We start from the raw sequence: 57,671 nt of genomic DNA on the forward strand, positions 1-57,671 counted from the left end.
CATAATCCTTAATATTTTTAACCATCATTTCCTTGAAACTGTTTTCAGAAGTAAGAACAACCATCTTTCTTCTGTAAGGTTCCCCGTTTTCTGTTCTTGTTGTATCAATGTTTGCAATATTTTCAGATATTACATCCATGCGGAATCTCTGAGCAGTAAGCCCTGATCCGCTGATATTAAGTGACTCCAAAAATGCCATAACTTTCCCCCTTATTTTTTGCCTTCTGAAATAACAGACTTAAGTTTAGAAAAATAAGAATTCATTTCAGTGACTGTATACATGTACTCAAGCTGCGTCTTTGCAAGCTGGAGATTTTCTTTTTCAAGATCCACATTGTTTCCATCTAGTCGCAATGATTGATCATTATTTTCTTCAATTATGATGTTGCTTGATTTTATTTGATTGTTTGCTTCTGAAGTTTTTTCAGTATTATTAAGATTTGATTTAAGAAGGCTTTCAAAGTCAACAAATTTGCTTTTATAGCCTGGTGTGGAAAAGTTAGCTATGTTTTCCATAGTGATTTGCTGTCTGAGCCAAAGCCCGTCAAGACTCTTATTCAATAGATTTAAACTTACATTGTTATCAAAATTCATCTTAATCTCCCCCGTTATCTTAAAAAAAGGCATAATAAAAAACATATAAAGTTTATATGTTTGCATGCGACAATAATAATTAAATTATAATTATAAAAAATAATTACATTTCATTATTATTGGCAGCTGGCAACCATAGAATAAATATCTTTAGGCCCTGTAGCTTTGTGTCGCTGCCTTTCGGCAGGTTTACCACTTATCAATTTTTTTACTAACAAAAATAATTATAATAGAAGATTCTGCAAATTGCAAGCATTTTCGACACACCGTATTTTGCATATTAATACTTTAATGTGCATATATAGTGCATGGAAAAAGTTTGTATATTTTTGCTTCTTTTTTTAACAATGCTGAATTATTCATGACTTTATAATTTTTGGCAATAAAAAAAGGCCTGCAAATTTTATATTTTTGCAAACCTTTGTATATTTAAAACTACATTTGTAATAAAAATTCAAAAAAGATGCAGAAAAAGTTAAGAAATTTTTAATATTTCTACTTTTTGTCTGTGTTTTTTAAACTTAACTTAATATTATTTAAGCTACTTTTACTTATTTGTTCCGAAGCGTTAATATTAAATTCACATGTTTCAGCCAGTTCTTTTCTTGTTATTTTAATGTCCTTGGGTGCATTGATTGCTATTTTAACCTTATCCTGAGAAATTTCAGAAATTATTATCTCAATGTCATCCCCGATCAGTATGGATTCCGATTCTTTTCTTTTTATTACTAACATATGGAATCCCCCTCTTGTAATATGTTGTATCTGAGAGGATAGGAATTCTGCAAAATAACTTGTTTAGCTTTTCTTGTTTTTGGGTTTAATGCAATCGGACTTTTTAAATTCACAACAGAGTCCTTAATTTCTTCTTTTATAATTGCAATAACCAAAAACCTTAATTCAGATTCACTGACTGTTTCTAAATCTTTCAAGTCTTCTTCATTAACTGAAGGATCAAAACCTGTGGCAACAGCATATGGATCAATCAACACAAAAGATAAATCATTATTTTCAAGAGACTGAAGATACATAACATCATCTTCCGGTGAGTCTTTCAATATGACATATTTCTTATATTCTTCAAAACCATACATTCCACATGTAAATGTGATTTCATCTTCTTCATTTACGGCAATATATCCAAAATCTCTAGTTTTTATATTCATTTTTTACCTCATGCTCTTGTGTCTATCGCCTTATTATAAGGATTCGAACTTGGTGGAACAAAAATTGGGGTGCCAACATAATTTATTTCTACCCTTGGATATTCGTTTATTATGAACTCTATACTTCCCGGAATGAAGTTTATTTGCGGTCTTTCTACATTCCAGTCAAAATTAAGTTTATCCATTTCAAAATTAATTGAAAGTTCTCCAGGTTCCCATGAAATATCAGGTCCGGTGCTCGGAGCAAATCCAATATTAAAATCAACATCGCTGAAAAATCTTCTCATGGCAATTTCAGGAATTGGATTATCCATGAAATTTATATCAAGCATTAAGTTTCCTTCTTCAGCATATCTGGCCGTAGCCTTGTATGCTGCCTGTATACCTTCTTGTGCGAAGTCTTCTACAGAACGCATTGCACTTTTTATTCCTGCTGAATACCTTGCTTCAACAGTGTCAATATTAAGCCTTGTGGGCTTCATATGCATTTGCACTCCGCCCTTATCCCTGGTCATCTCAAAGGTAGCATTTGTATTGATTATTTCATATCGTGCCTTATTAATTTTAAATTCCATGGACATGGGAATGGTCTTAATTTCTATAAGAGGTTCAATCATAATTTCACTCCTTTATTATTTCATGAAATCAATAAAACTGTTTTGAAGAATTTTATTTCCCATTGACAAGGCAGCATTGTATGAATATTCTTGCATTGTAAAATCAACAATTGCTTCTGCGTTATCCACTTCTTCAACTTCTACAAGCTTTTCATTTAAATTATATTGATTGTCTTCATTTCTAAGTTTAAGGAAATCCAAATAATTTGTTTTTGATCCAATATCTGTTATGCTTACCAACACTTGATTTTTTTGGTCTTCAAATTCTCCTATGAATGGAGAAATCTTTTCCATGGAATAATCATCGCTTCTTAAAACATCCTTCATTTTTCCAACCAATGTGTAAAGATTGTTAGGAACAGGATTACCTTCGGAATCAAGCTTAGGACTGCCGTTTTCATCTACAGCCTCTCCGTATCCCATGAAACTTATTCCTGACATGGAAATGTTAAATACAGTGTCCTGATTAAGATTTCCACCATTAAATGTCATTCCAAGTCCAAGATCGATGTTTATTACTTCCTTGGACAATTGTTCTAATGCTGCATCGTTTGAATTCACATTTACTCCTTTGTAAAGAAGTTCGCCGTTTGCATTAAGAGTAAATGGAAGCTCATCTTTGCTGGTTCCCCCAAAAACATACCTGTCACTGAATTTTCCGTTCAAAGATGCAAGCATGGATTTCTGCAGGTTGTCAAGTTCCTTGGCAATTATTTCCCTATCGTCTGAACCCATTGTCCCGTTTATACCTTTTAAATAAGATTTATACACTGTCTCCAGATTATCGCTTATTTCAGTAAGGTTTGTTTCTGCTGATGTAAGGAATGAATCAACATCCTTTATGTTTGTGTCATACATTTCAGTGCTTCTGTATTCACGTCTAAGCTTGTATGCCTTTATTGCGCTTACAGGGTCCTCTGAACCCTTAAAAAATTTTCTGCCTGTTGTTACCTTTTCATTTAAATAATTCATCTCATTTGCAGATTTATTCAGGTTTTTTATATATTTGTTAGACATCATGTTTGTAGTTATTCTCATAATTTCACCGCCTACCTAGCCATTTGGTTAATTAATGTATCCAGCATTTCATCTATTGTTGTCATAAGCCTTGCTGCTGCATTGTATGATTTGCTGTATGTCAGAAGATTTACGCCTTCTTCGTTCAAATCAACTGAAGACAGACTGCTTCTTGAATACTCAATTTGAAACTGTGTTTCTGAATATGTTTCATAAGCTGTCTCGACATCAGACACCTGAAGATTAAGCCTTGTGGTTGTAAATGAAAGAAATTCCTGGAATGAACCTTTAAACAGAGCCTTGCCAGTATCAGTAGTAAAATCCATTTTTTCCTGAAATTTTGCTATCATTCTCAGTATATTATCTGTAGCCCCTGCATTGTCTCCAGCAGTAACGACTGTAGTGTTATTTATATATGAATTTGTTGAATCAGCCCAAGCATCTGATATCTTAATGTTTCCAGCTGTAATTTCAGTTCCGCTTCTTTTATCAAACAGTGGCTTATCTGCTTCGTTTAATAAATTCATTTCCGCTGCAAACTTGTTAGCCACAGTGTCCAGCATTTTTTGGTAGTACTGAACGCCCTTGGTTTGTGAATCCACATCAGTTTTATCTGCAAAATCACCCTTGCCGTTTAAAAATTTAATATAACCGCCAATTTGCCCCTTATCAATTAAATCGGTTAAATCTGTGTTAGTATAGCTGTTGTCTATGTTTTTTGTCAGTTCAACTTTCACGTCGCTGCTTGCGCTGTCCAAAGCTGATGAAAATTCAGCATATTTATCTCTGTCTACAATATTTACCATGTTGTTATCAGACAATTTCAGCTTAATTACAAGTTCATCGATTTTTTTACCTCCCCCAATATCTAGAGGGACCACTTCCGTTTCAATGTCCAGGTAACTTGAAAGTTCATCAATGAGGGTATTTCTTTTATCATTAAGCTCCAATGCTGGATTGCCGCTTACATTGTCTGCTTTTATCTGGCTGTTGAGTTCTGCTATGTTGTCCAGCAGCTGGTTTACTTTTTCAATTGCTCCGTCTTTAAGATATGTCTGCTGCTGATCTTTGATTGTTTGTATCTGAGCTGAATAGTTGTTGAACATTTGTGTGAGCATTTCTGCAGACGTCCTTACAACTCCCTCCAGCACCGGGTCTGAAGGAGATGACGTCAATGAATGAAGCTGTTCCAAAAGATCAGAAAATTGAGCATCAAGCCCATCAGTTGTAATTTCATCAAAGACTGCTTCTAAATCGCTTAAAGCACTCAATTGAACTTCCTGACTTCCTGCCTTTGATGATTCGGTTCTATATCTCAAGTCAAGAAAAGAATCTCTGTATTGGCTTACTCCGGATGCTTCAACTCCCTGCCCTATTACGACACCTGCAGGTCCGTATTTTAGGTTGTTTGTTCTGAATGAAACTGAATTTATGTCAACACGCTGCCTTGTATATCCTTTTGTATTTACATTAGAAATGTTCTGCCCCACTACATCCATCTGGTTTTGACTTACCGTCAAGGCACTGGTAGCTGTCTTATATCCTAAAAATGTTGATCTTAGCATATGATTCTCCTTAAATTTTTTTAGAGAGCAAAAAGCTTTTAGTATTGTTGTTCTTTACATCTTCATTTGAATATGTATTTTCTTTTTGCCCCAGCTTGCTCATTGCCCTGTCTATTCTGCGAAGTCTCACTTCAATAACAAGCTTGCACAAATCGCTTATTTTCTTAACTTCAGTTATAAGCCTGTTCAATTCGTCATATGCTTCCTTGAGAATTGCTTTATCATCATCACCCGACAGCTCTATAATTTCCGCAAGAGTTTTATCTTTCATGCCCATTTTTTCAATGTATGCTATTCTTTTTTGCTCAAGGCCTCTCATTTTCATATAAAAAGCCTGTTCTTCTGCTACTGTTTCATCCAAAGATAACGTATCGTCTTTGATTATGAATTCGTATTTTTTATATTCCAACTCCAAAAAATTACTATAAAGCTCTGCACTTTCCCTGAGTATTTCATACAATGTTTTCATACTATCCTCTTATTTCAATAGTTTTTTGACAATTTCATCCACATCAATCTTGTATGTCTTGTTGTCGATACTTTCTTTTATCTTTTGAATCTTTTCAGCCTGAGTTTCAGCTTCTATTTGTGAAACAACATTTTTCTTGACATTTTCAATTTTGCTGTCTTTGTTTACGGAAGTTTTTTTAATGTCAATAACATCGTAATTTTTTGCTTTTACGATTTCTTCGCTTTTTGTAGATTTTGTGCTTTTATTGTAGCCCATAAAATTGTTAATGTTTTGGATTTTCATATAATACCTCTTTTATTTTTTACACATATATAATCGTCATATTTTTGAGAAAATTTAGTAATTTTTTCAACTTATGCCAGGTTCATAATTTTCTCTTCGTCAAGTATTAGTAGTACATCATTATTTTTATGTCCCTTTGCTACTCCCTTTACAAAACCTTCCCTACACATTTTTCGTATTTCTTCTGTTTCTTCATAAGGAGTTATATTTTCAACAGACAAAACTTCATCCACTAGAATTCCCATGAATGAATTGTCATCTTCGAACACTATGACCATTTCCTTGTAGTGGAGCTTGAAAATTTCCTTCATTTCATCCAATAGCCCCAACATATACGGCATGTTTTTTTCTTTTGTTTCTTTAAACACGTCCTTCAGGCATTTTTCCCTGTCGCAGTTGTTGCAGTCATGTGTGCAGTTGTGTACATCAATTGCTGCCTGGTGTATTTTTTTATGTGGTTCATCGATTTTTTTAAGATGAAAGTTTACAGCCTCTATGTCAGTTGTAAAATTATCATACCACTTGCCGAATGTACATTGATGAGCGTCTGTAGTAAGCTTGAATTCCTCATCATGAGATACTGAACGTTCAAGTTCATTTACCCAGTTTGTATGGTCAGCTTTTCTGTCATCAATCATTTTTATGAAATCTTCATATTCTTCTGTAATTGATTTCATGTTGAACAAAAGTCTTAAATCAGTAAGTGGAATCACGTTTCCTCTTAAGTGAATGAGACCAAGCATGTAGTTTGGCACATTTGGAACTTTTGTTACCTTTTCAGGCAGCATGACAATTGAGGTTATTGTCCTGCTGTTCACAGTGTATAGATTTTCCTTTATTTTAAAAACAAGCCATGGAAATTCAATTTCTTCAAATTCTTCTTGAGCTTCTTCGTACATATTTTTCTCCTTCTATAGCAGATTTAATCCAGGTTGGTTATCAATTCAATTTCTTTTTCATTGAGCATTTTTTTCAGATTCATCAGCAATACAATTTTATTTTCCAATTTTGCAATTCCAGTTATGTATGTGCTGGTATAATCAGAACCCATTTTAGGAGGATTTGATATGTTAGCTTCGCTAATTTTAGCAACTTCATCCACAGAATCAACAATGAATCCAATATACGAACCGTTGATGCTTGTTACTATTATACATGTTCTTTCGTCATATTGCTTTTCTTCCTTTTTAAGCCTCAACCTTACGTCAATTATAGGAATAATAGTTCCTCTTAAATTTATTACTCCCTTGGCGTAGTCTGGAAACTCAGGAACCCTTGTAATTTCCTGTACTCCCACAATTTGAACAACATCAGCGATTGGAATTCCAAACAGCTGATGTTCTGTATAAAAAGTAAGATATTTATTCTTCAATGTGTCTTCGTCTAAATTGATTTCATCAATGGTGTTTATTTTATCCTGCATGTGATCACCTCATATAATATACTGTTATTTCTTATATGATATCGTCACAAAATGATAAAATTTAAGAAGAAATATAAAATTAATGTCTGGGATTTTTTCTAACGGTGAGAACTGCCTTTATTACTTCAGTTGTTACTTCGCTTCCTATGTCACCCAGCTCATGGATTTTCTGGTTTATGTTATCCTTGTTTGCAACAATGTACATTGGTTTTAAATTATTCAAAGCAATAGCTATAATATCTTCCTTGCAGCGGTCGCACCTGCAGCAGTTCATTTTTTTAAGAGTTGCATCCAGCTTGTTCAATACAAGTTTTTCCATGACATTGTATAAAATAACGTCGTTTTTTTCTTCCTTTTTAACATTAATTTCCTTGTTTTGAAAAATTGATGTTTCCATGGGTACAGTTTTTTCCGCAGGATATATTTTTTCAGCCGAAGGTGCATCTTCGCCTTCCTCCTGCTCTTCTTCCTTCTTTAAATTAGTAGGCATAATTTTTTTGTACATCAATTCTCTGTCAAATGTTTTCTTAATTTTCGCCATGCGTTATATCCCTCTTTCAATAAGTTCCTTTACCAGATCCATATAATCCATGGTTGCAGGATTTTTAGGAGAATAGTTAAATATATCCTGCTGGTTCGTCTGTGCTTCCATTATGGAAACACTGGATCTTATTGTTGATTTAAAAATACTGGTGTCAAGCTGTTGTGCTATAAGTTCGGCCGTTCCTTTTATTTCCCTGCTCAGAATTGTCCTTGGATTGAATTTTGTTAGAACAATTCCTTCAACCTTTAGATTTGGATTGCAGTACTTTTTAACTCTTTCAATTGTTTCTGAAAGCTGGGCGATTCCCTGGAGACTGAAAATATCCGCCAACATGGGAATGATAATGTAATCTGATGCTGTAAATGCATTTACTGTCAAAATACTCAAAGCAGGAGGAGTATCTATAAATATGTAGTCATACTTGTCCTTGACTGCACTCAATTGTTCCTTAAGCAAAAATTCCCTTCCTGTCTGTGTAAACTCCAACTCGATTCCGCTCAATAAAATATTGGAGGATATGACATCATAAGAAGGCAACTTTTGAATTGAAAATGTTATTTTTGCCTCACCCTTCAATATTTCATAAATTGTGGGACAATCTTCAGTTTCAGCCCCCGAACTGAAACTCAAGTTAGATTGCGGGTCAAGATCGACACACAGCACTCTGTAACCTTGGCTTTTGTATCCGGCTGCAATAGCTCCTGTTGTTGTGGTCTTCCCTACTCCGCCCTTTTGGTTTGAAATTGAAATTATTTTAGCCATCTGTGAAAGCTGCTCCTTTGAAATTTTCTATTTACAAAATTGTAACAAATAATTGATAATATAACAAGGACAAAGTTTATAAAGGAAAAGTATTTCACGTTATTTAAATATGGACGCAATACAATGAGGTTAGTAACATTCAACTGGAATGCTACTAACCTTTATTTCATTTCCATTCATCTCTCTAAAAAACTAGAAATTCACAGATTGTGGCAACTCCGTCCCCTTGATATCGAGAATGATGACAACAACCCCGTCCCCCAATGTCACACTTCGCCTTTTAAGGTTAAAACCACTGCCTGCTCAGAATATTATTACTGTGCAGGATAAAGCCACGTGGTCGCCTTGCACCTGCGACAAAGCACAACCGCCGGCAGTGCCGACGGTTGTAAGATGCTTATGACGTGGTCGAAATGGTCATTTGCGCGTCAGATAAGTGGTCGGCTTTCCGAATTAACCGCTAAACTACCGTTTTCTATAGGTTGTCATTCCTGTGGTCACATTAGTTTTCAACCAATTCAAGGTCGTCATCACCAACTGTCAATAGTTCAAGTGTTTCTCCGTTTTCATCAACAAATTCGACCTCATATTTATTAGGATTTTCGTGAAGTATAAGCATTACAGCACCTTTTGTCCCTCTGGGGATTAGTGGATTTAAGTCGCTTTTAGCTCTAACAACATCATATTCTTTTAACATTGGCTCCTCCAATATGCTTATTTTTTTGTTGGTATTGACGTAACCAATCTTACAACATCATCTTCTGCGCTTTTCATCCATGCAAAAGTAACGTCTATTACTTTACCGTTTGCTCCGGTGATTGAAATTGATTGATTGAATTTAGTTCCGTATTCTGTAACTCCTGTTTGTACTGCCTTGGTCGGATCAAATACAATCTGTTTAGCTAAATCATCCATGTTACTTTGCGTATATCCTAAAGCCTCTTTAAACCATTTCGCTTTACTACCTCCAACAGGGTGATCAGCATTCAACAAATATCTTGTTAATTTATCGTCTACGCTTTGTCTGGACAGTGTTTGAAGTGCATCGCTCCCACCCTTAATTTTATTTAATTGATTACTTACTCCCAAAGCATTCTTTGTTATAGCTACTGCAGCACCAAACATAGCCATTGTTCCTTCAGCTTGAGAATTCATCTCTTCACCAAATAGTTTATTTAGCTCAGCAACTGAAAGTTTGCTTACATCAATGCCTTTAGATGACATACGCATTAACTTGTTTTGAAATGCAGCAACAGTCATTGCAGTATATCGAGGGTCTCCTTCAAACTCTTCTATTGGGCGATTGTCCCACCATATTGTATATGCAATATCAACATTCTTATCTCCAGTATCTATCGCTAAAATGGTTGGTTTAGTATAATCCGTCCCCTTATCACATTTTTTAATGTAATTATTATAATCTCTGACCTGGGACAAATCTAATCCATGTACAGGTGCAGGTGCTGACGATACAATTCCCTCAATAAACATATCTTTATGTTCTTGTCGATAATACCGATAATCAAAACTCTTTTCTGTCTCTATTTTTTCTTGTCTTTTTGAATATGCTCCATATGGATCTAAGTCATCTATTACAGGACGTAGTCCATCTGGGTCTATATAAATAACCGGATTATTTTTTACATACAGATACTGTATAAGCTGAACAGGGTCTTTAGCATAGTCTGTAATGTCATAGACACTGCCATCCAAGATCTGATCAGTTGAATCAAACCTTCTGTTTTGCGCATCATAGAACCTTGCTTTTGCATAGTACATACTAAGCACGCTGTCATAATCATGAGTAGCATACCTCTTCACCATGTCAAGTTCTCGCTGTCCGCACTTTAATACTGCGTTGTGGGTAATTTCTCCCCATTCGTTGTAGTGAGTCCAGCCTTCTACTTTTCCGGTCATTGGACTTGTCAGGTAATCTGCCGTGCCTAGATAGTCCATGTGATAGTACAGCCTTATCTGGTTGACCTTCTCAATTAGGTTGCCCGCACTTGTATCCACGCCGGTGATGTTGACACTTAGTCTGTCATTGCCGTAGATGTAGCGGTATTCAAGACTGTTTACTTCGTACTCCATCAGAGGTTCGAAGGTATCGCTGGTGTAGTCCACAACAAACTGCTTTACAACAGTGGAGGTCTTGTTAAGTTCAGGGCTGGCTGCTACTACCTCCGGAGCAAGCTTATCCTTTTTGTCCTTCTTGCCTGTCTGTGGGTCTACAACGACCTCTCCCGCTACCATGTTTGTCAGAGCAGATACGTCATGGTAGCCGTAAGCATTCTTTTTAATGACCCATGTATTTTCAACAAGGGCACCCAGACCGTTGTACAGATATGCGCTGCTTTCTCCCAGCTCATTTACCCCAAGCACCATTTTGTTTGTCTCGTCGTAGGTATACTCTCCGGTGACGGAAATCTTACTGTTCTTGGTATATGTTTCCTGAATGAGGTTACCGCGCCTATCGTATGTGAAATCACTCTGTGTATTCCATCCGTCCTCAGACTTTTTGGTAATCTGGTTCAGGTTATTAAATTTGTAGTCTATGGACTTGTTACCCTCTCTGTTTCATAGTCCAGATTGCTTAAAGAATCATACTGATTGAATATGCACTATAATAGCACTATGACAGGTTCATAAGCCAATATTTACACTTATGTCAGTAACCCCGTCAATGTGCTATTATAATCAATTTTTTAATAGTTATTAACGTCAAGACGGCTGAAGCGTTCCCAAGTCTTGCTCTTGGCGTATACCCCGCACCTTTTTATACCCATATCTCATGCCTTATAGTATTTGCTGTACATCCTTAAACTTACCGAAATTACATCATCCACGTAAAACATAAAGTGTATACAAAATCCAACCATCTCCGAAATCATATCTACGTTCATATTTGTATAGTTCTCTATATGGCGGGACGGAATGTGTTAAATCTACTTGAAGGTATGTCTCGTTTGCAATAAAGATTTTGACGTTTCCACTAAATATTCTAACAGCATAATCTTTCTCAGTGTTCTTTGCCAATTCAAATAAAACTTCCTCAATATCAGTAGGAATATTGGGTGTATTGAATACTGTGGAACTAAATGAATAATAAATGTCTTCGTCCGTATCCCTTGCCATTTCAACAAGTGTTCGGAGCTGCCCTAAATTCTGGGTGAAAAATTGCTCAGCTTCAGTAATATATGGTTTTGCACTGTGCTCCAAAATGTAATATGGAGAATGCGTGTATAATAAGATACCAATATATACAATAACCGTAATTGCTAAGCCTAAGGTTATTTTTTTATTTTTGCTCATAAATCAAACTCCTTAAAAACTAATGAAAAAAAGCCTGTGATTCAGGTGCAAGTATTCCATCCACGTATCCCTGAAGACTGTTTGTATACCATGAATACAACAACATTTCGATATCTGTGTCGGTAACTTTTGGATGTTCATTGTAAACACTGCGCATGATGCCATGTTCTGGTGCTTTAGTATCTGGGGCTTCCGGCGTCCAGATATATCCGTAGGCATCAAATAATCCTAAGACATGTCCAAATTCATGTGCATTAACCATAGCTACGTTATCTACACCACCTTTTTTAGGTTCTCTGTATCCTTCCCATCCTAACGGTATCTCATAGCTTGTCGTCCACTCTGTCGACCACCAAGCAGCCCCTAATGCTAATCCTCTTCCTTCTTTGCTAATATTTAGCTTTATATCTGCTTCTGATTTTCTGAGAGTCCTAGTTGGGGAAACTTTTATTGAAACATTCCCAGAAACACCTTGAATGCTGATATTTCCTTTACCCCAATATTTCAAACCATCTACTACGCGTTTTACATAATTGTTATATGTGGTCTCATCAACCGGTTTTTCACATTTAGTATAAACAATGTGGTATCCTCCTTGACGATATATTTTTCTTTCTTTTGTTACATCCTCAGAAATATAAATTTTAGGTGCATAATTTATTACTATATCATTTCCAGATACCACAATATTAAGCGTATTTGTTCCCTTACGTCCTGTCCAAAATTCTTCTTCAAGTGTTTTATTTATGCTGAACCCCATCTTTTCCCATGTTTTTCTGTCAACATTTCCTGTTTCTTTGAGTCCGTTATTTTTCTGAAACGCTTTAACTGCTATATCTGTACTACTTGTATAATGATTAAGATCGTCAATTGTAAAATGCGTATAATAACGTTCATATCCATTATCCAACAAATACTTATTTAACATAAATATATCTGTACCATATGCACGATCCTTAAGTACAGTACCAGTTAAAAATCTACCTGTAATATCAACATATACAACAGGATTATTCTCAACATACAGATACTGAACAAACTGTACAGGATTTTTCACATAATCTGTAATGTCATATTTACTTCCGTCTAAAATTGGATCAATTGAATCAAACCTTCTGTTTTGCGCATCATAGAACCTGGCTTTGGCATAGTACATACTAAGCACGCTGTCATAGTCATGTGTCGCATAACGCTTCACCATGTCAAGCTCTCGCTGTCCGCACTTCAGTACTGCATTGTGGGTGATTTCTCCCCATTCGTTGTAGTGAGTCCAGCTTTCTACTTTGCCGGTCATTGGACTTGTCAGATAGTCTGCCGTACCCAGGTAATCCATGTGGTAGTACAGCCTTATTTGGTTGACATTTTCAATTAGGTTGCCCGCGCTGGTATCTACGCCAGTGATGTTGACACTCAATCTGTCATTTCCGTAGACGTATCGGTATTCAAGACTGTTTAATTCATACTCCATCAGTGGTTCGAAGGTGTCGCTGGTGTAGTCCACAACAAACTGCTTTACAACCGTGGATGTCTTGTTAAGCTCAGGGCTGGCTGCTACTACCTCCGGAGCAAGCTTATCCTTTTTGTCCTTCTTGCCTGTCTGTGAGTCTACAACGACCTCTCCCGCTACCATGTTTGTCAGAGCAGATACGTCATGGTAGCCGTAGGCATTCTTTTTAATGACCCATGTATTTTCAACAAGGGCTCCTAAACCATTATAAAGGTATGCGCTGCTTTCTCCCAGCTCATTTACGCCAAGAGCCATTTTGTTTGTCTCGTCGTAGGTATACTCTCCGGTGACGGAAATCTTACTGTTCTTGGTGTAGGTTTCCTGAATGAGGTTACCGCGCCTGTTGTAGGTAAAATCGCTCTGGGACATCCATCCGTCTTCGGTCTTTTTGGTAATCTGGTTCAGATTATTAAATTTGTAGTCTATGGACTTATTTCCAAGCTCGGTTTCATAAGTCAGGTTACCCAAAGAATCATACTGATATGTTCGTGTCTTGTTGCCGTAGTTCTCGTGTGCTGATGTTATGCGGTGCAATGCGTCATATGTGTAGGTGTTTTCAACTGTTGCCTCTCCTGTACCATTTCCACGCATGTATTCATATGTCATATTGCCGCAGTAATCGTAGGTATAGGCATGCTTCTGCTGCTTCATGTCATTGTTTGATGGGTCTGTATCAGTTACCTTCAAAAGCTGGCCTACGGAGTCGTACTGATAATCTTCAACCCAGCCGTGTGGGTATTCCATCTTAGAAATACGGTTCATGCCATCGTAGGTATAGCGGGTTGTACGTCCATCGGTTTCTGTTACTGACTTCAAGTTGCCCAAAAGGTCATAAGTCTTGGCAGCAGTGGTGTTGTCAGGATACTTGACTAAGGTCTGGTTGCCTGTTTCGTCGTAGTTGTATTCAACAACCTTTCCTTTTGTGTCGGTAGTCCTGGTAATGCGGTTTAATAAATCAACCTCGAAGGATGTCCTGCCTACCCAGTCGTTCATTTCCACCAGATCTCCTACCTTATTGTATCGGTAGGATACCTCTTTTCCTCCATTATAGTTGATAGAGGTAATCATATCAAGACCATTATAGGCATATGCAGTCACTTTTCCGTCGGCGTCTGTCTTTGTTTTAAGATTTCCGTTACCGTCGTATACATAGGTTGTAACTGATCCCAGTGCATTTACTTCCTTTGTCACAAGTCCTCTGCCGTCAAACTCGTACAAAGTGATTTCCCATTCGTTCACATTGTCCTGTGTATCTATGTGGTGCATTGATGTCTTTATTAAATTGTTCATTGAATCATATTCAAACAAGGCGCTGTTTCCCATAGCATCTATTGTTTCAATAATATTTCCGTTAGCGTCAAGTATATATCTAGTCTTATGACCGCCCTTGTCAGTACTGCTTATTATCTTTCCTTCTCCGTTATATTCAAATGTCTCTGTTTTTCCGTCAGGAGTAGTGATGGAAATGAGGCGGTCTAAGGCATCGTATACATAAGTGGTAGAGCCATCAACTGTTGTCTTCTTAACCATGTTGTGTCTGCCGTCGTACTCATAGGATACGGTATAACCTTCGGCATTAGTTTCAGTCGCCACATCACCACGGTCAGTGTAAGTATAAGAAGTCACGCCTCCACGTGCATCTGTAACGGTGAGGACACGGTCCATTTCATCATAGGTGTATAGGGTTGCATTGCCCAGTGCATCTGTCATTTTAACTATTTTGCCACAATCGTCATAAATATAATGTGTTTGTGCACCTTCTTCGTTGATGACCTTGATGAGACGTCCGTCTGCATCGTAGGTCTTGGAGGATACTCCGCCTTCAGCATCTGTTTTGCTCACCAATCGGTCAAGTCCGTCATAGGTATAGTAGGTTGTGTTTCCGTTACCATCGGTCTCAGAAAGTTTATTTCCATTACCGTCATAAGTGAAGCTGTAAGTATAGCCAGCAGCATCCACGTATGAAATAAGCCTGTCAGCTGCATCATATGTGTACGAGATGCTGTGTCCGTCTGCTTGGATGATTTTCACAACATTGCCATTACCATCATATTCGGTGGTTGTTACGGCACCCTTTGGGTCTGTTATTGATGCAACACGTCCCAGCACGTCGTAAGTGTATGTGGTTGTAGCTCCGTCGGTGTTTGTTTCGGAAATCAGGTTTCCGTCTCTGTCGTAAACCAAGCTGCTTTCACCGCCAAGGGCATTGGTGGTCTTGATCAGATTGCCCACTTTGTCATATTCGAACATAGTGGTGTAGCCTCTGGCGTTTTTCAATTCTGTCATGCGGTTGTTGGAATCGTAGGTGTATGTTACGACATAGCCTTCTTCATCGGTAACGGTAATGTTGTTGCCATTTGAATCGAAGGTATATGCAACACTGGTGCCGTCTTTGTTTGTCATGCCTATGAGCTGACCCTTTGCATCGTAGAAGAATGTAACTACATGACCCATTGGATCGGTAGTGCTTGAGATACGGTCCATAGAATCATAGGTATTGGCTGCGCTTAGCCCCAGCGGTGTAATCTCAGTTAGTCGATTACCGTCTTGGTCATAGGTATATCGAGTAATTCCTCCCATTGGGTCTGTGCAGGAAGTCATATTGCCGTCTGCATCATAAGTGTATTCACGCACGTTGCCGTTTCTGTCTGTGTCTTTAATTAGCTGTCCTAATGCGTCATAGGACTGTGATGAAGTATATCCCAGAGGGTCGATGGCTCCCGTTGTATTTCCTTCGGCATCATAATCATAGGTACGAAGATTTCCGTTCCAGTCTGTTGAAGAAATTAACCTGTCAAGGCTGTCATACCTATAAGTGTAGGATTTACCGTCTGCATTGATTATCTCGGTGATATTTCCGTTTTTATCATATACTGTCCTTGATGTGTTGCCTTCGGGAGTCGTGGTTTCTGATAGTCTTCCCATCAGGTCGTATGAATATTGTGTTGTATTTCCTTCTGCATCGGTTATTGAGGAAATTTCATTATTTTTAGTATATGTGTATGTTGTAACATATCCCATTGAATCTGTTCTTGTAAGAACATTGCCCATAGCATCATAGGCCTGGGATGTGATTCCTCCGTTTGGATCTGTGGTTGAAAGAATTCGGCGATTGCTGTCATATGTATATGTAGTAACACCGCCTAATTCGTCAGTAATGCTTGTGATAGCCCCGTTGGAGTCATAGCTGTAGCTTACAACTCTTCCGTCTGCATGTGTAACAGAGGTAAGCCTTCCAAGTTCATCATAGCTGTTGTTTGTAACAAAGCCTCTTGAGTTGGTTATACCTGTATTGTTATACCTGTTGTCATAGATATATGATTCAGTGTTTCCGGCTGGTGATGTGATACTTTCAAGATTTCCAACGCTGTCGTAAACGTAAGTGGTTTTACTGTTTAGTGCATTTGTAGAACTGGTCAGACTGTTGTTTGCATCATATATATACGTGGTTATGCTTCCGTTTCTGTCACGTTCTGAAATCAGGTTGCCGTTGGCATCATAATTACGAATGGTGCTCTGATTCATTGCATCTATCACCTTGGTCTGATTACCGACACCGTCATAGTAATATTTTGTCTCATTGCCGTTGGCATCAATATTGGACATTGTTCTTTGCATACTGTCGTAACCATTGTCAATCACACCACCCATAGGATCGGTAGTAGTCAAAAGATTTCCGTTGGCATCGTATGTGTAACGCCATGTGGCACCAACTGCATTGGTCATTGATGTCATACGTCCACCTGCGTCGTAGGTATACATGGTCGCTGCACCGTTGGCATTTGTTGTAATATTAAGGTTACCGTCTGTATCATATTCATAGGTTGTAACATTGCCTAAAGGATCGGTGATGGAAGTAATATTACTCATAGCGTCGTATGTATATGCTGTTATATTACCCATCCAATCGCTCTCTGTAAGATTAAAGCCGTTTCCGTCAACGGTGTATTCTTTTACGTTACCTGAAGGGTCAGTTACTTTCACTAATTTTCCTGCTGATGTATACTCGTAGTATGTTGTTGCTCCGTCAGGCAGTTTCTGTGAAAGGATTCGCCCTATTTCATCATAGGTGTAGTTTGTGGTGTTGCCTAAGGCATCTGTGGCGCTAGTACGGTTTCCTGCTTCATCATAATTATAAGTTGTGATGTTACCCAGGGCATCCGTTGATGAAATAAGGTTGTTGTTTTCATCATATTCAAAATATTTTATATTGCCGTTTCCGTCCGTTACGGAGCTTATGTTGCCGTTAGTATCGTATTTGTAGGTAGTTTGTGCTCCCTCGCCGTCAGTGTATCTTATGAGCTGGTTATTCACATTATAGCTGAATTTCTCCAGGCTTCCGTCAGGATATTTTATTTCACTTATGTTTCCTCTGTCATCGTGTTGGTATGTTGTTTTGTTCCCGTTTTTATCGGTTTCCGACACTCTCTGGTGAAGCTCGTTATATTCTATGAGTTTTGTTCCGTAACTGTCTGTTTCTTCTATGATTCTTCCCAGCTCGTCGTATATGATGTACAGCTCATAGCCATTGTCTCTCGTTACGGTATTTTTTCTTGCCAGAATGTCGTATGTGAAACATGCTGTTCCCTGTTCTTTCACATATTGAGTTATGACTCTTGCCTGGTCGTCATATGTGTTTTCAATGTACTTTGTTCCGTTGAAATCTGTTATGCTTGTCATGTATCCTTCGGGTGTGTATGCGTATATGAGGCTGTCTCCGTCAGGGTTCATGCTTTTTTCAAGGTTATCTCCGTCATAGGTGTATGTAATTGTCCTTCCCGTGCTATCTGTTACTGCTGAAATGTGATCACCGCTCCATGTAAATATGAATTCTCCTGCAGGGTTTGTTACTGTTGACAGCTTATCTCCGGTATATGTGAATGTATATGATTCGCCATTTAAGTTCTCTATTTTCTTGATGTTTCCGTCACTGTTAAAGCTGTAGGCTGTTCCGTCCTAAATAATTTCAGTTCTCTATAACAGTCATAAAAAAACCGTCCAGCTAAAGCTGGACGGTTTTATCACTTAGTCAACATATTCAATACTATAACTTAAATTGTTATTACATCATTCCCGGCATTCCGCCACCCATTGGAGGCATTGCTGGTTCATCTTTTTTTGGTTCGTCAGCTACAGCTGCTTCTGTTGTCAACAGCATTGAAGCTACGCTTGCTGCATTTTGAAGAGCTGATCTTGTAACTTTAGTTGGGTCAACTATACCAGCTTCAATCATGTTTACATATTTTTCGTTCAAAGCGTCAAAGCCGATTCCTTTAGCGCTGTTTTTGATTTTTTCAACAATTACGCTTCCTTCAAGGCCAGCATTTGCTGCAATTTGTCTAACCGGTTCTTCCAGGGCTTTTTCAATTATTTTTGCACCTGTTTTAGCGTCTCCTGTCAAGCCTGCTGCAACTTCAGAAACAACTTTAGTTGTAGCCAGAAGAGCAACGCCTCCTCCTGATACAAGGCCTTCTTCAACAGCTGCTCTTGTAGCATTCAAAGCATCTTCAATTCTCAATTTCTTGTCTTTCATTTCAGTTTCTGTTGCTGCACCTACATTGATAACTGCAACGCCGCCTGTTAATTTAGCAAGTCTTTCCTGAAGTTTTTCTCTGTCAAATTCAGAAGTTGATTCTTCATATTGAGATTTGATTTGTTTTGCTCTTTCAGCGATTTCTTCCTGTGAGCCTGCTCCGTGAACTATTATTGTGTTTTCCTTATCTATTTTAACTGTTGCTGCATTACCAAGCATGTCAATAGTTGTGTCTTTTAGTTCATATCCTAATTCTTCAGTTATTACCTGGCCGCCTGTAAGAATTGCAATGTCTCTTAACATTTCTTTTCTTCTGTCGCCAAATCCAGGTGCTTTTACTGCAACACAGTTAAATGTTCCTCTTAACTTGTTGAGTATTAGTGTTGTAAGTGCTTCACCTTCAATGTCTTCAGCTATGATTACAAGTGATCTGCCTGACTGAACTATTTGTTCCAATATAGGAAGAATTTCCTGTATGTTGGAGATTTTCTTGTCAGTTATAAGAATGTATGGATTATCCATAACTGCTTCCATTTTTTCTGTGTTTGTAACCATGTATGCTGATAAGTATCCTCTGTCGAACTGCATACCTTCAACTACTGTAAGGTCAGTTCCCATAGTCTTGGATTCTTCAACAGTGATAACGCCGTCTTTTCCAACTTTGTCCATAGCCTCAGAAATCAATTTTCCTATTTCTTCGTCTCCGGCTGAAATTGAAGCAATTTGAGCGATTTCTTCTGAAGTTTCAACTTTCTTTGTTGTGCTTTTAAGTTCAGCTACTGCTGCTTCCACTGCTGCCTGAATTCCTCTTTTAAGTATCATAGGGTTAGCGCCTGCTGCAACGTTCTTCAAACCTTCTCTTATAATAGCCTGAGCAAGAAGAGTTGCTGTAGTAGTACCATCACCTGCAACGTCATTTGTCTTTGTTGCAACTTCTTTTACCAGCTGAGCTCCCATGTTTTCAAACGGATCAGCAAGTTCGATTTCTCTTGCTATTGTAACACCGTCATTTGTAATAACAGGTGAACCGAATGATTTTTGAAGAACTACGTTTCTTCCTTTAGGTCCTAATGTTACTTTTACTGTATCTGCTAAAGCATTTACGCCTCTTTCCATTGAACGGCGTGCATCTTCGTCAAATTTTATTATTTTTGCCATTTTCCATACCTCTCCTTATATTATTCTATAACTGCTAAAACATCAGATAATTTGATTATTATCAATTCTTCTCCGTCAACTTTAACTTCAGTTCCCGCAAATTTGGAGAAAATTACTTTGTCTCCAACCTTTATTTCATCTTTTTTCTTTTCATCAGCTGTGATTCCTGCTCCTACAGCAAGAACTTCTGCTACTTGTGGTTTTTCTTTTGCAGTTCCTGGCAGCACGATGCCGCTTTTAGTTTTTTCTTCTGCTTCTACCATTTTAATTACTACTCTTTCGCCTAATGGTTTAACTGTCATAATTTGTTCCTCCTATTTTATTTAATGTAATTATTTATCCATTTGATTGTTAGCACTCAATGTCGTAGAGTGCTAACACTTACAATCTATATAATAACCAATTGTTGTTTCGTTATCAAGTGCCATTTAGCATAATTTTCGATTATTAAACTAATTTAAAGAGATTATTAACATTATTTCTTTAGATTGCTTTAATTTTCTTAATATTTCTCATTTTATGTTCATTTTGGATTTTGTTCACAATATTTAAATAAAATTTACAAAATAGTTGATGTTTTTTACCCTTGACTATAGTATAATTTGAATATATAGTATAACACATTTCAATTATTAATATTTAGGAGGAAATAAAATGTCTCTTGTAACATCAAAGGAAATGTTCAAAAAAGCTTATGAAGGCCATTATGCTGTTGGAGCCTTCAATGTAAATAATATGGAAATTATTCAGGGTATTGTGGATGCCGCTAAACAGGAAAATGCACCAGTGATTCTCCAGGTTTCCGCAGGAGCCAGGAAGTATGCAAATCCAATTTATTTAAGAAAGCTGGTTGAGGCAGCAATAGAAGACTCAGGAATAGACATTTGCCTTCACTTAGACCACGGCGAAGATTTTGAAATATGCAAGCAGTGTGTTGATGACGGATTTACATCTGTTATGATTGACGGTTCAAAATATTCTTTTGAAGAAAATATAGCATTGACTAAAAAAGTCGTTGAATATGCTCACAGCAAAGGTGTTGTTGTTGAAGCAGAACTTGGAAAGCTGGCAGGTGTTGAAGATGCTGTAAAGGTAAACGCAAAAGATGCCACATATACAGACCCTGACCAGGCAAGGGAATTTGTTGAGAGAACAGGTGTTGACTCTCTTGCTATTGCCATAGGCACAAGCCACGGAGCTTACAAGTTCAAGGGAGACCCAAGCCTTGACTTTGCAAGACTTGAAACTATTGAAAAACTTCTGCCGAACTTCCCGTTAGTTCTTCACGGTTCATCATCAGTTCCAAAAGAATTTGTTGATCTTTGCAACAAATTCGGCGGTGCGATTCCTGGAGCTGCAGGAGTGCCTGAAGAAATGCTGAGACGTGCTTCACAGATGGGAGTTTGCAAAATAAACATAGATACTGACTTAAGACTTGCCATGACAGCATGCATAAGACAAGTGCTTGTTGAAAATCCTGCAGAGTTTGACCCTAGAAAGTACTTAGGACCAGGAAGAGTTGCAATTAAAGACATGGTAGCTCACAAAATGAGAGACGTACTTGGCTGCAGCGGAAAAAGATAAGATATAGAACATAAAGAGAGTTGAGCCTGAGCTCAACTCTTGTTTTGTAAATTCAAGTATTATATTTCCTTGTCAATATCATTTCAAATATGGATTGTTCATGTATGTAGAAACGTAATTTTTATCTATGGTCACTACTGCAAAATATCTTTCATTTTCTTTCTTCACTGCCTTTTCAATAATTTTAACCAGCTCAGAAGGCTGCATATCGTAATCCACAGGAATCAGCACATCAAATATTAAATTTGTGTGAGTTTCTCCCTTAACAACCCTGAAATCGTGCATGGTGAGCTTTTCATCTATTGCTCTGATTATTTTACCCGTGCTGCACCTAAGTTTGTTAATTTCAGGATCATTTGTTATTATGGGGTCCAGATGTATTACAAGGTTGACGTCGCATTCCTTTGAAATGTCTCTTTCAATGTTGTCAATGAGGTCATGGGACTTGAGTATATCTTCCTTTGCATCAACTTCTGCATGCACTGTTGCAAAATACCTGTTGGGTCCGTAATTGTGAACCACCAGGTCATGTATGTTCAAAATTCCTTCATAAGACAATATTTTTTTCTCAAGCATGCTTATAAGCTCAACATCAGGCATTTCTCCAAGGAGAGGATCTAATATGTCCTTTAATATTCCTATCCCTGAATACAAAATGAACAAAGCAACTAAAATCCCCATGTATCCGTCTATTTCGAAGCCTGTAAACAATGATATCAGTGCAGATGCAAGAACTGCCGATGTGGCAAAGACGTCATTTCTTGAATCCATGGATGCTGCCTTTATTGTTGTTGAATTTATTTTTACTCCAACATTAAAATAAAATCTGCTGAGCCAAAGTTTCCCTGCTACTGAAATGAAAAGAACAATAATCATGGCAAGGGAATATATTGTTTTTTCAGGATTGAGAATTTTGTTGAAGGACGACTTTAAAAGTTCTATTCCAACTAATAGAATTACAATACCTAGTACAAGCCCCGTAAGATACTCTATTCTGGCGTGCCCGAAGGGGTGATCCTTGTCTGCTGGCTTGCCGGATATTTTAAATCCAATGAGGGATATTACATTTGAACCTGCATCTGACAGATTGTTCACGCCGTCTGCCATTACAGAGATGCTGTTGAAAATTGTTCCTACAGCAATTTTACTAAGGCTCAACAAAACATTGACGACAATTCCAACTATGCTGCTTACAGTTCCATACGTCTGCCTCACGCCTGAGTCCTTTACATTGTAATAATCCTTTATAAACTTTCTAATAATATAATCAGTCATTGTTTCTCCTTTACTGATATAGTTCCAGTTCCAAATACAAATTTTCTATTTTTTCTTTGAGTTTTACATATTCATCATATTTATTATTATATTCATTTAAATCCCATTCAGCAGAACTTGTGTTAAGTATTTTTTCAAGCTCTATGATTTTGTTTTCTGTGTCAAGAATATTGTTTTCAAGCTTCGCCAAATCCCTTTTTGCTTTTTCTGCAGCTCTTGTCTCTTCCTTTTTCTTCTGATAAACTTCCTTGTTTTTAGAAACTGTCTTTTCTTCCTTTACTTCAGCAGACTGCTTTAATTCTGCAATTCTTTGCTTTTCATTTTTGTAGCTTTCATAATCAAAATCATAAATTTTAAATTTTTTGTTTTCAATTTCTCCTATGCATGTTGCAATTTTATCCACAAAGTATCTGTCGTGGGACACAAAAAGTATTGTGCCTTCATAATTTATGAGGTTTTCCTCCAGCACTTCCCTTGATTCAATATCAAGGTGGTTTGTGGGTTCATCAAGGACAAGTGTGTTTACATTTTCATAAATGAGCATGCCTAACTTAAGCCTTGATTTTTCGCCACCTGATAATGTGCTTATATGCTTGTAGACATCTTCTCCTGCAAACATGATTTTAGCCAGCTCCTTGCGTGCTTCGCTTATGGAAATCCCATAATGATATGAAAAATAATCAACAATTGAAACATCTTCCCTGTCGAAAGAAACTTCCTGAGGAAGATATCCAATCTTAACATTTGAGCCTATTTTTACGCTTCCTGCATCGCTTTTTATTTCATCCAGTATTATTTTAAGCATGGTGGATTTTCCAGTTCCGTTTTCTCCCAAAATGCAGAGGCTGTCTTTGTAAAACAATGTGAAGCTCAAATCTTCAAATAATTTCTTCAAATCAAAAGATTTTTCTAGGTTTTCAACCTTTATTACTTCTCTGCCGGTTCTTGACACATTGTCTATGTGAAAATCTGCAGTTTTTTTGTCAACTATAGGTTTGTTTATTTTTTCTATTTTTTCAAGCCTTTTTTCAAGTTCCTTCGCTCTTTTGTACATTTTGTCGGAATCACGCATTTCTCCCCATATGCGGTATCTTTGAATCTGATCTTCCATTTTCTTAATCTTTTTCTGCTGGCTTTCATATTCCTTCATTGCCTGCAAAAAACGCAGTTCTTTTTCAGCCACATACTTTGAATAGTTCCCGTTGTAAATCTGTACACCGTCTGGTTCAAGCTCTATTATTTTGTTTACAACCCTGTCAAGAAAATATCTGTCATGGGAAACTATTACAATGGTTCCCTGATACAAATTCAAATATTCTTCAAGCCACTCAACGCTTTTTATATCCAGATGGTTTGATGGTTCATCAAGAAGAAGCAGTTCCGGCTCTTCAAGAAGAATTTTACCGAGAATTACCCTTGTTTTTTCTCCACCGCTCAGCAAATTAAACTTTCTGTTTTGAAGTTCTTCCGATATTTCAAGACCCTTAAGTATTTTGCTCAATTTTTCTTTCACGCTGTATCCGCCGGCTATTTCATAGCAATCATGGAGATTGCCGTATTTTTTTATGGCTGTTTCAAGCTCTTCACCTTTAAGAATATCAAATGTCTTTTCAATTTCTTCCATTTGAGTTTTTATTTCTTCTGTATTTTTAAAGGCTTCTTTCAAAACATCCAACACTGTGTTATCATCATCATAATTTGGTATTTGTTCAAGGTATCCTATGGTTAATCCTTTTCTTTTGTTGACCTGGCCTTCCTGGAAACTTTCTTTGCCTGCCATTATCTTCATCAACGTTGTTTTTCCTGTACCATTTCGGCCTATTAAGGCAATTTTGTCCTTTGTCTTTACATCAAATGTTACATTTTCAAATATTTTATCCACACCATACATTTTTGATAAATTGCTTATTCCTAATTCAATCATTATATTCCCTCTATTTTTTAATCATATGTTAACTTTTTCACTTATGTCCGAAAAATTGGGTTAGAACATACAAAAATACCCGTGGAACATACTACCGTCCCACAGGTATAACCTGCTGCCATTGGCCCAGCCCCATGAACAATGTCCATCGCCTGCTCAGTTTGTACTGTATTTGCGTAAAATTACGTTGCAGTGCAAAAAGATTTATTTAAATAATAATACTATATGTAAAAAAAATTGTCAAGAAAATGAAAAAAAGCCTCCGAAGAGGCCTTAAACGCTTTAGTTTTTCTTGCCGCCAGAATTTCCGTTATTGCTGTTTCCATTTCCGTGATTGCCATTTGCTTTGCTTTCAGTTTCAACTTCAACGGATTTTTCCGTGTCTTTATCTTTATTTTTTGCTTCTTTCTCGTAATTCTTTGTAGCATCCATTATTTCTTTTACAGGTTTGTCAAGCCATTCTTCCTTGTCAAAATCTTCAGGATTTCCTGAAGCTTCTGCAAGTTTGTCAACAAGGTTCATCTTTCCTGGTGTAACACCTTTTTCCTTTGCTTCATCAACTTTCTGCTGGCTGACTTTTACAACCTCGACTTCAACGCCTGTTTCATCTCCGTCTTCTATATCTTCATCTTCATTTTTATCCGATGCATTCTTTTCTTCCTTGACTTTGTCTTTGTTTTCAGACTTATCTTTGTTTTTATCTTGAGAATCGTCCAAAGCTACGCTGTTTTTATCCTCTGGTTTTTTAGAATCATCAGACTTTTCAATTTCTTCAAAGTCATTGTTTTCAGCCTCCAAAGCTTCCGTTGCTCCCTTTGAAACTTCTATAGAATCTTTTTCCTTATTCTTGCCCACTTCTTCATTAACAGCTGTTTTTAAAGCAACTGCCAGGTTATTGGTTTTTTCTTCGCTCTTGCTTGAAGCAGCAACTACTACTCCGCCATCTTCGCCTTCAGTAATGTATCCCTGATTTTTAAGCTCTGTTAAAACATTTCTTACAGCATCTTTTATTTCTTTATTTTTTAATCCGTCAATATTTATTTCTTTAATCATTTCCTCTGCATCACCATTTACAGCCTTAACCTCTAATACACGGTCAAAACGGTTTATAGAAAATTCAAAAGAAGGATTGACATCAAGACTTACATAGGAGTACGGAGTCATGTACGCCCATGCCGGAGTGACAAACAAAAGCATTGCAGCAGCTGCTGTTAAAGCCCACTTAGCATAACTGTTGTTTGACATTGATATTTCTTGTCCAATTTTATAATTCCTGTTTTTTACCTGCGATATGCGGCCATCTTCAGACAGAACGGCTGCATTGCTGCCTTTGATTTCTACAATTACTGCTTTCATTTTTCTAACTCCTCGCGAATATATCGCATATAACTTGCAAGATATGGAAAATCCCCCGACATAATTTCCACTGCAGCTACTATATATTTTCGATGACGTTCCAACAATTTACGGGGTACTTTTGTATTTTTTTCAATTAAATTCAACGGCAACTGCCTTTTTACTTTCATTTCGCTTATCAATATGGGATTTTTTAACATATATGCCACAACTTTGCCGCAAGCCCTCTTGGTCTTGTCGGCTTTTGGCGAACATTCAGCCAAATCCATGAAGGAAAATCCATAGGCTGAAAAAATTTCATTGACCAGATATATCTCAAGCTTTGCTGAATTTTCGTCCGTAGCTGCCACCTTTTGGGCTATTTCAGCCTGCATTGAATAATCTTCCTCTTCATCCGTCTCAGAACCGAACATAGACGGATTTACCGAAATTTCTGGAGCATATCTCGACTTGCTCCGGATGAAGTCAATAATGCGCCTTCTTATTACAAGTTCTGCGAAGTTTAAAAAACTGCCTTTCTCAGCAGAATAATTTTTTACAGCTTCTGTAAAAGCTGCCAATGCAATGGACCATTCATCATCACTTCTTGAGACATAGATACGGGCTGCCGAAGATGCACACTTCAATATGAAATTCTCGTATTGCTTAATTAATTTGTTCATGGAATCTTCGTTTGTTTTGGCGCTTACTGCCAATTCATCTAACTCGCTCACTTTTCTCACCTCAAAGTTACAATTACGCATTATTATATCATCTAATCCTTTTTATTACAACGAGATATTGTCATATTTTAAAACTAGAGGAGTAGTGGTATTGTGTTTAATATAAAAAATCCTGATTTAATCAGGATTTAGACTATTGACAAATCACGACGCTGTCATCAGGATTTATTTTTTAAACAAATACCAGATTTTGCTGTCAACTTCATATTTAAGTTCAAAAATATCTTTTCCGTTGTGGAGGCAAACAAAGACTATTCTTGTGTTTCCAACAATACTTTCTTCGTATGTCTTCATTATTTTTTCAATTTTCACGACCTTGTCTTCAAGCCTGAATTTCACAGGTTCTATTTTGCCGTCGGTGTTGAAAATGACCATTACTTTTATGGGTTCATTTAAAATTTTCATATTATCACCTTTACAAGATACTTCCCATACCAGGATATTCGTCGTCGGGGTATCCTCCCAAAATCGGACTTAAGTCACTGTTGGCAAATACTCCTCTGATCACAGCTTCATCCCCATACTTAACCCTTATTTTATCCACAGCCTTATCAAGAATTTCATTTTTTATGCTCAGTTCATCCTGAAAAATATTTGTTTGTTTTATATGAGAAAACTCAAGGTCTGAAACAGAAACACCAAGCTGCCTTATAGGCCTTCTGTCCCAAAGTTCGTCAAACAGGCTGCATATGTTCTGATAAATGTCCCTTGTGCAGTCAGTGAAATACATGAGTTTCCTTTGCTTTGCTTCGTATCCGAAATCCTTGTCTTTTATGCTCACGCTCACAACCCTGCAGTTCATGTTTGCTTCCCTTAATCTTAAGGCCGTCATTTCCGTGAGACTTAAGAGTATGGCATGTGCAGTTTCACGGTTGTCTACATTGAATTTTAAGGTGCTGGAGTTCCCTACGCTTTTAATTGGAGATTTTTCTTTGAAAACAGAATCATCCCTTCCCCAGGCATAGTTGTAAATCATTCTTCCGTGAGATTTAAGCATTGTTGATATGAAATTGTAATCAGAAGCAGCAAGATCTCCTATTGTGTAAATTCCCCATCTGTTAAGCTTAGGCTTTGTTCTTCTCCCAACCATGAACAAATCTTCAACAGGGAGAACCCAAAGCTTTTCTTTTATTTCATCAGGAAAAATTGTGTGGCATTTATCAGGTTTTTCAAGGTCTCCTGCCTGCTTGGCAAGCAGCTTGTTCTCCGATACTCCTATATTGACAGTGTATCCGAACTTTTCCTTTACTCCGTCCTTTATTTTATAAGCAAGCTCTGCTGCTTCTTCTCTTTTTAAATCTGTAAATTTCAGGAAGCATTCGTCTATGCTAAACACCTGCACATCGGGAGTAAATTTCATTAAATATTCTCTAAGTGCCTTGCTGGCCCTCACGTATACTCTGTAATTAGGCGGTACAACCAATAAATTTGGACACAGCTGCCTTGCTTCCATCAGAGACATTCCTGTCTGTATTTTGAATTTTTTGGCCGGAGTTGATTTAGCCAGAACAATTCCATGGCGGTTTTGTTCATTCCCCCCAATGACCGAAGGAACCGTGCGAATATCCCTGTCTATTCCCATTTGCTGTTCATAGGCTGCAGTCCAGCTTAAAAAAGCTGAATTGACGTCTATATGCATTATAATCTGCCCCACATTTCCACCTCCTTAATCTTTTCAAAAGCTGTAGTTTCCAAACATTTATTTTTTACCGAACGTTTGTTCTATTATTATATCACAGTTTTTTAATTTTAAAAGAGTTTTTTTATTACAAAAAAACAAACAGATTTGATAGCTCAAATCTGTTTGTTCCTTAATTCTTCATTCTTAATTCTTAATTATTTGACGTTTTTGTCGTGAATTATTTTCAGTCCTTTAAACAAAAGCTGCGGGTCATAAAGGTCTATAACATCTGTTTCATCAGACATAACACGTCCAAGCCCCCCCGTAGCAATAACCTTCATGTTTGCAGTGTTCAATTCTTCTTTTATTTTTTTTACAATGTATTCAACCTGGCCTATATATCCGTAAACAAGACCTGCCTGAATGCTTGTAATTGTGTTTCTTGCAAGAATTGACTTTGGTTTTTTTATTTCAACACTTGGAAGCTGCGCTGTTTTTTGCCAAAGGGCGTCTGCTGAAATCTGAATTCCTGGTGATGTTATTCCGTATTTGAATTCTCCGCTTTCGCTTAAAACATCATATGTTGTTGCAGTGCCGAAATCAATTACAATCAGAGGCTCTCCACCATATAAATGGTATGCGGCAACCAGTCCTACGATTCTGTCTGCACCCACTTCACGAGGATTGTCATTTGCAATTGTTATTCCTGTTTTTATTCCCGGGCCCACTATTATAGGCTCAATGTTGAAATATTTTTTCAATGCATTTTGAAAAGAATGCATTACATTTGGAACTACAGATGAAACAATTGCACTTTTAATGTCTTCTTGCTTAATATTGTTGTAATTCAGCAAATTTAATATGAAAATACCGTATTCGTCGGATGTCTTTTCACTTCTAGTGACCATCCTCCAGCTTCCTGCAATATTGTCTCCTTCGTAAACTCCGATGACAATATTTGTATTCCCGATGTCAACCACCAAAACCATGGCAATCCTCCTATTTTTTTATCCTTTTATAGACATTTACCACTGCTGTCGTGCCTATTCCTGCCGCTGTGCATTCCAAAAGGGAACTTGTTGTGACAAGGAAAATGGCAAAGGCCGCAAAAGTAGTGCCTATTCCAAATTCTGTGCTCAATCTTACAATTTCTTCGTTGTAAATAAAATAAAGCATGAGAATAACAAGGGCTGTGTTTGTCAAAGCTCCTGACGCTCCTGCAATAAACAAAGAAATTGTTTTTGATTTTATAAGTTTTTCAAATATAACATAAACAAAATACGGCACTACCCCTACAAATATCCTCGGTAATATTGAAACCAACGGATTTATAAAAAGATAGTCCAGAGGTGATGCAGGAGCCAAAAGAGCCCTTAAAAGAGTAACCCCTCCTGCAAGAAAACCCATAATGGCGCCGTCCTTAGGTCCCTGCACAATGCTTGTTACCATTGTGGGCAGGAAAATAAAAAGTGCCATTGAAGCAGATGTTGTGGGTATTGCAGTCATAGCAACAAACACAACAGTGAGTGCCAGCATAACTCCCATAAAGGTGAGTTTGCCTGTTTGTAAATTTCTATTCATAATTTCCTCCTGTTCTCGTTCTGCAATGCAGATACAAGACAAATTTCAATTGATTATAACACATTATTTTGTATATGCAAATATATTAAGATTTTGTAAAATAAAAACACCGTTACCGGTGCCAATATCTGAATGTCTTATTAGTCTTTTCTTAAATCATCGATTGATTTTGTTGTTACCTGGCTTCTGTCCAAATTTAAAAGCGCTATTGCCTTTTCTAAATCTTCATCATTTGAAACTTCTATCTCAAGATATGGTTTTGAATATGTCGCCTCATCCCATGTGTCTATTTCAAAATATATGTCTTCAAAAAAGTATGACCTGCGATGCTTGTAACCTGGTCTTTTTTGTTTATATCCCAGTATTTCAAGAATTTTAGCCGTGCTTTCCCAGTCTGAAACCTCAGTTTCTGTTTCTTCGTTTACCCTTAAGGAGTCCCTGTTGATGCTTTTCTTGAAAGTCATGACACTTTTTACCTTGCCGTTTAAATTGTTCTTGGTTATTCTGATTCTTAAATAACCATTGTGTCTTTTCTTTAATATGCTGTCATCAGTATCAAATCTATAGTTCACCTGATCTTCATCTTTAACCAGGAGTGCTCCTATTTCTATAAGTTTTTTTTCTATTTCGTCTTTATCAATATTAAGGACTTTGACTTCCTTTTCTCTCATTATATTGAATCCTCCTGCATATTTTTAATATTATATCATAAATTGTATAGTTGCACATTAAAAACTTTACAAATTCATTAAAAATGATATAATCGATGTAAATTAATAGGAGTGATATTTATCTTGGAAATAATTTCAGCAAAGCTTTTAAAAATAATAAAATTATCCGCTCAAATAATACTGGAAAACGGCGGTGAAACATACAGGGCTGAAGAAACAATAAAATTCATATGCAAAGCATATGACATCAAAGAAATAGAAGCAATTGCAACACCAACAGGGTTCTATATAACTATTTCAAGCGACGGAAACGAAAATAGCACAGTTGTCAAAAGAATAAGAAAAAGAACAATAAATCTTCAAAAAATAGCCGACGTGAACAATGTGTCAAGGCAAATTGCCCTGCATGCCATCAATCTGGATGAGGCCCTTGAGGAACTTGAAAAAATAGAAAATGATAAACCTCATGAATACAAATATACTCAATTATACGGAGGAATTTCATCAGCATTTTTTGTTGTACTATTTGGGGGAGGAATTTTTGAATTTGTAGTGGCTCTTTTTACAGGAATATTGATTACGCAAATTACAAAGCATTTTGTAAATCTTCATTCATATCAGTTTTTCTCAAGCATAGTGTCGGGTACAATTATTGCAGCTATTGCAATCATAGCAACATCGGCTGCCAAAACAGGCAACTACAACCAAATTATAGTCGGCAGCATCATGCCCCTTTTGCCTGGTCTTTCAATGACAAATGCCATACGTGACACCATAAGGGGAGATTTGATTTCCGGCATGGCTAGAGGTGCAGAAGCTCTCCTGGTTGCAGCTTCATTGGCAGCAGGAGCAGGTGTGTTCATATATTTTGCTTATTCCTTAGGCATATTATAGGGTGGAGGTATTATGATAGTTAAGTATTTTTTAGAAATGATATTTTGTTTTTTAGCCGCCTATTTTTATGCCATGATTATGAATGCTCCTAAAAAAACATTGATATATTCTTCAGTTGTGGCGTCTTTAGGTTACATGGTGTACAATTATTGTGTTAATCAAGGGAGTCCAAGGCTTGGATTCTTCCTTGGAACAACAGTTATTGCTTTTTTCGGTGAAATTTTTGCCCGCAAATTTAAAATGCCTGCAACTATTTTTATATTTCCGGCACTTATTCCAATAGTACCAGGATTTGGACTTTATCAGACTATATTCGCATTGGTTGAGGACAATATATTTCAAGCCTTGAAAACCGGCGTCAACACATTTTTGAACATTGGAGCCATGGCCGTTGCAATGGCAATGGTAAGCTTGATTGCCCTTAAGATGGGAACAAGAAAAACAGAATGATTTTAAAATTTATGTTTTAAATTTTGATATTTTGGGTATACATTAAATGTTGAATAATTCAAAAATATTAGGAGGTATTATATGTGTAACAAAGGAAGGTTTTATGTTTGCAAGACTTGCGGTAATTTAGTAGGATTGATTAATGAAGGCGGCGGAAAATTGGTATGTTGCGGAAAAGAAATGGAAGAACTGGTTCCAAACACTGTTGATGCAGCTACTGAAAAGCATGTTCCTGTAATAGAAGTTGAAGGAAACAAAGTAACAGTTAAAGTTGGTAGTGTAACTCATCCAATGCTTCCTGAACATTTCATTCAATGGATTTACTTGGTTACAAAGCAAGGCGCTCAGAGAAAATGTCTGTCTCCTGGAGAAGAACCAGTTGCAGTATTTGCACTTGCTGAAGGCGATGAAGTTGAAGCTGCTTATGAGTTCTGTAATCTGCACGGACTTTGGAAAAAAGAAGCTTAGTCAAGGCAATTAAGAATTAAGAGTGAATAATTAAGAATTAATGGAAGGATTTGTGCGTGCACAAATCCTTTTTTAGTTAAAAATGTAGGGGAGGGCTACTGCCCTCCCGCGCGGGCGGACACGAGGTCCGCCCCTACAGGTTGATAATTCAAGGTTTTTGTAAAAAAAATAGAGAACGGCTCGCCGTTCTCTTCATTTAATTCTTAACTCTTAACTCTTCATTCTTAATTATATTTATTCTTCATTCTTAATTAACTGAGTTTTGCTCCGTCCGGAATGTCTTCAAGTGTGGAAATCAAAGTGAGTTTCTTTCCTTTTTGAGCTGCAAGTATCATGCCGTTTGAATCGACTCCCCTTAACTTAACGGGTTTTAAATTGTAAACCATTACAATTTTCTTTCCTACAAGATCCTGAGGTTCATAATACTTGGCAATTCCAGAAACCACCTGTCTGACTTCATCACCCAGCTTCAATTGAAGTATCAGAAGCTTGTCGGCATCGGGGTGTTTTTCTGCTTTTACTATTTCAGCAACTCTCAAATCAATTTTTGCAAAGTCATCTATTGAAATGAGACCATCATCTTCTGCAGTTTCTTCCTTTGTTTCTTTCGATTCTTCTTTTTTTGTTTCAGAAGGTGTTTGGGACGGTGCTTCAGAGGCCTTTTTAGCTTCGTTAATTTTGTTTATTTCCTCCATTTTCTTCACAGCATCTATTCTTGCAAACAATATTTCAGGTGTTCCAACCTTTTGTCCAGAAACCATTCCGTTAAATTGTGCAAGAGAATCCCAGTCAGTCTTGTCAGTGTTTATCTGCTTGTAAATTTTTTGTGCTGTTTCAGGCAAAAATGGCTCCAGCAATACTGCTGCTATTCTTATAGATTCAAGCAGGTTGTATAAAACAGTTCCAAGTCTTGCTTTCTTGCTTTCATCCTTGCCGAGAACCCATGGCTGAGTTTCATCAACATACTTGTTGCTTCTTCTAAGAAGAGTAAAAATTTCATCTATTGCATCAGAAACCCTCAGCTCATCCATTTTCTTTTCTACTTTTAATGGTGTTTCAAGGGCTAAACTTATAAGTTCATCATCAATAGGTTCATGCTCAACAGGTGCCATTATTTCGCCGTCAAAATACTTGTTTGTCATTGTAACTGTTCTGTTTACAAGATTTCCAAGTATGTTTGCCAGGTCTGAATTTATTCTTTCTATTACAAGTTCATATGTCAGTGTTCCGTCGCTTGCAAAAGGCATTTCATGCAGCACAAAATATCTTATTGCATCAACTCCAAACAAATCAACCAAGTCATCGGCATAAATAACATTTCCTTTTGACTTGCTCATTTTTCCTTCACCAACCATGAGCCATGGGTGGCCGAAAACTTGTTTTGGAAGCTCTTCCCCAAGTGCCATCAAAAGTATAGGCCAATAAATTGTGTGGAATCTCAATATATCTTTGCCTATTAAATGAACATCTGCAGGCCAGTATTTTTTGTAAAGTTCGCTGTGGTTTCCTTCAGGGTCGTAACCTATGAATGTGATGTAGTTGCTGAGGGCATCAATCCATACATAAACAACATGTTTTTCATCAAATGTTACCGGTATTCCCCAGTTGAAAGATGTTCTTGAAACGCACAAATCCTGAAGGCCTGGTTTTATGAAATTGTTCACCATTTCATTCTTGCGTGATTCAGGCTGAATGAACTCTGGGTTTTCCTCTATATGTTTCATCAACCTATCAGCATACTTGCTCATTTTGAAGAAATATGCCTCTTCTCTTGCCATGTGCACTTCTCTTCCGCAGTCAGGACACTTGCCGTCAACAAGCTGTGATTCAGTAAAGAATGCTTCGTCCGGTGTGCAGTACCATCCTTCGTAATATCCTTTGTAAATGTCTCCCTGGTCGTACAGTCTCTTGAATATCTGCTGAATTTTCTTTTCATGCATAGGATCTGTTGTCCTTACGAAATTATCGTAGCTTGTGTTCATCAAATCCCAAATGCGCTTGATTTCTCCTGCAACTTCATCAACAAACTGCTGAGGAGTCTTTCCTGCTTCCTCTGCCTTGATTTGAATTTTTTCTCCATGTTCATCAGTTCCTGTTTGAAAATACACATCGTATCCGTTTAATTTCTTGAATCTGACTATGCTGTCAGCCAGTACGATTTCGTATGTATTTCCAATATGTGGTTTGCCTGATGTATATGCTATTGCTGTCGTTAAATAATATTTGCCTTTATCCATTTTTTTCCTCCTGCTTATTCTTGCAAATAAAAAGCCCCTTAGCACAAAGCTAAGAGGCGATGTTTCGCGTTACCACTCTTTTTCGCACATGCTTCGCAGCATGAGCCTTACCAGGTCATTGACCGTGCATTATAACGTATACCATACGTTGTACCCTAAAAAAGTTCAGGCACAAGGCTCCGAGGCCATGTTCATTTAAAAATCAATCCCCGGCTTCCACCTTTCCCGGTTCTCTTTATCATGATTTAAAAATTACTCTTCTCTTCATTGCCATTAATATATTATTTCAATTCTTATGTTAAACTATACATAAATATCATTTATTTGTCAACAAAAATAAAACTCCGAGTCCGGAGTCTTGTATTCTTATGCTAAAATATAAACTGTATACATTTAATAATCGCTGCGATTATTCCTATTATTATTGCAGGAATAAGCAAGAATCCAATTCCCAGCGGAATAAGCATGATTATGAGAACAAATCCCATAACTGCACCTATTATTGTAAACAATATTTTAAACAACACAACTCCTATGTTAAGAGCTGCAGCTATAAATATAAAGAATACAAAAATTCCTATTAAAATTTCCATATTACATCTCCCTTTACCATTATTATATTCGTTTGATAATATAATACACACAATTTATTCAAAATTAATTAGTGCAATATTAAAAAATGATTAGAAATAATAATTATAATGACAATTTTATCATTAAAATGATATAATATTATATAAAAAATTAGGAGTATCACATGATTGACTTACACATTCATTCAAAATATTCTGACGGTTCAAATTCCATAGATGAAATAATTGAAATAGCAAAGAATAAAAACATGACAGCATTGTCCCTGACAGACCACGATACAACTTTCGGAGTAGCTGAAATAATAGAAAAATCTCAGAAAGAAAATATTCAGGCTATTCCCGGCATTGAAATTTCTTCGGTTTCAAACGGCCATTTAATACATGTTCTCGGTTACAACATTGACATCAAAAACAGTCAGCTTCAGGACCTTCTGAAAATAATTGGCGCTCATTTCAATGAAAGTTTCCTGGAACACTACAACTGGCTTCAAAAAAATCACATCATAGATTTCGATTTGAATAAAATTTTAAAATATGCTGATTTCAAACAATCACTTGCATTGTCTGACATAATGAAGGCCATGATTGAAAATGGGGAACCTTACACATTGAAGGACTGGCCTGAATTTTTCAACACTAAGGTAAAAAAATACCCGGGACACCGCTTCATCGAAGATTTTCCTGTTCATTCATCTGAAGCCGTTGAGGTTATAAGGCAAGCAGGAGGAATACCCGTCTTTGCTCATCCTGCACGTATAGGAAAAGCAGATTTAGGCGAAATGGAACTTCTTCTATCCCACGGTCTTGGGGGAGTTGAAGTGTACTATCCTTACCACACTGAAGTCCTCATACAAAAATATGAAAAGTTTGCCGATGAACACGGTCTCATAAAAACCGGCGGAACCGATTGGCACGGCATTGAACTAACTACATGGGATTCTGAAATGGGAGACTATGGAGTAAAAAGCCTTGAAATTATAAATCCCTCTTACAATTAAGACGGATTCAGTTTAACGACAAAAGGCATTTGGAATGCAAATTCTAAATGCCTTTTGTTTTTCAATTCATTTTCCACTCAAAAACCACAACTTCTTGTAGTCAAACCCTACTTTTTCATCTCCGTACCACATTTCGTCATCAGAATTATCGTTTCCACGTGCCTTAAGTAGACAATATTGATGATGCAAATACCCACTGATTTCTTGGTATTATCTAACGCCTAATTTTGTCTATATTTGCCAGGCGTTAATAGAAAGCAAGACTTCGGTAAGTCCTAACACCTCCTTGAGTCTTGCTTTTTCAGCTTTTAGCTTGACTTTACTTGGATAAAATGTAATACTGACTATATCGTTTGATTTTAAAGGCGGCATGGTTAAATACTTGAAGTTATGCCTATTTATATGCCGTATACAATAGATATATAGCAACAACGATTAGCACGCCTCCAGTTAGTGTATTAAATATTTTAATACCGTTTTTGACTTTATTTATAAATTGCATCTTAGATCCAAGCAATGCCCATGCTGCGAGTGAAATATAGCAGGTTGGAAAGTAAATACTGACAAACACAAGCAGCATCATATATGAATCTTTTAGATTAAAAGCAACGATTCCTGACAGACATGCAATCCATGCCTTGGGGTTGAGCCACTGCATCAAAAATCCTTGGTAGAACTTTGGCAGCTTCTCTTCTTTCAATTTGATATCCGTGCTGGAGAACATGATTTTGTAACCCATGTAGCCAATATATACGGCTCCGATGTATTCTAAGATTTCATAGAAACCGTTTATGTGCGAAAGCGTGTTCGCTAGTCCTACGCCAGTTATAATTAGTAGTATTGTAAAACCAACTGTTGCCCCAGAGACAAAAGGAAAAGTTCTCTTAAACCCATAGTTAACACCGGAAGAAAGGGACATCATATTAACTGGACCAGGTGAAATCGACATTGACACTGAGAAAAGAAACATTGCTACACTTACTGACATATAGTTACCTCCATTCAAAATTTCTTTTTTCATTAGTATAAAGCGAAAGAACACTCTAGTCCAATTGCATTTTCTGATTAAATCAATTTGAAAAACAAATTGATTTAATCATTAGGTTTAAAAAAACAAATTAGGAAGGTGATTGCTATGGAAATACGGCAATTAAGAGCTTTTACTGAAATTGCCAAAACCAGTAATCTCACAGAAGCTTCAGCAAATCTGTTAACTAGCCAACCAGCTATTAGCGCTCAAATAAAGGCTCTAGAGAAGGAACTCGGATTTCTGCTTTTTCATAGAAACGCAAGGGGTATGTCATTAACTTCAGAAGGGTCACAATTACTTTCAAAAGCTGAGAAAATTTTGAGCTTTATTGATGATTTTACGGACACCGCACTTGCATTAAATCATAACACCGTCAAAAGCATTCAGCTCAGCCTAAATACAGATAGCGAAGTTCTTCGAATAAGACAGTTGCTCGATCAATTTTCTAAGAAGTTCCCTAATGTAGAAATTCATTTTAAAGATGTAAAAAGTGAAGAGATTGCAAATGCACTAGCTAATTCTCAAATAGATGCTGGATTTTATTATGGGAAAATCATAGCACCTCATGTAACGCAAGTGAAATTGCAATCATTTAGAATGGTTGTTGTTTATCCTCCGAGTTGGAATATAGATGAAGATAAACTCACGTTTGAGCACTTTTCAAAGGTTCAATGGATTTGGACAACTAAGGGATGTCCATTTTACAAAGAAACGATCGAATATTTTGAGAAAAATGGCTATCATACAACAAAAATTATGTACGTTGATGATGAATTGCTAATAGGAAAGCTTGTGAAAGAAGGGATAGCCTGTTCGTTATTGGCAGAGCCCATTGCAGCGCAACTTGCAATAGAAAACAAGGTGAAAATTTGGCATGGCGTTGACCTCACTGTAGATTTAAACTTCGGTTTTCTCAAAGAGAAAAAGAATGATACCATGATACTTAAGCTTACATCAATACTGAACAAAATCTGGAAAAATATCGACACAACTTAATATTTCGTTTCAATAAATCCACTTTATCGCCATAACAGAGCCATGCACAGCATAAATGTGTAAATTCGATTATTTTATTCTAATCTTACGATTTTGTCTACATTCTGAATCCCACTTACAATTAATTGGGATTTTTTAATGCAAAATAATTATTTTGACTTCAATTAAAATAATCCTATCATCTTCCAGTAGGGAACTTCTACTGCAACAGTTATTATGAACACAACCAGCGTAAGATAAATCCCAAGGCGCATTACCTCTTTTTGTGTGTACATGCCGTTTTCTTCACCCAGTCCTACAAGGACGTCAAGGTGGTGGAAAGGAAGTATATAATGAATTCCAATTGATGTGTACACAAGCAGCGTTGTGACTATGGGGCTTATGCCCATGGGCTCTGTGAATATCAAAAGAGCCGGAATTGCAATTCCTATAACAGCAATAACGCTTCCTAAAGCCATATGAATTCCCATTGAAATTAAAGATATGATGAATGCAAGCACAAAGGGATTTGAAGGTATTGACGAAGGAAGGATTGTTTCAGCAATCCATGCATTCATTCCCGTAACACCTCCTACTCTGCCTATAGTCATGGCAGCTGTAAGGAACAACAATACATACACAGGCACTTCTCCCCATTGTTTTGGTGTCAGGACTTCACCTATGACAGGAAAACTCATGAGCATTGCAATCAAAAGCGTGATCCATCCAATGTCAACTCCATGTATTGAGTCGGTCATCCACAGTACAACAGATATTGAAAGCCATACAATAGTTCTTTTTTCCTTGACTGATACAGGGCCAAGCGCACTGAGTTTTTCTTTCATTTCATTTTTGCTGACTGTAACTTCAGCAGTTGGTTTGAAGAGGATTAAAATCAATACACATGTAATTATGCTTGAAATAATGTTTGGAGGTCCCATGTATACAAACCATTTAAGCCAGCTTATTGACATTCCAGAAGATTGTACAGCCAGGGTATTTATTACGCTGTCTCCTGTCAGAAAAATCATTGATACAGGAACTGCAGAAGCAAATACGGCAAGTCCGATTTTAGAAGCATCTTCCTTTGGTATTTTTGCATTTTTTATGACTACAGACATAACTGACATGATGAGAAACGCCCTTGGCCAGGGATGTGGTATTAAAACACTCAATATGAATGTAAGGAAAAATATTGATATTATAATGCTTCTATATGCATTCATAAATTTTATTATGAATGCATAGGCAATTCTTTCTCCAAGCCCTGAAGACTTAACAGCAGAAGCAATAAGGTATGCTCCAATGACAAGATAAATTGTGCTTCCAAGCCAAGGGGAAAATACAACAGCAGGTTCAGCTACCTTGAAAATCACAAGAAGTGCCAGATAAAGTCCTGATGCATAACCGGACTGAACTATTTGAAATGCCCAAAAAACAACAGTCATCAATGTAAATCCAAGGCACATTTTTCCCTGAGGTGACAATCCTTCCAATGGAAGCATATTAATTAAAACTGCAACAAATATGCCTGATATTAAGCCAATCAGACTTTTATTTTTGCTCATAATTTTTACCTTTCTAAAACATTTCAGATTATTTATTGTACAAAAATTGCAGGATTTTTTCCTGCGATTTTTGCACTCTTATTTATTTCATAAAATTTTCAATGTCGTTTACAGTCTTTATGATATCCTTGGAAAGGTTTATAATCCCACCCTTTGTAACCCACACATCATCTTCAATCCTTATTCCTATTCCTTCTTCTTTGATGTAAAGACCTGGTTCAACTGTGTAGACATTGTTCTCCTGCATAATCTTGTCTCTTCTTCTAAGGTCGTGAACATCAAGTCCCAGAGGATGACCTATGCTGTGGTAATAATATTTTTCAACATCAGCATCATCCTTGATTATATTCAAGCTTTTCAGCCCTTTAGCAAAGTGAGCTTTCACTTTGTCATTAACTTCAACCTCGCTTGCTCCCACATGCATTGCATCCATAGTCACATCCTGAGCTTCAAGCACTATGTTGTAAATGTCTTTTTGTCTCTGTGTGAATTTTCCGTTTGCAGGATATGTCCTTGTAATGTCTGAAGCATAATTGTTTGACAATGCTCCAAGGTCAAGAAGTATCAAACTTCCATCTGCGATTTTTTGCTTTAGTTCTATGTAATGAAGAATTACAGCCTTAGCTCCTGAAGCTCCAATAGTTTTAAAGCTTGGTTTAGAGCCTCTTAGCATGAGCTGATATTCAAAATCTGCCTTGACCTGATATTCAAACTTGCCAGGTTTTAAATTTTTCATGACAAATTCAAGAGCTTCCTTTGTATATCCTATTGCAGTCTTTATTTCACTAACTTCTTCCTCAGACTTTGAACTTCTAAGCTCAATCATTATGTCCAGGGAGCTTTTGATGTTCACTGCAGGATACTGGTTGCGAATCCAGTGAGCAAGACTCCTGTAGCTGTCATATGATTCATCCTTGTCAACTATATAAGAAAAAATATATACATTGTCAGGTCTGTCTGAAGATGAAAGTTTTTTGGCAAACTGAGCCATGAATGAGTCTCTTTCTTCAATCGTTTTTATTCCGGACAATTCTTGAGCTTCTTCTTTGCGCATGAGAATTCCGAACCATTTTTCAAAATATTCATCAACAGGTGGTATATATAAGGCTTCTGTTACTTTACCGGCTATTTTGTTGATTATTAAAACCATGTCTTCACGGTCTATTCCTGTTAGATAGAAAAAATTCCTGTCAACAGAGAACTCATATTCCTGATCTGCGCTTTCCCTTGGAGCCTTTCCGGAAAAGAAAACTGCTGTAGAATAATCCTCCATTCTTTCTGCAAAACACGCTCTGTTATTAATATAAAAATTGCTGTTCATTTAACCCTCCAAAATTATGATTTCTATTTGTATTGAAGCTGTCATCCTGAGCCTGCGAAAGTTGCCCTAACCCTATTTTTCGGGTATTTTTCCGAAAAATAGTGGTAGGTCATTCGCAATGTGCACCAAATTTATGTGTGCGATAGCGAATAAATAAATTTGTGTGCGAAACTGCAGGATCTCATCTTTAAAAACAAGATCCTTCACTTCGTTCAGGATGACATAAACTTACATATCATCAGTAACATATTGTCAATGTGTCATACAATCAATACATAAAATATGAGAAATAATTCTTCATTCTTAACTCTTAACTCTTAATTTTTTACGGTCATACCCAGTCTTTAGACCTTCCGACTGCCTTTTTCCATCCTTCGTACAGTACATTTCTTTTTTCTTCATCCATTTCAGGCTTGAACTTTCTGTTGATGCTCCAGTACTGTGAAATTTCGCCCTTAGATTTCCAGAATCCCACTGCAAGTCCTGCGAGATATGCAGCACCTAAAGCTGTTGTTTCTGTGACTTCAGGTCGTTCTATGTTTACATCCAAAATGTCTGATTGAAACTGCATGAGAAAATTGTTGGCAGTAGCTCCCCCGTCAACCTTGAGGGCTGTGAGATTGATGCCTGAGTCTTCAATCATTGCTTCGATTACGTCCTTTGTCTGATATGCAATTGATTCAAGAGTTGCCCTTATAATGTGATTACGGTTTGTTCCTCTGGTGAGTCCCACTATTGCACCTCTGGCATACATGTCCCAGTGAGGAGCTCCCAGCCCAGTAAATGCAGGAACAACATACACTCCGTTGCTGTCATCCACTTTTCTTGCAAAATATTCTGAATCTGCGGCATCGTGGATTATTTTAAGTTCATCTCTGAGCCACTGGATTGCAGCTCCTGCCACAAATATGGAACCTTCAAGAGCATATTCCACCTTGTTGTCAACACCCCATGCAATGGTTGTTATGAGGCCTTTGTTTGACTTCACTATTTTTTCGCCTGTGTTCATGAGCATGAAGCATCCGGTTCCATAGGTGTTTTTCATCATTCCTTCCTGGAAGCAGAGCTGTCCGAAAAGAGCAGACTGCTGATCCCCGGCTATGCCTGATATGGGAATTTCAACACCAAAAATATCCTTCACAGTGTTTTCATAAATTTCTGACGACTGCCTTACTTCCGGCAGTACATTTGCCGGAATGTTAAGCTCATTTAATATTTTTTCATCCCATTTAAGTTCTCTTATGTTGTAAATCATAGTCCTGGATGCATTTGAATAATCAGTTATGTGAGCCTTGCCCCCTGTTAGTTTCCACACAAGCCACGTGTCAATGGTTCCAAAAAGTATTTCCCCTTTTTCAGCTCTTTCCCTGACACCCGGCACATTGTCCAATATCCACTTTATTTTTGTTCCTGAAAAATATGCATCCACAACAAGTCCTGTATTTTCCTTTATGTATGGCTCCATGCCTGATTTCTTAAGCTGATCGCAAATTTCCGACGTCTGCCTGCTCTGCCATACTATGGCGTTGTAAACTGGCTGTCCTGTATTTTTGTCCCACAGCACTGTTGTTTCTCTTTGGTTTGTAATTCCTATGCACGCTACTTCTTCTTTATTTATGCCATTTAAAACTTCTCTGGCAGCATTAAGCTGAGTTTCCCATATTTCCAAAGGATTGTGCTCAATCCATCCGGGGTTTGGGTAAATCTGCCTGAATTCCTTTTGAGAAATTTTAACAATGTTTCCGTTTCTGTCAAAAAGAATTGCTCTTGAGCTTGTAGTGCCCTGATCCAATGCAAGAACATATTTCCTATCCATATTCTCCCCTTAGAATTTATTTATGAAATTTCAAAATATAAATAATAATTAATATTATTATATACTCCTGGAATTAAATATTCAATGATATTCAATAGACAAAAAAAGAAACTCATAAGAGTTCCTTAGATTGATGACAATGTTATTTCAATGTGTAGGGGAGGACCTCGTGTCCTCCCGAAGATAACAAATTATTGGCTTAATAACACGGGCGGATACAAGATCCGCCCCTACGGTTTGTGTAAAATTAGATCTGTCAATAAATCTGACAAACTCAAAACAGTTCATTTTCTATCGTTACTCTGAAACCAGTCTTTTTTCTCCGGTTAAATCCTGTATTGGCTTGATATCCTGCGTTACTTCAAGAACTCCAAGGAATTCTCCGGCATTGTTTCTAACGGCAAAATATCGTATATAAACAAATCTTTCTCCCATTTTAATCCAGAAATCCTCATGGTCTTTCTTTCCTGCTTTCAAATCTTCCACAATTCCTTCAACTATATGTACACTTGCCGGTGGATGGCAGTTTGAAACATTCCTCCCTATTATGGTCTTTGTTCTTGGGAAAATTCTTTCTTTTCCCTGAGAAAAATATTTTACTGTGTCATCATTTCCTACAAATGTTATGTCAAGAGGAAGAGTGTTAAGTATGTACTGAAGTTCATCGGCTTTTAAAACTCCCGTTGGGAAAGTAATTGCTCCGGGTTCCTGGGCCTCTTCCTTAATTTCTTCCTTGTACTTTATTTCAGGCTTCCATACAGGAACAAAATCAATCATGTGTCCTATTTCGCTGCTGTCATCTGCTGCCTTTTTCCACTCGTCTTCAGTCATTGTATCCAGAAGCATTGGAATCATTATATTTTCTTCCTTGAAAATCATTTCTTTAATTCTGGTCATCAAATCATTGATTCCCTTTTTCAAATCTTCATTGAGAACTCCGTATGACAAATCAGATTGTATCATTTTAAGTTCTTCTTTTATTTCATCATCCACGCCCCACATAACCTTTGGAGGAGCAGTGATTCCATACTTCTCCATGTAAGGGAACAAAAGATTTTCCTTCTTTGAATAGTGTATGTTTATTTTTGATAATTCCTCAAACCCTCTGTTCAAATTATGAATTGCATCCGGACTCTTGCTTTCAAGATTTTTTACTACCTGGTTTTCAATAATTTTTTCTATTTCCCTGTTTTCAAGCATCAATACATTGGCAGGATGTCCGGGAATTTTAACCGGGTCTGTTTCTCTGTGAATTTCTTCTATGGAACCCTTGAATACTGCTGAATGGACATCACAAAGCCTCTGAACCTCTGAAACAGGAAGACCTTCTGTTATTAATGCCTGCTCTGCTTCAGAAATTTCAGTTGCAGACACTCCTGCAAATGCCTTCTCAAATTTTTGCTTCACATCTTCGACGCTTTTCCCCTCATGGAGCTCTTGAATAACCTGCTTGATTACCTCTTTTCTGTACTCCCTATTATTGATTTGTTCGCTCATAATCTCTCCTTTATTTATTGTTTTATTTCATATCCTCTTTTTATAAATTCCTGCTTTATTTTTTCAATTTCTATTCCTTTGGTTATAGAACCCTTTTTTATTGTCATGAACCTTCCTGCAGTTTCAAGCATACCAGGCTTCGTTATATCTGAAAATCCAAGTTCCGCCAGTATGTTTTTAACATCAGGATATTCTTTGCACAAATCATGTACTGATTTGTTAAAATCAATTTCCATACCATTTCCTCCTTATGTATACAATTATACCTGAATTTGCAGTATTTAATCATATGTTCTTATTGTTTCAATACTAAAAATAAAAAACCCTAATTTTTGTAATAGTTTACAAATTAATCAAATAATTATATTAAAGTATTGATTTTGCATTGATATTAATATATCATGTAAAAGGACGAATATTCAAATATATGGAGGGAATATAATGAAAAAAATCGTTTTTGTTTTAAGTCTAGTATTAGTTTTAATTTTTACGTCAGTAACCGCATTTGCTGACACAACAAATGAAATTATAATAAGCATTGATTCAACAAAAGTTGAATTTAATGATAGTTTGGGATTTCCGTTTGTTGACGAAAACAGCAGAACACTGGTTCCGTTTAGAGCTGCTCTTGAGAAATTCGGTGCAACTGTTGAGTGGAACAATGAAAGCCGCAGTGCTGTTGCTGTAAAAGGCGACATTAAAGTCGAGGTTCCTGTGGAACAAAACTACATAATGAAAAACGGCGAAAAAATTGCTACAGACACAGCCGCAAAAATAGTAAACGGAAGAACATATCTTCCAATAAGAGCAGTCATTGAAGCATTCGGATCCTCAGTTGAATGGGATCAGGCTCTTAACACAGTGGTTATAACAACAACACCAGTAGATGCTGCTGCTATATTTACAGAAGCAAACAACAAGTCATATGACTGGAAAAACTATGATGCAACTGCAGAAATGCACATGTCAATGAACGTTCCTGATGATGCAGGAAGTGTTCAGGCAATGCACATGAAAATGAACATGCTCATGACAATCTTCACAAACCCAATGAAAGCAAAAATCACTGCAGACATGGTTATGGACGTAATGGGACAACAAATGTCACAACCAGTTATGCAAATGTACTTGTCAGCTGATGACAAAGGCTACACAACTTACATGGGAATGCCTGACAGCCAAGGTGCCTTGACATGGATGAAGTCAACAGTTGAAGATGAAATGTTTGCAATGCTCATGAAATATGACCATGATAAAATCGAAGCAAACAAGGAACTCATGAAGAAATACATCAAAGATGTAAAATACTTCGGCAAATATACTGATGATGCAGGAAGAACACTTTTAAGAATGCAGTACTCAATGTCAACAGAAATATACAAGGATTTGCTTGGCGGATATGTTGAAGGACTTTCAGCTTCAATGAGCGAACAAGAAGAAATGACTGCAAAGATGCTTGATGAACTTGTATCCGGAAACATGGGAGACCTTACTTTCGTAGTATACGTTGATGAAGCAACAAAAGAAATTGTTAAATACGAAATGGACTTAAGCCAGATGATATCAGGTATGATGTCAGGAATGACAGACATGCTCGGCGACATGTCAGAATCTGACAAGGCAATGCTTAACAGCATGAAGGTAACAATGGTTATGGAAATTTCAAATGTAAACAAGGCAACAGACTTTGAAATCCCAGAAGAAGCTTTGAACGCTCCTGAAATGCCAACAACTGAAGAAACAGCTCAATAAAAAAATCGGAGGATCGGCATAGGTCCTCCTTTTTTTATCTCTTAAATTTAAAGCCTCAAGCCTCCGTTTACAGAAATCACTTGTCCGGTAATATATGAAGATTCGCTGCACGCAAGAAACAATACGGCATTGGCAATTTCAACAGGCTCTCCAAGCCTTTTAAGCATAGTCTTTTCTCGTATGGATTCCAAAACCTTTTCAGGAACTGTAGCCATCATTTCCGTATTGGCATATCCTGGAGCCACTGCATTTACCCTGATATCTTCTCCTTTTCTTGAAAATTCCTTTGCCCATGTCTTTGTAAGACCTATTATTCCTGCTTTTGAAGCAGCATAGTTTGACTGACCTACATTTCCGTATTCTCCTACAACAGAAGATATGTTAATAATTGATCCGCTTCTGTTTTCCTTCATTGATGGCAAGACATGTTTTGTAAGGTTGAACACTGACTTTAAGTTTACATTCATGACAGCATCCCACATATCTTCAGTCATTTTTTCAATCAATGCATCCTTGGTAATTCCGGCATTATTAACAAGCACATCTATTTTACTATACTTTTTCATAACATAATCAACAAATATTTCAATTTCGCTTGCAGAGCACAAGTCAGCCTTATATCCTTCAACTCCGTCTTTTTCATAAAAAATATCTGAAATATCAAGAGCAATCACATTAGCTCCTTCATCTGCAAATAGTTCGCAAATGCACCTTCCTATGCCTCTGGCACCACCGGTGACAACTGCAACCTTATCCTTAAGCCTGTTCATAATTTACCTCTGAATTTAATTTTTTAATAACATCTACCATATTTCCCGCAAGTCTCGTCATTATTCCGATCCCTTCCTGGTCTTCCTTGGCATTATAAGCGCCACCCTTGCCTGCAACACCCACATTCCAGTAAGTATTGCCCACAATGATGCAGTCATTTGCAGCTGCCCAAAGCAAAATTTCAGCAAATGCAAAGTTCTGCCCTGCTCTCCTGGCAACTGTAACAGGAGCCACTATCTTGCCCGATAGAGCTGAACCTTTCCAATCGTAGCTTGATTTTGTTTCCTTCATTTCATTTTTAGCCCATCGCCCGGAAAATCCTGCTCTGTCAAGAACGCATTTCATTTCAGGAGTAATGCATGAATGATATACAGGAGAAGCAAGCAGCAAGCCGTCTGCTCTAGTTATCTTTTCAAAAATTTCCTGAAAATCATCCTCCTGAGTGCATTTTTTAGCATTAACGCATTCGTAACATGCTCTGCATCCGGATATTTTTTTCCCTGAAAGCTGTATAAGCTCAGTTTCCGCTCCTAGTTTTTCAGCTTCAGACAATGCTGTCTTCAAGTAATAGAAAGTGTTTCCTTCCATCCTTGGACTTGAACAAATTCCTAATATTTTCATATGCTACCCCCATCTCACAGCCGTAGCTGCCCATGTATAACCCGTTCCTGCTCCAAGCAGAACCGCAATTTTTCCTTTTTTAAGCCTTCCTTTTTTTTCACCTTCCGTTAAAGATATAAATGCATCTGCAGACTGACAGTGCCCATATTCTTCAAGCACAAAAGAATTATCTTCAGTGAGATTATATTTCTCCAGTATTTTTTCAAGTATTGACCTCTTCATGAATATTGGAGCAACGAAACCTATGTCTTTGTCCGTATATCCGCTCTTTTTAATAGACTTTGCTATTACGCTGTTAAAATTGTCAAGTGTTATAGGATCAAGCCTTTTTTTCATGGATTGAATGTCAGGAACATTTAAAAACTTGTCATTGCATTTTATGTCTGCATTTGTTTTAAAATTCCTGCAGCCTACTCCGAATACAGCCACATCCTCTGCAAATTGACCATCACTTATCATGTGTGTCTCCAGAATTACATTTTTATCAAGACCCTTTTCCAAGAGAACTGCAGCAGCACCATCACCAAAATTGAACATGAATCTTGAATTATGATTTTTATAATTTATAATCTGAGTTTCCTTTGAAGAAGATACAAGAAGCACATGATTTATACTGTCATCACAAAGCATTATGCTCTTTAATATTTTCAGAGAATAAACACCTGCTGAGCACAACGAATGAATTTCAAATGCATTGGCATTGACTGCTCCTATTTCATGCTGAATTTTAGCTGCACAGTTAAACAGGTAGTAATCTTTATACTCACTTCCGCAGTATACAACCAAGTCAAGCTTTTTTGGATCAAAACCTTCAATTGCTCTTTTAGCTGCTTCAATTCCCATGAAGGACACTGTTTCATCCTGACTCGCTTCATGAACATGAACTATTCCGAATTTTTCTCGGATAACATCTTCAGGTATTCCGGAAAGTTCTGCTATCTTTGCACTGTCTTTTATTTTAGGCGGCACATAGATTCCTATATTCTTTATGCCTACGATGTCCATGTCAACCTCCTAATCGTCGCACTTTCCGTACAGCTCCGTTATTTTTGATACTACAATCTTGCCCACATTGTTTTTAGGAATATCATCAACAAACTTAATGTACTTTGGTATTTTATAGCCAGCAAGTTTGTTTCTTAAAACACTTTGTATTTCACCTTTAGTTATTGAAGCATTTGCCTTCAGTGATACAACAGCCTTCCCTACTTCTCCCCACTTTTCATCGGGAACACCGAATACGCATACTTCCTGTACTTGAGGTATTTCATATATTGCGCTTTCTATTTCAGGTGGAAACACATTTTCTCCGCCGCTTATGAACATGTTTTTCTTTCTGCCAACAATGTAGTAGTAACCGTCTTCATCGACCGTGGCCATATCTCCGGTATATACCCACCCTCCATCAAGAGTCTTTTTTGTTTCTTTTTCGTTGTTCCAATACCCTGAGAATATTTGAGGTCCGCTCCACAACAGTTCACCAACTTCATTTGCTCCAACTTCATTGCCACTATCATCAACAACCTTTGTTATTGTCATATACATTGGCTTGCCTACGGATGCATACTTTGACTTAATAGTCTCATCCGCCATAAACTGCGGTGTGCTTGAAAGATTATTTGGACCTGCTTCAGTCATTCCATAGCCAAGAACAAATTTAATTTTTTTGTTTCCAGAACCTTTCCATGATGTTGATAGGAGTGGGTGCAGCACCTGCCATAACCCATTTGAGACTTGATAGATCAGCATTTTCAAACTCCGGCAAATCCGACATCATTCTAAATATTGTGGCGGCTCCAAAAAGAAGCGTAGTCTTTTCTTTTTCTATGACTTCAAGAGTGAGTCTGGGATCAAACTGTTTATTGATTATAATTCTTCCGCCGCAGTGCAGCAGAGGAAGAGTAAGAAGATTCCATCCTCCAGTATGATAAAGAGGAAGTATTATGAAAGCACTGTCTTCATAGTTCAGCCCCCATGTGCATATTTCATTCATAGCGTTGAAAATCAATGAATGATGAGAAATCATGCCACCCTTTGGAAGTCCTGTTGTTCCTCCTGTATGTATAATCAGATGAATGTCATCAAGGACAAGATCACTGCAAAAAACCATACTGTTGTTTTCATAGCTCATAATTTTCATATAATCTAATTCTTCACTTTTATCAGGTGTATCCTTCAGCACAACATATTTTTCAATGCTTGTTTTTTCCTTAAATTCCTCAACGGTGTTTTTAAAAATTTCTTCGTAAAACAATATTTTTGGACTTTCACTGTTTAAAAGTTTTTCAAATTCAGCTGCTGACAATCTGGCATTGTAAGGAATCAATACTGCCCCAAGTTTACCGGTTGCATAATATGCGTCTATAAGTTCAATTCTGTTTCTGGATATGAAAGCAACTCTATCTCCCTTTACAATACCAAGTTTGTCTTTCATGTAGTTTGCCAGCCTGTTGGCTCTGTCTTCCAAATCCTTATAGGTATAATGAACATTGTTATCCAGGTCGTAAACAGCTTCGCTGCTGCCGTTGATTCTTGCCCTGAAATACGAGTAGTTTCCTATCCATCCATTATTTATCATCACATACCTCCATAATTTTTTTGCAAGGAGGTGAATAACTCACCTCCCATCCATTTTATAAATCTATAACTGCCTGCAGCTTTCTGCTCAAGCCCTGTTCCTTTGTAATAAGCGACACTGCAACTGTGACTGCAATGCTTATGGTTATTACATTAAAGTACCACGGCAAAACTCCAGGCCACTTGAAGCCTGCAAAAGAAGCTATGTTTAAAGCAAGACCTGTTATACTTCCACACATAACACCTTTTTCGTTTGCTCTTTTCCACAAAAGTCCCAGCACAAACACAGGAAATGTAGCTGACATAAGTGTTCCCCATCCAAATGTTCCGAGAATTCCAACCATCTCACCTTGTGTTACAGAAAAAACTATTGATATGATACCGAGAACAAGCATTGAAATTCTTGAAATCTGAACTTGTTTCTTTGGCTCAAATTTAAAACCCAAAGCGCTTGGTATATCACGTGATACAACAGTTGAGCAAATTGAAAGGAACAAACTTGCAGATGACATTGCTGCAGCAAGAACTCCGGCATAAACAAACAGCTGTGCTGTTATTCCCGCATAATCAGCCATTGCATATATTGCTCTGTCTCCTTTTACAAGGGGATCAATTTTTCCTGTTGCAACAAGGTACAATGCACCGCTTGAAACAACCATTGTGAGCAATCCGACCATTGTGTGAGACAGTGCTGTATAAAGTCCCATCTTAGGCATGTCTCTTGGGTCCTTTAAAGCGTACATACGAGTGATAACCTGCGGCTGTCCCACAGTTCCAAGGATAGGAATAAGCATCCATGTCATAGCAACTGTCCTCGGCATGCTTCCCCACGCATTGAGCATATCAGGACTGAACTCTTTTGTTATTTCATTTGCTGTAACTGTCCCTGCCTGGGATGTAACTTTCAAAACTTCTCCAAAGCCCCCAGTGATATTAAAAAATGAAACTACTATTACTACACCGGCTATTACCATAACAAGCCCTTGAAAAGCCTGTGTCAATAGACCGCCAACTTCTCCGCTTATAGACATATACACTGCCAATACTCCAAATATTACAAATCCTGCAACGAGAGGGTCCCATCCCAGCAAATGCCCAAACAATTCAGAGCCTGCTTTTATTTGAGCTGCCAGATATGCTACACATCCTAAGAATAAAGTCAGTGACATTGTAATTTTAATAACCCTGTTGTTGTTATATCTCAAATCAGAAAGATCTCCCAGACTTGCAACTTTTCCTATTTCAGCCATTGCCCTTACTTTCTTGCCAAGTATCAAGTATGCCATTGCAAATGCAGCCGATGACAACATCCAGAATGCCATGGCATTTCCTGTTGAGTACATAAGTCCCGGAACTCCCACAAGGGCAAATGCACTTGCTACTGCTGCAGTGCTTGAAAGGCCCACTGTAAACGGTCCGAACATTCCGGTGCTTCCAAAATATGCTTCAGATGAAGTAACTTTCTTTTTAGCCCACCATCCTATAAAAAATGATACTGCAATCATAAGGAAAGAAAATGTCATAATTAAAGTTTTAGCAGTTGCGCTCATTGTGCTCCTCCTTTTTCTGTTTCATCAATGCTTGCGATTTTCTTGACAAAATCGTCCCAGTCCTTCTGGGAAAGCCATTCATCTTTTAAATTGTAATACATGATTGTTAACGTTAACATTCCGCCTATCCAATATCCCACAACTATTGATGCAAAAGAAGGATGAAAACCTAAGATTGTGAAAGAAGGCATTGCACCGGCAAACAAAGCAGCATAGTAATCAGCAAGTGTGAAACTTGCTATCCATATAACTGCCCATGGAATTAAACAGTAGAAAAACAGTTTTTTAGATAATATTCCTTGCTTGGCAATTCCAAGCATCATGTAAAGCAACATTAAAACTACTCCCAAGTACATAGAAACCAGATAGTAATCATTCCAGCCCAAAAAATTGATTGTTAGCCATAATATTGTTATCATTACAATTATAGCTGTTTTCTTGCTTGATAAATCCATTTCCAACCTCCTATATTTTTAATATGACACATGAGTCATGTTTCATAATTATTATATTATGGCTGGTATATTTTGTCAACGTTTTCTTTTCGACTTTTTATAAGTAAAAAATCAGCACATTAAGACTACTTAATGTGCTGCCAAATTTTTATTTAGTTTACTTAACAGAATCCTATGCTTCCTTACTTTTAAATGCGCCGTTTCGTATGAACTTCATTACTTCTTCCACAACTTCATCATAGTTGCTGCTTTTTCCGTCAAATTCAATTGACTTCAATGCTGTGAAATTTGCAATTCCTATAAGACAGTAGGACAATATAACAGGGTCGATGTCCGTCATTTCCCCTTTGGTCTGAGCTTTTACAATTCCTTTGACATAACCTTTAGAAAAAGATTCGTAATATTCCTTAAATAGTTCCATATCTACGAACTGAGCCTGCCAAACTATTTTAAAAAGTCCTATATGCTCGCCAACAAAGTTAAGGAATGTTTTTATTCCCATGTATTCTTCGTCATATCTGTCTTTGCTGACCTTGGTGTTAAACCTTATGCTGTCTTTTAATTCTTTCCCCAATTTATTAATCAAATAAACAAAGACGCTTTTTTTATCATTGAAATATATGTAAAACGTACCTTGAGCAATGCCTGCCTTCATTACTATATCAGTAATTCCAGTATCATAATAACCCTTTTCACTAAATAGCTCCTCGGCAGCCTTGCTAATTTTGTCTAACGTTTCCAATCCACGTTTAGTCTTAGGTTCATTCACTAATTCCATAATATCACCTGCTTTTTAATGATTGTAATTATAGCATTATTTTTAATTCAAGTCAATTTATTAACATTACAATTACAAATTGAACAAAATTAAAAATTGCTCGTCTAATATTTTGATATTTGTTAATATTAATAAGACAACAACCAAGGAGACAGAAAGTGAAAAAAATTATTATTTGTTTATTATGGACATTCGTTCTTTCAGGATGTTCCCTCATAAGAGAAATTCCAAGAGATGATCAAAACAACACCCCGGCACTGCCGCCCATAGAAGATACAGAGCCCTCGGAATCCGTTGAAACACCTGAGGAAGAAGATACAAGCCTTTTTCATGAATATAAAAATGAAGCCCAGGAATATTTGGATAAAATGACTCTTGAAGAAAAAATCGGACAGATGTTTCTTGTAAGGTGTCCCGAGGAAGAACAGTTTGATTCTTTCATGTCACTAAAACCCGGAGGATTCATATTGTTTGGAAGAGACTTTGAAGGAAAGACAAAGACTGAAGTAATTGATAATATCAGAAGCTATCAGGAAAAAAACAACATCCCAATGATTATAGGAGTAGACGAAGAAGGTGGCACAGTTGTAAGAGTGAGTTCCAATCCACTGCTTGCAGATGAGCGTTTCAAATCGCCTCAGGAACTGTATGAAATTGGAGGTTTTGATGAAATAAAAAAAGATGCTGCTAAAAAGTCAGCCTTACTTGCTGATTTGGGAATAAACCTTAATCTTGGACCCGTTGCCGATGTTTCAACTGATGCTGCTGATTTCATAAACAAGAGAGCTTACGGAAAATCCCCTGAAGAAACAGGCCTTTACGTGAAAACTGTTGTAGGTATTATGAAAATGAATAACATTTCAGCAACATTAAAGCATTTCCCCGGATATGGCAACAATTCAGACACCCATACAGGTTCTGCCTATGACAAAAGACCTTACAGCACATTCGAAGAAAGGGACTTCATCCCCTTTGAGGAAGGCATAAAGGCAGGAGCTGAAAGCATCCTTGTTTCACACAACGTTGTTGAAGCTATTGATCCTGCATTACCTGCTTCGCTGTCAAACAAAGTCATAGATATTTTAAGGAATGAAATGGAATTCACAGGTATTATAATGACTGATGATTTGTCCATGGGAGCTGTTTCGGAGCTGGCACTTGAAAATTCAACAGAAGCAACAGCAGTTCTTGCAGGCAACGACATGCTTATAGTCACAGATTATGAAAAAAGCTACAATTCATTGCTTGAAGCAGTAACAAACGGTGAAATATCTGAAGAAAGAATAAATGAATCAGTACTTAGAATTTTGGAATGGAAGTTTTATAAGAAGATTATGTGATTAATATATTAAAACACCGGGCGGACACAATGTCCGCCCATACAATATGTGGAAAATCAATGTTTGTCAATAGTTTGATATGTTACTCGGCATATTTTTTTTGCAGATATTCACTGCACATATTTTTAAGTTTATTTACTGCTTCAATATTTTCAGAGTTTGGTTTTCCCGCCATGTCTGCTCTTACAAGTTCCAGCATGTCGTCAAGCCTATGTTCTCCAACTGCATCAATGAATCTTTTTATTCCCTTTTCTTTGATTCCTGACACAATTTCCTTGATGTAATGATATCTGATAAGAGTTTTAACATCCATTATAAATTCATGGTCATAACCAAGCCTGTTAAGTATTTTTTCGCTGTCTTCAGCCGATTTTATGTGATGTCCGTAAAAATGCCCTCTGCCCTTTTCATCCACAGTAAAGCAGTCCGGTTTACCTATGTCGTGGAGAAGTGCAGCCATCCTCAGTTTCAAATTAGGTTTTATGCTGTCAAGAACCGCCATGGTGTGATCAAGCACATCCTTGTCATGGTAAGGAGTATGCTGTTCAAAGCCCTTAAGTTTTGAAAGTTCAGGAATTATGTTGTTAATTTCCCCGTTTTCAATAAGTTCATATATCCCGGCGGAAGGAACTTCCATCATTAAAATATTATTTAAAATATTTTTATACATTTTTTCTCCTTTTTTGAAACTTTTTCTAAATATTAAACGTCTAATAAAATGCGGCGTACAATGTTCGTCAATTTATAATACAATAAATTATATTATGTTTCAACATGATGTTTATAATGCTTTAAATTTGCCGCAAAATAGTATATAATGGTTTTATGAAGAACGGGAAGGTGATTAGATGAAAAGAACCATTTTAAAAACAACTGTAAGCTCTTTATTGATTTTTATTGCTGCTTTTTCCCTTGAAGCTTATGGTGTTGTTTATGAAGCTGACACTTATGAAAAACTGGAAAATGTTCTATTTGAGCAAATGAAAAATTACAATCAAGACATAGAAATCAAATATACAGGAACAATTGATAGCATTGAAGAAATAATTCAAGATGCTGTAGACAAAGATATATATGTCAATTCAAACATTAAGTCAGCAAGCTGGACAATAACCGAATACCCGCGCTCAAAAACCGCCAACATCAATGTGGAAATCAACTACATTATAACTGGATCAAAAAGACTTGAAGCTGACAAAAAAATAGACATAATACTTTCAGAAATAATAGATCCTTCCATGAATGATCATGAAAAGGTTAAGTCTGTCCATGATTATATTGTGCAAAATGGCATGTATGACTCCACTTTTCAATATTATTCTGATTACGACCTGCTGATGGAAGGAAAATCCGTTTGCAACGGATATGCCCTGCTTGCATACAACATGATAGAAAAGCTTGGAATCCCTGTTAAGCTTGTATCAGGAACAGGGCACGGAGAACCCCACATCTGGAACATGGTAAAGCTTGGTGAACACTGGTTCCACATGGACACTACATGGGATGATCCACTGCCTGACAATGGTACAGTATCATACAGTTACTACATGCTTACAGACAACGAAATATTAAAAGACCATACAATAGATGAAAATTTAGTTTTGCCTCAAAGTACAAAAAGATACTTTGATTATCTCACAGAGCTTGGTTATGACAAACTTCTCACGGAAACTGGACTCGACATATACATGGCTGAAAACACCGCCAAGGATGAAAACGAGTTAAGAACTATACTGGAAAGAAAAATCAAGTATCATCCACTTAAAATTTCAGTAAGAGTGAGCAAGACTCTTTCCCAGGAAAGCCTCAATGCTGCAATGTCTAATTTGTTCCGTAACGATTTCATATCTGAAATTGGATATGGACAGCTTAACAGCGATTCAACCTGTGAATGCAACGTGCTTAATTTGTACCTGAAGTACAAGGAAACACCAGATAAAATTGCGTTTGATTTTTCTGACAAGGTATACAACACGGCAACAAGGGTAAACTTCAACGTTTATGCAATTTACGGAAACAGAAAAATAAACATCACAGACAATGTTCTCATATATCCTTATGATAAGGAAGGAATAAGTATATCAAACGGTACACTTTCATTTAAAGATTCAGGAAGCTACAACATAGATTTTGAATTCCAGGGAATTAAAGAAACAACTTCAATATCAGCATTAAGTTCAAGTGCCTTTGAATACATAACAGACAAGAAAACAGAAAATCCTGTTAATGTGAAAATCTACAACCAATATATTGACTTCAGCTCAATCAGCCAATGGCCATTCATTGAGAACGGAAGAACAATGGTTCCTTTAAGAGCAGTATTTGAAGTGATGAACTGCAAGGTAAGCTGGGACACTGCAACGTCAACAGCAGTTGTAGAAAAAGACGGCACTAAAATATTGATACCTGCAAACAGCAACACAGCATATATAAACGGAACAGCAAAGGCTCTGGACGTTCCGGCAAAGCTTGTTAACAACCGCATAATGGTTCCATTGAGATTCATAAGCGAAGCAATAGACAAGACAGTTATTTGGGACAATGCGGAACGAACCGTATTAATATATTAAGGAGGATATATGGACTTCATTAATTCATACAATCCTTTTGGGCTTATGTTCACTCTGTTTCCCATAATGTTCATAATAGTTTTCGGAGTGATCATATTTTCAATAGTAAAAAACATATCAGTAAATATGCACAACAACAAGCAGCCTGTAATACCTGTTGAAGCAAAAGTAGTGACAAAGAGATACAACGTATCCACCCACCACAATTCGGCAGACAACAACATGCATCATTCAAGCAGCACATTTTATTATGTGACCTTTGAGCTGAACAACGGAGAAAGGCTTGAATTCCCTGTTCCATCATACGAATTCGGTATGCTGGTTGAAGGTGACAGCGGAACATTGTCATTCCAGGGAACAAGATTTGTAAGTTTCATAAGAATGTAACGGATAACATAAAGGTACAGCTTCCGCTGTACCTTTTATAATGCTTTAGTTTATTTTATAATTAATAACAAGACTTTCATGTTATTACTTCTGACGAAATGCCAGGGCAATTATATTGATATAAATATTCATCAGAATGTTATCCTGCTCCGTGCCATTCCCCTCGAATAAAAACGAGTAATCAGCAAGTGATGATAATGGATGGATTGTACTGTTTGTAACAAGAACCACTTTTTTAATCTTATCCTTTCCGGATATTATCCCATTTTTGTACACATTGTCCCCTAACCTGCAGTACTGTGTGTAGAAAACAATCGTATTATCTTCAATGGAATTT

General features: G+C 37.0%; 56 protein-coding genes, 2 riboswitches and 1 other annotated feature (2 of these 59 cut by a window edge). Of the genes, 10 read left to right on the forward strand and 46 right to left on the reverse strand.

The window, feature by feature from the left end:
* From flgC to groES, 19 genes are all read right to left on the reverse strand, one after another.
* Window positions 1-199, reverse strand: partial view of a flagellar basal body rod protein FlgC gene (gene flgC, locus BN358_RS17030; protein ID WP_019229738.1) — the 5' end (the start) only. Its footprint begins 233 nt before the window's first position; the window shows 199 of its 432 coding nt (coding positions 1-199); the start codon lies at window positions 197-199; its stop codon lies beyond the left edge, outside the window.
* 11 nt (window positions 200-210) lie between these two features.
* On the reverse strand, window positions 211-594 hold the full coding sequence (gene flgB / locus BN358_RS17035; RefSeq protein WP_019229739.1) for a flagellar basal body rod protein FlgB: 384 nt from the start codon (window positions 592-594) through the stop codon (window positions 211-213).
* Window positions 595-712: 118 nt separating this feature from the next.
* Window positions 713-798: riboswitch (cyclic di-GMP riboswitch) on the reverse strand.
* Window positions 799-1,089: 291 nt separating this feature from the next.
* Entirely contained in the window at window positions 1,090-1,329 is a 240-nt protein-coding gene (locus BN358_RS17040; protein ID WP_019229740.1) for a carbon storage regulator, read from the reverse strand.
* The gene (fliW, locus tag BN358_RS17045; protein ID WP_019229741.1) at window positions 1,323-1,760 is read right to left on the reverse strand and encodes a flagellar assembly protein FliW; all 438 of its coding nucleotides are present in this window, start codon (window positions 1,758-1,760) and stop codon (window positions 1,323-1,325) included. Before fliW ends, BN358_RS17040 begins: the two co-directional genes overlap by 7 nt.
* Before the next feature lie 8 nt (window positions 1,761-1,768).
* Complete coding sequence (locus BN358_RS17050) at window positions 1,769-2,377, reverse strand: DUF6470 family protein (protein ID WP_019229742.1); 609 nt, start codon at window positions 2,375-2,377, stop codon at window positions 1,769-1,771.
* 15 nt (window positions 2,378-2,392) lie between these two features.
* Window positions 2,393-3,415 (reverse strand): flagellar hook-associated protein FlgL, encoded by a 1,023-nt coding sequence (gene flgL / locus BN358_RS17055; protein WP_019229743.1) that lies wholly within the window; start codon window positions 3,413-3,415, stop codon window positions 2,393-2,395.
* A gap of 11 nt (window positions 3,416-3,426) precedes the next feature.
* Window positions 3,427-4,959 (reverse strand): flagellar hook-associated protein FlgK, encoded by a 1,533-nt coding sequence (gene flgK, locus BN358_RS17060; protein ID WP_019229744.1) that lies wholly within the window; start codon window positions 4,957-4,959, stop codon window positions 3,427-3,429.
* Window positions 4,960-4,969: 10 nt separating this feature from the next.
* Window positions 4,970-5,428, reverse strand: coding sequence for a flagellar protein FlgN (locus BN358_RS17065; protein ID WP_019229745.1), 459 nt, complete (start codon window positions 5,426-5,428; stop codon window positions 4,970-4,972).
* A gap of 9 nt (window positions 5,429-5,437) precedes the next feature.
* Window positions 5,438-5,713: a flagellar biosynthesis anti-sigma factor FlgM gene (locus BN358_RS17070; RefSeq protein WP_019229746.1), complete on the reverse strand. Its 276-nt coding sequence runs from the start codon at window positions 5,711-5,713 to the stop codon at window positions 5,438-5,440.
* A 71-nt stretch (window positions 5,714-5,784) separates the two neighbouring features.
* The gene (locus BN358_RS17075) at window positions 5,785-6,612 is read right to left on the reverse strand and encodes a chemotaxis protein CheW (RefSeq protein WP_019229747.1); all 828 of its coding nucleotides are present in this window, start codon (window positions 6,610-6,612) and stop codon (window positions 5,785-5,787) included.
* 23 nt (window positions 6,613-6,635) lie between these two features.
* Entirely contained in the window at window positions 6,636-7,136 is a 501-nt protein-coding gene (locus BN358_RS17080) for a chemotaxis protein CheW (RefSeq protein WP_019229748.1), read from the reverse strand.
* Between the two features lie 79 nt (window positions 7,137-7,215).
* A complete protein-coding gene (locus BN358_RS17085) occupies window positions 7,216-7,677 on the reverse strand; it encodes a late competence development ComFB family protein (protein WP_019229749.1) in 462 nt (153 codons plus the stop codon).
* 3 nt (window positions 7,678-7,680) lie between these two features.
* Window positions 7,681-8,442 (reverse strand): ParA family protein, encoded by a 762-nt coding sequence (locus BN358_RS17090; RefSeq protein WP_019229750.1) that lies wholly within the window; start codon window positions 8,440-8,442, stop codon window positions 7,681-7,683.
* Window positions 8,443-8,944: 502 nt separating this feature from the next.
* Window positions 8,945-9,139, reverse strand: a complete 195-nt coding sequence (locus tag BN358_RS17095) for a DUF4926 domain-containing protein (protein WP_019229751.1) — start codon at window positions 9,137-9,139, stop codon at window positions 8,945-8,947.
* Between the two features lie 17 nt (window positions 9,140-9,156).
* Complete coding sequence (locus BN358_RS17100) at window positions 9,157-10,827, reverse strand: DUF6883 domain-containing protein (RefSeq protein ID WP_019229752.1); 1,671 nt, start codon at window positions 10,825-10,827, stop codon at window positions 9,157-9,159.
* 453 nt (window positions 10,828-11,280) lie between these two features.
* A complete protein-coding gene (locus BN358_RS17105; RefSeq protein WP_019229753.1) occupies window positions 11,281-11,754 on the reverse strand; it encodes a hypothetical protein in 474 nt (157 codons plus the stop codon).
* 19 nt (window positions 11,755-11,773) lie between these two features.
* Window positions 11,774-17,941: a peptidoglycan-binding protein gene (locus BN358_RS25720; protein ID WP_232233362.1), complete on the reverse strand. Its 6,168-nt coding sequence runs from the start codon at window positions 17,939-17,941 to the stop codon at window positions 11,774-11,776.
* Between the two features lie 382 nt (window positions 17,942-18,323).
* On the reverse strand, window positions 18,324-19,952 hold the full coding sequence (gene groL, locus BN358_RS17115; RefSeq protein WP_019229755.1) for a chaperonin GroEL: 1,629 nt from the start codon (window positions 19,950-19,952) through the stop codon (window positions 18,324-18,326).
* A gap of 20 nt (window positions 19,953-19,972) precedes the next feature.
* The gene (groES, locus tag BN358_RS17120) at window positions 19,973-20,254 is read right to left on the reverse strand and encodes a co-chaperone GroES (RefSeq protein WP_019229756.1); all 282 of its coding nucleotides are present in this window, start codon (window positions 20,252-20,254) and stop codon (window positions 19,973-19,975) included.
* Between the two features lie 352 nt (window positions 20,255-20,606).
* On the opposite strand from groES, the gene fba reads away from it, so the two are divergent.
* Window positions 20,607-21,536, forward strand: coding sequence for a class II fructose-1,6-bisphosphate aldolase (gene fba / locus BN358_RS17125; RefSeq protein WP_019229757.1), 930 nt, complete (start codon window positions 20,607-20,609; stop codon window positions 21,534-21,536).
* A 78-nt stretch (window positions 21,537-21,614) separates the two neighbouring features.
* Here the strand turns inward: fba and BN358_RS17130 are convergent, their stop codons facing one another.
* The 9 genes from BN358_RS17130 to BN358_RS17170 all read right to left on the reverse strand — a co-directional run bounded on the left by BN358_RS17130 (window position 21,615) and on the right by BN358_RS17170 (window position 30,686).
* Window positions 21,615-22,811 carry a cation diffusion facilitator family transporter gene (locus BN358_RS17130; protein WP_019229758.1) on the reverse strand — a complete coding sequence of 399 codons (1,197 nt, stop codon included), beginning with the start codon at window positions 22,809-22,811 and terminating at the stop codon, window positions 21,615-21,617.
* A 10-nt stretch (window positions 22,812-22,821) separates the two neighbouring features.
* Window positions 22,822-24,735, reverse strand: coding sequence for a ribosomal protection-like ABC-F family protein (gene abc-f / locus BN358_RS17135; RefSeq protein WP_019229759.1), 1,914 nt, complete (start codon window positions 24,733-24,735; stop codon window positions 22,822-22,824).
* A 92-nt stretch (window positions 24,736-24,827) separates the two neighbouring features.
* A riboswitch (NiCo riboswitch) is annotated at window positions 24,828-24,905 on the reverse strand.
* 112 nt (window positions 24,906-25,017) lie between these two features.
* A complete protein-coding gene (locus BN358_RS17140) occupies window positions 25,018-26,091 on the reverse strand; it encodes a hypothetical protein (RefSeq protein ID WP_019229760.1) in 1,074 nt (357 codons plus the stop codon).
* Window positions 26,088-26,804 (reverse strand): RNA polymerase sigma-I factor, encoded by a 717-nt coding sequence (gene sigI / locus BN358_RS17145; RefSeq protein WP_019229761.1) that lies wholly within the window; start codon window positions 26,802-26,804, stop codon window positions 26,088-26,090. Before sigI ends, BN358_RS17140 begins: the two co-directional genes overlap by 4 nt.
* Window positions 26,805-26,978: 174 nt before the next feature.
* Window positions 26,979-27,218, reverse strand: coding sequence for a hypothetical protein (locus tag BN358_RS17150; protein ID WP_019229762.1), 240 nt, complete (start codon window positions 27,216-27,218; stop codon window positions 26,979-26,981).
* 10 nt (window positions 27,219-27,228) lie between these two features.
* Window positions 27,229-28,467 carry a DNA polymerase IV gene (locus tag BN358_RS17155; RefSeq protein ID WP_019229763.1) on the reverse strand — a complete coding sequence of 413 codons (1,239 nt, stop codon included), beginning with the start codon at window positions 28,465-28,467 and terminating at the stop codon, window positions 27,229-27,231.
* Between the two features lie 182 nt (window positions 28,468-28,649).
* Window positions 28,650-29,423 carry a type III pantothenate kinase gene (locus BN358_RS17160; RefSeq protein ID WP_019229764.1) on the reverse strand — a complete coding sequence of 258 codons (774 nt, stop codon included), beginning with the start codon at window positions 29,421-29,423 and terminating at the stop codon, window positions 28,650-28,652.
* 10 nt (window positions 29,424-29,433) lie between these two features.
* Entirely contained in the window at window positions 29,434-30,015 is a 582-nt protein-coding gene (locus tag BN358_RS17165; RefSeq protein ID WP_019229765.1) for an ECF transporter S component, read from the reverse strand.
* A gap of 140 nt (window positions 30,016-30,155) precedes the next feature.
* Window positions 30,156-30,686, reverse strand: coding sequence for a class IV adenylate cyclase (locus tag BN358_RS17170; protein WP_019229766.1), 531 nt, complete (start codon window positions 30,684-30,686; stop codon window positions 30,156-30,158).
* A gap of 123 nt (window positions 30,687-30,809) precedes the next feature.
* On the opposite strand from BN358_RS17170, the gene BN358_RS17175 reads away from it, so the two are divergent.
* The 3 genes from BN358_RS17175 (at window position 30,810) to BN358_RS17185 (ending at window position 32,498) form a co-directional block, all read left to right on the forward strand.
* On the forward strand, window positions 30,810-31,580 hold the full coding sequence (locus tag BN358_RS17175) for a threonine/serine exporter ThrE family protein (RefSeq protein ID WP_019229767.1): 771 nt from the start codon (window positions 30,810-30,812) through the stop codon (window positions 31,578-31,580).
* Window positions 31,581-31,592: 12 nt separating this feature from the next.
* Window positions 31,593-32,030, forward strand: a complete 438-nt coding sequence (locus BN358_RS17180) for a threonine/serine exporter family protein (protein WP_019229768.1) — start codon at window positions 31,593-31,595, stop codon at window positions 32,028-32,030.
* A gap of 81 nt (window positions 32,031-32,111) precedes the next feature.
* Entirely contained in the window at window positions 32,112-32,498 is a 387-nt protein-coding gene (locus BN358_RS17185) for a desulfoferrodoxin (protein ID WP_019229769.1), read from the forward strand.
* 251 nt (window positions 32,499-32,749) lie between these two features.
* Here the strand turns inward: BN358_RS17185 and metG are convergent, their stop codons facing one another.
* Both metG and BN358_RS17195 read right to left on the reverse strand, forming a co-directional pair.
* Window positions 32,750-34,735, reverse strand: a complete 1,986-nt coding sequence (gene metG, locus BN358_RS17190) for a methionine--tRNA ligase (protein WP_019229770.1) — start codon at window positions 34,733-34,735, stop codon at window positions 32,750-32,752.
* 49 nt (window positions 34,736-34,784) lie between these two features.
* Window positions 34,785-35,012 (reverse strand) — a binding site (T-box leader).
* Window positions 35,013-35,106: 94 nt separating this feature from the next.
* Window positions 35,107-35,328, reverse strand: coding sequence for a hypothetical protein (locus BN358_RS17195; RefSeq protein WP_019229771.1), 222 nt, complete (start codon window positions 35,326-35,328; stop codon window positions 35,107-35,109).
* Window positions 35,329-35,492: 164 nt separating this feature from the next.
* Between BN358_RS17195 and BN358_RS17200 the strand changes: the two genes are divergently transcribed.
* Window positions 35,493-36,326 (forward strand): PHP domain-containing protein, encoded by an 834-nt coding sequence (locus BN358_RS17200; RefSeq protein WP_019229772.1) that lies wholly within the window; start codon window positions 35,493-35,495, stop codon window positions 36,324-36,326.
* Between the two features lie 394 nt (window positions 36,327-36,720).
* Here BN358_RS17200 and BN358_RS17205 read toward each other — a convergent pair whose 3' ends face one another.
* Window positions 36,721-37,314, reverse strand: coding sequence for a LysE family translocator (locus BN358_RS17205; protein WP_019229773.1), 594 nt, complete (start codon window positions 37,312-37,314; stop codon window positions 36,721-36,723).
* A gap of 147 nt (window positions 37,315-37,461) precedes the next feature.
* On the opposite strand from BN358_RS17205, the gene BN358_RS17210 reads away from it, so the two are divergent.
* Window positions 37,462-38,352 (forward strand): LysR family transcriptional regulator, encoded by an 891-nt coding sequence (locus BN358_RS17210; RefSeq protein WP_019229774.1) that lies wholly within the window; start codon window positions 37,462-37,464, stop codon window positions 38,350-38,352.
* 164 nt (window positions 38,353-38,516) lie between these two features.
* On the opposite strand, the gene BN358_RS17215 is transcribed toward BN358_RS17210, so the two are convergent.
* From BN358_RS17215 to BN358_RS17235, 5 genes are all read right to left on the reverse strand, one after another.
* Entirely contained in the window at window positions 38,517-39,899 is a 1,383-nt protein-coding gene (locus BN358_RS17215) for an SLC13 family permease (RefSeq protein ID WP_019229775.1), read from the reverse strand.
* Between the two features lie 82 nt (window positions 39,900-39,981).
* Complete coding sequence (locus tag BN358_RS17220; RefSeq protein WP_019229776.1) at window positions 39,982-41,220, reverse strand: aminopeptidase P family protein; 1,239 nt, start codon at window positions 41,218-41,220, stop codon at window positions 39,982-39,984.
* Window positions 41,221-41,551: 331 nt separating this feature from the next.
* Entirely contained in the window at window positions 41,552-43,036 is a 1,485-nt protein-coding gene (gene glpK / locus BN358_RS17225) for a glycerol kinase GlpK (RefSeq protein WP_019229777.1), read from the reverse strand.
* Window positions 43,037-43,333: 297 nt separating this feature from the next.
* Window positions 43,334-44,533, reverse strand: coding sequence for a DUF438 domain-containing protein (locus BN358_RS17230; RefSeq protein WP_019229778.1), 1,200 nt, complete (start codon window positions 44,531-44,533; stop codon window positions 43,334-43,336).
* Between the two features lie 14 nt (window positions 44,534-44,547).
* Window positions 44,548-44,769 carry a DUF1858 domain-containing protein gene (locus BN358_RS17235; RefSeq protein ID WP_019229779.1) on the reverse strand — a complete coding sequence of 74 codons (222 nt, stop codon included), beginning with the start codon at window positions 44,767-44,769 and terminating at the stop codon, window positions 44,548-44,550.
* Window positions 44,770-44,974: 205 nt separating this feature from the next.
* On the opposite strand from BN358_RS17235, the gene BN358_RS17240 reads away from it, so the two are divergent.
* Window positions 44,975-46,285 carry a copper amine oxidase N-terminal domain-containing protein gene (locus tag BN358_RS17240; protein ID WP_019229780.1) on the forward strand — a complete coding sequence of 437 codons (1,311 nt, stop codon included), beginning with the start codon at window positions 44,975-44,977 and terminating at the stop codon, window positions 46,283-46,285.
* A gap of 47 nt (window positions 46,286-46,332) precedes the next feature.
* On the opposite strand, the gene BN358_RS17245 is transcribed toward BN358_RS17240, so the two are convergent.
* From BN358_RS17245 to BN358_RS17275, 8 genes are all read right to left on the reverse strand, one after another.
* Complete coding sequence (locus BN358_RS17245) at window positions 46,333-47,055, reverse strand: beta-ketoacyl-ACP reductase (RefSeq protein ID WP_019229781.1); 723 nt, start codon at window positions 47,053-47,055, stop codon at window positions 46,333-46,335.
* Window positions 47,042-47,677, reverse strand: coding sequence for a flavodoxin family protein (locus BN358_RS17250; protein WP_019229782.1), 636 nt, complete (start codon window positions 47,675-47,677; stop codon window positions 47,042-47,044). Before BN358_RS17250 ends, BN358_RS17245 begins: the two co-directional genes overlap by 14 nt.
* Window positions 47,678-47,680: 3 nt before the next feature.
* Window positions 47,681-48,682 (reverse strand): 3-oxoacyl-ACP synthase, encoded by a 1,002-nt coding sequence (locus tag BN358_RS17255; RefSeq protein WP_019229783.1) that lies wholly within the window; start codon window positions 48,680-48,682, stop codon window positions 47,681-47,683.
* Window positions 48,683-48,691: 9 nt separating this feature from the next.
* Window positions 48,692-49,390 carry a class I adenylate-forming enzyme family protein gene (locus BN358_RS22540; protein ID WP_198018514.1) on the reverse strand — a complete coding sequence of 233 codons (699 nt, stop codon included), beginning with the start codon at window positions 49,388-49,390 and terminating at the stop codon, window positions 48,692-48,694.
* Window positions 49,335-50,255 (reverse strand): AMP-binding protein, encoded by a 921-nt coding sequence (locus BN358_RS22545; protein ID WP_019229785.1) that lies wholly within the window; start codon window positions 50,253-50,255, stop codon window positions 49,335-49,337. Before BN358_RS22545 ends, BN358_RS22540 begins: the two co-directional genes overlap by 56 nt.
* Window positions 50,256-50,310: 55 nt before the next feature.
* Window positions 50,311-51,804 (reverse strand): hypothetical protein, encoded by a 1,494-nt coding sequence (locus BN358_RS17265; protein WP_019229786.1) that lies wholly within the window; start codon window positions 51,802-51,804, stop codon window positions 50,311-50,313.
* Window positions 51,801-52,259 (reverse strand): hypothetical protein, encoded by a 459-nt coding sequence (locus BN358_RS17270; RefSeq protein WP_019229787.1) that lies wholly within the window; start codon window positions 52,257-52,259, stop codon window positions 51,801-51,803. Before BN358_RS17270 ends, BN358_RS17265 begins: the two co-directional genes overlap by 4 nt.
* Before the next feature lie 172 nt (window positions 52,260-52,431).
* A complete protein-coding gene (locus tag BN358_RS17275; protein ID WP_019229788.1) occupies window positions 52,432-53,037 on the reverse strand; it encodes a TetR/AcrR family transcriptional regulator in 606 nt (201 codons plus the stop codon).
* Window positions 53,038-53,195: 158 nt separating this feature from the next.
* Here BN358_RS17275 and BN358_RS17280 point away from each other — a divergent pair, with 158 nt between their 5' ends.
* A complete protein-coding gene (locus BN358_RS17280; protein WP_019229789.1) occupies window positions 53,196-54,377 on the forward strand; it encodes a glycoside hydrolase family 3 protein in 1,182 nt (393 codons plus the stop codon).
* An 82-nt stretch (window positions 54,378-54,459) separates the two neighbouring features.
* On the opposite strand, the gene BN358_RS17285 is transcribed toward BN358_RS17280, so the two are convergent.
* Window positions 54,460-55,047 carry an HD domain-containing protein gene (locus BN358_RS17285; RefSeq protein ID WP_019229790.1) on the reverse strand — a complete coding sequence of 196 codons (588 nt, stop codon included), beginning with the start codon at window positions 55,045-55,047 and terminating at the stop codon, window positions 54,460-54,462.
* A 178-nt stretch (window positions 55,048-55,225) separates the two neighbouring features.
* Between BN358_RS17285 and BN358_RS22550 the strand changes: the two genes are divergently transcribed.
* Together BN358_RS22550 and BN358_RS17295 are read left to right on the forward strand one after the other, a co-directional pair.
* Complete coding sequence (locus BN358_RS22550) at window positions 55,226-56,947, forward strand: stalk domain-containing protein (RefSeq protein WP_019229791.1); 1,722 nt, start codon at window positions 55,226-55,228, stop codon at window positions 56,945-56,947.
* A gap of 9 nt (window positions 56,948-56,956) precedes the next feature.
* Complete coding sequence (locus BN358_RS17295; RefSeq protein ID WP_019229792.1) at window positions 56,957-57,334, forward strand: DUF2500 domain-containing protein; 378 nt, start codon at window positions 56,957-56,959, stop codon at window positions 57,332-57,334.
* An 84-nt stretch (window positions 57,335-57,418) separates the two neighbouring features.
* On the opposite strand, the gene BN358_RS17300 is transcribed toward BN358_RS17295, so the two are convergent.
* Window positions 57,419-57,671: the 3' portion of a MurR/RpiR family transcriptional regulator gene (locus tag BN358_RS17300; RefSeq protein WP_019229793.1), read on the reverse strand. It continues 521 nt past the right edge of the window; the window shows 253 of its 774 coding nt (coding positions 522-774); its start codon lies off the right edge, out of view; its stop codon occupies window positions 57,419-57,421.

Origin of the sequence: Sedimentibacter sp. B4, from assembly GCF_000309315.1 — a bacterium.
Lineage (GTDB): Bacteria > Bacillota > Clostridia > Tissierellales > Sedimentibacteraceae > Sedimentibacter > Sedimentibacter saalensis.

Bases quoted from the DNA above. Each gene is read 5' to 3' on its own strand.
- BN358_RS17180 (WP_019229768.1), top strand. From the start codon at position 31,593: ATGATAGTTAAGTATTTTTTAGAAATGATATTTTGTTTTTTAGCCGCC.
- BN358_RS17245 (WP_019229781.1), bottom strand. From the start codon at position 47,055: ATGAACAGGCTTAAGGATAAGGTTGCAGTTGTCACCGGTGGTGCCAGA.
- flgL (WP_019229743.1), bottom strand. From the start codon at position 3,415: ATGAGAATAACTACAAACATGATGTCTAACAAATATATAAAAAACCTG.
- BN358_RS17215 (WP_019229775.1), bottom strand. From the start codon at position 39,899: ATGAGCAAAAATAAAAGTCTGATTGGCTTAATATCAGGCATATTTGTT.
- BN358_RS17080 (WP_019229748.1), bottom strand. From the start codon at position 7,136: ATGCAGGATAAAATAAACACCATTGATGAAATCAATTTAGACGAAGAC.
- BN358_RS17195 (WP_019229771.1), bottom strand. From the start codon at position 35,328: ATGGAAATTTTAATAGGAATTTTTGTATTCTTTATATTTATAGCTGCA.
- BN358_RS17105 (WP_019229753.1), bottom strand. From the start codon at position 11,754: ATGAGCAAAAATAAAAAAATAACCTTAGGCTTAGCAATTACGGTTATT.
- BN358_RS17200 (WP_019229772.1), top strand. From the start codon at position 35,493: ATGATTGACTTACACATTCATTCAAAATATTCTGACGGTTCAAATTCC.
- BN358_RS17285 (WP_019229790.1), bottom strand. From the start codon at position 55,047: ATGTATAAAAATATTTTAAATAATATTTTAATGATGGAAGTTCCTTCC.
- BN358_RS17265 (WP_019229786.1), bottom strand. From the start codon at position 51,804: ATGAGCGCAACTGCTAAAACTTTAATTATGACATTTTCTTTCCTTATG.
- abc-f (WP_019229759.1), bottom strand. From the start codon at position 24,735: ATGATTGAATTAGGAATAAGCAATTTATCAAAAATGTATGGTGTGGAT.
- BN358_RS17095 (WP_019229751.1), bottom strand. From the start codon at position 9,139: ATGTTAAAAGAATATGATGTTGTTAGAGCTAAAAGCGACTTAAATCCA.
- BN358_RS17250 (WP_019229782.1), bottom strand. From the start codon at position 47,677: ATGAAAATATTAGGAATTTGTTCAAGTCCAAGGATGGAAGGAAACACT.
- fba (WP_019229757.1), top strand. From the start codon at position 20,607: ATGTCTCTTGTAACATCAAAGGAAATGTTCAAAAAAGCTTATGAAGGC.
- BN358_RS17275 (WP_019229788.1), bottom strand. From the start codon at position 53,037: ATGGAATTAGTGAATGAACCTAAGACTAAACGTGGATTGGAAACGTTA.
- flgK (WP_019229744.1), bottom strand. From the start codon at position 4,959: ATGCTAAGATCAACATTTTTAGGATATAAGACAGCTACCAGTGCCTTG.
- BN358_RS17210 (WP_019229774.1), top strand. From the start codon at position 37,462: ATGGAAATACGGCAATTAAGAGCTTTTACTGAAATTGCCAAAACCAGT.
- BN358_RS17255 (WP_019229783.1), bottom strand. From the start codon at position 48,682: ATGGACATCGTAGGCATAAAGAATATAGGAATCTATGTGCCGCCTAAA.
- BN358_RS17295 (WP_019229792.1), top strand. From the start codon at position 56,957: ATGGACTTCATTAATTCATACAATCCTTTTGGGCTTATGTTCACTCTG.
- BN358_RS17065 (WP_019229745.1), bottom strand. From the start codon at position 5,428: ATGAAAACATTGTATGAAATACTCAGGGAAAGTGCAGAGCTTTATAGT.
- BN358_RS17050 (WP_019229742.1), bottom strand. From the start codon at position 2,377: ATGATTGAACCTCTTATAGAAATTAAGACCATTCCCATGTCCATGGAA.
- BN358_RS17165 (WP_019229765.1), bottom strand. From the start codon at position 30,015: ATGAATAGAAATTTACAAACAGGCAAACTCACCTTTATGGGAGTTATG.
- BN358_RS17220 (WP_019229776.1), bottom strand. From the start codon at position 41,220: ATGAACAGCAATTTTTATATTAATAACAGAGCGTGTTTTGCAGAAAGA.
- BN358_RS17235 (WP_019229779.1), bottom strand. From the start codon at position 44,769: ATGGAAATTGATTTTAACAAATCAGTACATGATTTGTGCAAAGAATAT.
- BN358_RS17070 (WP_019229746.1), bottom strand. From the start codon at position 5,713: ATGAAAATCCAAAACATTAACAATTTTATGGGCTACAATAAAAGCACA.
- flgB (WP_019229739.1), bottom strand. From the start codon at position 594: ATGAATTTTGATAACAATGTAAGTTTAAATCTATTGAATAAGAGTCTT.
- groL (WP_019229755.1), bottom strand. From the start codon at position 19,952: ATGGCAAAAATAATAAAATTTGACGAAGATGCACGCCGTTCAATGGAA.
- BN358_RS17160 (WP_019229764.1), bottom strand. From the start codon at position 29,423: ATGGTTTTGGTGGTTGACATCGGGAATACAAATATTGTCATCGGAGTT.
- BN358_RS17270 (WP_019229787.1), bottom strand. From the start codon at position 52,259: ATGGATTTATCAAGCAAGAAAACAGCTATAATTGTAATGATAACAATA.
- BN358_RS17040 (WP_019229740.1), bottom strand. From the start codon at position 1,329: ATGTTAGTAATAAAAAGAAAAGAATCGGAATCCATACTGATCGGGGAT.
- BN358_RS17140 (WP_019229760.1), bottom strand. From the start codon at position 26,091: ATGAAAGCAGTAATTGTAGAAATCAAAGGCAGCAATGCAGCCGTTCTG.
- BN358_RS17075 (WP_019229747.1), bottom strand. From the start codon at position 6,612: ATGTACGAAGAAGCTCAAGAAGAATTTGAAGAAATTGAATTTCCATGG.
- BN358_RS22550 (WP_019229791.1), top strand. From the start codon at position 55,226: ATGAAAAGAACCATTTTAAAAACAACTGTAAGCTCTTTATTGATTTTT.
- BN358_RS17150 (WP_019229762.1), bottom strand. From the start codon at position 27,218: ATGAAAATTTTAAATGAACCCATAAAAGTAATGGTCATTTTCAACACC.
- BN358_RS17090 (WP_019229750.1), bottom strand. From the start codon at position 8,442: ATGGCTAAAATAATTTCAATTTCAAACCAAAAGGGCGGAGTAGGGAAG.
- BN358_RS17205 (WP_019229773.1), bottom strand. From the start codon at position 37,314: ATGTCAGTAAGTGTAGCAATGTTTCTTTTCTCAGTGTCAATGTCGATT.
- BN358_RS22545 (WP_019229785.1), bottom strand. From the start codon at position 50,255: ATGATAAATAATGGATGGATAGGAAACTACTCGTATTTCAGGGCAAGA.
- BN358_RS17170 (WP_019229766.1), bottom strand. From the start codon at position 30,686: ATGAGAGAAAAGGAAGTCAAAGTCCTTAATATTGATAAAGACGAAATA.
- BN358_RS17130 (WP_019229758.1), bottom strand. From the start codon at position 22,811: ATGACTGATTATATTATTAGAAAGTTTATAAAGGATTATTACAATGTA.
- fliW (WP_019229741.1), bottom strand. From the start codon at position 1,760: ATGAATATAAAAACTAGAGATTTTGGATATATTGCCGTAAATGAAGAA.
- glpK (WP_019229777.1), bottom strand. From the start codon at position 43,036: ATGGATAGGAAATATGTTCTTGCATTGGATCAGGGCACTACAAGCTCA.
- BN358_RS17185 (WP_019229769.1), top strand. From the start codon at position 32,112: ATGTGTAACAAAGGAAGGTTTTATGTTTGCAAGACTTGCGGTAATTTA.
- BN358_RS17240 (WP_019229780.1), top strand. From the start codon at position 44,975: ATGAAAAAAATCGTTTTTGTTTTAAGTCTAGTATTAGTTTTAATTTTT.
- BN358_RS17230 (WP_019229778.1), bottom strand. From the start codon at position 44,533: ATGAGCGAACAAATCAATAATAGGGAGTACAGAAAAGAGGTAATCAAG.
- metG (WP_019229770.1), bottom strand. From the start codon at position 34,735: ATGGATAAAGGCAAATATTATTTAACGACAGCAATAGCATATACATCA.
- BN358_RS17100 (WP_019229752.1), bottom strand. From the start codon at position 10,827: ATGGTGCTTGGGGTAAATGAGCTGGGAGAAAGCAGCGCATATCTGTAC.
- groES (WP_019229756.1), bottom strand. From the start codon at position 20,254: ATGACAGTTAAACCATTAGGCGAAAGAGTAGTAATTAAAATGGTAGAA.
- BN358_RS17085 (WP_019229749.1), bottom strand. From the start codon at position 7,677: ATGGCGAAAATTAAGAAAACATTTGACAGAGAATTGATGTACAAAAAA.
- BN358_RS25720 (WP_232233362.1), bottom strand. From the start codon at position 17,941: ATGACAAGCATAACAGATTTCAACGGAACAAAGTACATTGAAAACACA.